General features: G+C 46.6%; 36 protein-coding genes. 24 read left to right on the top strand and 12 right to left on the bottom strand.

All coding sequences use genetic code 11. The features are described 5' to 3' along the window. Positions 1-1,081 (bottom strand): sensor histidine kinase (locus I2H74_RS14225; RefSeq protein ID WP_229106672.1); only part of this gene is annotated, 1,081 nt, incomplete at its 3' end. A gap of 9 nt (positions 1,082-1,090) precedes the next feature. Then, positions 1,091-1,801 carry a response regulator transcription factor gene (locus I2H74_RS14220; RefSeq protein ID WP_195574717.1) on the bottom strand — a complete coding sequence of 237 codons (711 nt, stop codon included), beginning with the start codon at positions 1,799-1,801 and terminating at the stop codon, positions 1,091-1,093. A 286-nt stretch (positions 1,802-2,087) separates the two neighbouring features. Here I2H74_RS14220 and I2H74_RS14215 point away from each other — a divergent pair, with 286 nt between their 5' ends. The 14 genes from I2H74_RS14215 (at position 2,088) to I2H74_RS14150 (ending at position 23,138) form a co-directional block, all read left to right on the top strand. Further along, positions 2,088-2,840, top strand: coding sequence for an NERD domain-containing protein (locus I2H74_RS14215; protein ID WP_195574715.1), 753 nt, complete (start codon positions 2,088-2,090; stop codon positions 2,838-2,840). 399 nt (positions 2,841-3,239) lie between these two features. Further along, positions 3,240-4,475, top strand: coding sequence for a metallophosphoesterase family protein (locus I2H74_RS14210; protein ID WP_195574713.1), 1,236 nt, complete (start codon positions 3,240-3,242; stop codon positions 4,473-4,475). 577 nt (positions 4,476-5,052) lie between these two features. Next, on the top strand, positions 5,053-6,297 hold the full coding sequence (locus tag I2H74_RS14205) for an ABC transporter substrate-binding protein (protein WP_195574711.1): 1,245 nt from the start codon (positions 5,053-5,055) through the stop codon (positions 6,295-6,297). A 216-nt stretch (positions 6,298-6,513) separates the two neighbouring features. Continuing rightward, positions 6,514-7,455 (top strand): carbohydrate ABC transporter permease, encoded by a 942-nt coding sequence (locus I2H74_RS14200; protein WP_195574710.1) that lies wholly within the window; start codon positions 6,514-6,516, stop codon positions 7,453-7,455. After that, positions 7,452-8,273 carry a carbohydrate ABC transporter permease gene (locus I2H74_RS14195; protein ID WP_195574708.1) on the top strand — a complete coding sequence of 274 codons (822 nt, stop codon included), beginning with the start codon at positions 7,452-7,454 and terminating at the stop codon, positions 8,271-8,273. The genes I2H74_RS14200 and I2H74_RS14195 overlap by 4 nt, the downstream gene beginning before the upstream one ends. Before the next feature lie 36 nt (positions 8,274-8,309). Beyond that, on the top strand, positions 8,310-11,408 hold the full coding sequence (locus tag I2H74_RS14190) for a glycoside hydrolase family 2 TIM barrel-domain containing protein (RefSeq protein WP_229106671.1): 3,099 nt from the start codon (positions 8,310-8,312) through the stop codon (positions 11,406-11,408). Between the two features lie 4 nt (positions 11,409-11,412). Next, a complete protein-coding gene (locus I2H74_RS14185; protein ID WP_229106670.1) occupies positions 11,413-13,122 on the top strand; it encodes an amylo-alpha-1,6-glucosidase in 1,710 nt (569 codons plus the stop codon). A gap of 3 nt (positions 13,123-13,125) precedes the next feature. Continuing rightward, positions 13,126-14,013 (top strand): DMT family transporter, encoded by an 888-nt coding sequence (locus I2H74_RS14180; RefSeq protein WP_195574707.1) that lies wholly within the window; start codon positions 13,126-13,128, stop codon positions 14,011-14,013. 133 nt (positions 14,014-14,146) lie between these two features. Continuing rightward, positions 14,147-15,142, top strand: coding sequence for a LacI family DNA-binding transcriptional regulator (locus I2H74_RS14175; protein WP_195574705.1), 996 nt, complete (start codon positions 14,147-14,149; stop codon positions 15,140-15,142). Between the two features lie 1,169 nt (positions 15,143-16,311). Continuing rightward, a complete protein-coding gene (locus I2H74_RS14170) occupies positions 16,312-17,574 on the top strand; it encodes a hypothetical protein (protein ID WP_195574703.1) in 1,263 nt (420 codons plus the stop codon). Positions 17,575-18,202: 628 nt separating this feature from the next. After that, positions 18,203-18,811, top strand: a complete 609-nt coding sequence (locus I2H74_RS14165) for a YjgB family protein (protein WP_195574702.1) — start codon at positions 18,203-18,205, stop codon at positions 18,809-18,811. Between the two features lie 276 nt (positions 18,812-19,087). Next, the gene (locus I2H74_RS14160) at positions 19,088-19,348 is read left to right on the top strand and encodes a sigma-70 family RNA polymerase sigma factor (protein ID WP_229106669.1); all 261 of its coding nucleotides are present in this window, start codon (positions 19,088-19,090) and stop codon (positions 19,346-19,348) included. Beyond that, positions 19,341-20,675 carry a DUF4179 domain-containing protein gene (locus tag I2H74_RS14155; RefSeq protein ID WP_195574698.1) on the top strand — a complete coding sequence of 445 codons (1,335 nt, stop codon included), beginning with the start codon at positions 19,341-19,343 and terminating at the stop codon, positions 20,673-20,675. The genes I2H74_RS14160 and I2H74_RS14155 overlap by 8 nt, the downstream gene beginning before the upstream one ends. 210 nt (positions 20,676-20,885) lie before the next feature. Then, positions 20,886-23,138 carry an EAL domain-containing protein gene (locus I2H74_RS14150; protein ID WP_195574696.1) on the top strand — a complete coding sequence of 751 codons (2,253 nt, stop codon included), beginning with the start codon at positions 20,886-20,888 and terminating at the stop codon, positions 23,136-23,138. Positions 23,139-23,240: 102 nt separating this feature from the next. On the opposite strand, the gene I2H74_RS14145 is transcribed toward I2H74_RS14150, so the two are convergent. From I2H74_RS14145 to I2H74_RS14135, 3 genes are read right to left on the bottom strand one after another with little or no spacing between them, the layout of a single operon-like run. After that, on the bottom strand, positions 23,241-24,386 hold the full coding sequence (locus I2H74_RS14145; RefSeq protein WP_195574694.1) for a Ger(x)C family spore germination protein: 1,146 nt from the start codon (positions 24,384-24,386) through the stop codon (positions 23,241-23,243). After that, entirely contained in the window at positions 24,383-25,510 is a 1,128-nt protein-coding gene (locus tag I2H74_RS14140) for a GerAB/ArcD/ProY family transporter (RefSeq protein WP_195574692.1), read from the bottom strand. The genes I2H74_RS14145 and I2H74_RS14140 overlap by 4 nt, the downstream gene beginning before the upstream one ends. Before the next feature lie 9 nt (positions 25,511-25,519). After that, positions 25,520-26,980, bottom strand: coding sequence for a spore germination protein (locus I2H74_RS14135; protein ID WP_195574690.1), 1,461 nt, complete (start codon positions 26,978-26,980; stop codon positions 25,520-25,522). A 245-nt stretch (positions 26,981-27,225) separates the two neighbouring features. On the opposite strand from I2H74_RS14135, the gene I2H74_RS14130 reads away from it, so the two are divergent. From I2H74_RS14130 to I2H74_RS14090, 9 genes are all read left to right on the top strand, one after another. Continuing rightward, positions 27,226-28,440 carry a helix-turn-helix transcriptional regulator gene (locus I2H74_RS14130; protein WP_195574688.1) on the top strand — a complete coding sequence of 405 codons (1,215 nt, stop codon included), beginning with the start codon at positions 27,226-27,228 and terminating at the stop codon, positions 28,438-28,440. Beyond that, positions 28,400-28,948: an ABC transporter substrate-binding protein gene (locus I2H74_RS14125; RefSeq protein WP_195574889.1), complete on the top strand. Its 549-nt coding sequence runs from the start codon at positions 28,400-28,402 to the stop codon at positions 28,946-28,948. Before I2H74_RS14130 ends, I2H74_RS14125 begins: the two co-directional genes overlap by 41 nt. Positions 28,949-29,050: 102 nt before the next feature. Beyond that, complete coding sequence (locus tag I2H74_RS14120; protein ID WP_195574686.1) at positions 29,051-30,058, top strand: ABC transporter substrate-binding protein; 1,008 nt, start codon at positions 29,051-29,053, stop codon at positions 30,056-30,058. A 23-nt stretch (positions 30,059-30,081) separates the two neighbouring features. Further along, positions 30,082-31,089 carry a FecCD family ABC transporter permease gene (locus I2H74_RS14115; protein WP_195574684.1) on the top strand — a complete coding sequence of 336 codons (1,008 nt, stop codon included), beginning with the start codon at positions 30,082-30,084 and terminating at the stop codon, positions 31,087-31,089. 10 nt (positions 31,090-31,099) lie between these two features. Continuing rightward, on the top strand, positions 31,100-32,104 hold the full coding sequence (locus I2H74_RS14110) for a FecCD family ABC transporter permease (protein WP_195574887.1): 1,005 nt from the start codon (positions 31,100-31,102) through the stop codon (positions 32,102-32,104). A gap of 21 nt (positions 32,105-32,125) precedes the next feature. Then, the gene (locus tag I2H74_RS14105; protein WP_195574682.1) at positions 32,126-33,694 is read left to right on the top strand and encodes an alpha/beta hydrolase; all 1,569 of its coding nucleotides are present in this window, start codon (positions 32,126-32,128) and stop codon (positions 33,692-33,694) included. A gap of 315 nt (positions 33,695-34,009) precedes the next feature. After that, the gene (locus I2H74_RS14100; RefSeq protein ID WP_085495361.1) at positions 34,010-34,210 is read left to right on the top strand and encodes a cold-shock protein; all 201 of its coding nucleotides are present in this window, start codon (positions 34,010-34,012) and stop codon (positions 34,208-34,210) included. A gap of 214 nt (positions 34,211-34,424) precedes the next feature. Further along, complete coding sequence (locus tag I2H74_RS14095) at positions 34,425-34,640, top strand: cold-shock protein (RefSeq protein ID WP_195574680.1); 216 nt, start codon at positions 34,425-34,427, stop codon at positions 34,638-34,640. Between the two features lie 231 nt (positions 34,641-34,871). Then, entirely contained in the window at positions 34,872-35,804 is a 933-nt protein-coding gene (locus I2H74_RS14090; RefSeq protein ID WP_195574678.1) for a DMT family transporter, read from the top strand. A 183-nt stretch (positions 35,805-35,987) separates the two neighbouring features. Here I2H74_RS14090 and I2H74_RS14085 read toward each other — a convergent pair whose 3' ends face one another. After that, on the bottom strand, positions 35,988-37,112 hold the full coding sequence (locus I2H74_RS14085; RefSeq protein WP_195574676.1) for a cytochrome P450: 1,125 nt from the start codon (positions 37,110-37,112) through the stop codon (positions 35,988-35,990). 80 nt (positions 37,113-37,192) lie between these two features. Beyond that, on the bottom strand, positions 37,193-37,768 hold the full coding sequence (locus tag I2H74_RS14080) for a TetR/AcrR family transcriptional regulator (protein WP_195574674.1): 576 nt from the start codon (positions 37,766-37,768) through the stop codon (positions 37,193-37,195). A 690-nt stretch (positions 37,769-38,458) separates the two neighbouring features. Between I2H74_RS14080 and I2H74_RS14075 the strand changes: the two genes are divergently transcribed. Continuing rightward, positions 38,459-40,213: a fibronectin type III domain-containing protein gene (locus I2H74_RS14075; protein WP_229106668.1), complete on the top strand. Its 1,755-nt coding sequence runs from the start codon at positions 38,459-38,461 to the stop codon at positions 40,211-40,213. A 94-nt stretch (positions 40,214-40,307) separates the two neighbouring features. Here the strand turns inward: I2H74_RS14075 and I2H74_RS14070 are convergent, their stop codons facing one another. The 5 genes from I2H74_RS14070 to I2H74_RS24690 all read right to left on the bottom strand — a co-directional run. Next, positions 40,308-41,333 (bottom strand): bifunctional glycosyltransferase family 2/GtrA family protein, encoded by a 1,026-nt coding sequence (locus I2H74_RS14070; RefSeq protein WP_195574672.1) that lies wholly within the window; start codon positions 41,331-41,333, stop codon positions 40,308-40,310. A gap of 66 nt (positions 41,334-41,399) precedes the next feature. Further along, positions 41,400-42,299, bottom strand: coding sequence for a phosphodiester glycosidase family protein (locus I2H74_RS14065; protein WP_195574670.1), 900 nt, complete (start codon positions 42,297-42,299; stop codon positions 41,400-41,402). A gap of 338 nt (positions 42,300-42,637) precedes the next feature. Then, positions 42,638-43,870 carry an MFS transporter gene (locus I2H74_RS14060; protein ID WP_195574668.1) on the bottom strand — a complete coding sequence of 411 codons (1,233 nt, stop codon included), beginning with the start codon at positions 43,868-43,870 and terminating at the stop codon, positions 42,638-42,640. A 220-nt stretch (positions 43,871-44,090) separates the two neighbouring features. Beyond that, positions 44,091-45,032 carry a DMT family transporter gene (locus I2H74_RS14055; RefSeq protein ID WP_324254076.1) on the bottom strand — a complete coding sequence of 314 codons (942 nt, stop codon included), beginning with the start codon at positions 45,030-45,032 and terminating at the stop codon, positions 44,091-44,093. 140 nt (positions 45,033-45,172) lie between these two features. After that, a partial coding sequence (locus I2H74_RS24690) for a Gfo/Idh/MocA family protein (RefSeq protein WP_267490741.1) occupies positions 45,173-45,840 on the bottom strand: 668 nt, incomplete at its 5' end.

The following is a 45,840-nucleotide window of genomic DNA, read 5'->3' as shown; positions in this document are numbered from 1 at the left end:
ATCTGGATTGATCCGCTCGGTAGAAGCGGTCAAAGATAAATGGCAGATCCCGTTCGGGAATGGGATCGCCATAATTCAAAACTTGGATCACGATATGGTTGTCCTTTTCAAGGATGCGAATATCGACTCGCTTGCCAGCACTTCCATAACGGATAGCATTGGAGATGAGATTCTCATAGGCTCGAACCAACTTGTCTCCATCGGCTCGGATCATAACAGGATGATCTGGTGCATCGACGCGGCAGGACATGCCGGCACTTTCAAGATTCGGAACAAATTCCTCTGCAAGCTGTTGGAAGAAGTCCTTCATATCGAGCGGCCGTAGATCCAGCGGCATGCCGTTGTTAATACGGGTATATTCGAACAAATCGTCAATCAGCTTTTTAAGTGTGACGGACTTTTCATAGGCGATGCCGACATAATAACGGAGCTCCACTTCATCGACGTATCGGTCCTTCTCAATAAGCTCAAGAAATCCAAGAATTGAAGTCAATGGTGTGCGAAGGTCATGCGACACCCCGGTGATCAAGTCGTTCTTGGTCTTCTCTGCCGTGCGTTCTTCCTGAATGGAATGATGCAGCTGATCGCTCATCCGATTAATGCTCTCTGCAATGATGCCGAGGTCATGATCAGGCTTGACCGGGATATCGTAGTGGAAATGCCCCTTCGCTATTTCTCGGAGTCCATGGTTAATGTCCTTTAGATAGTCATTGAGCTCCTCGGCAACAAGATTCACATTGGCTGCGATCGCTCCAAGTTCATTAGGCGCTTGCACCAGTACGGGCTCATGATATTTGCCATTGGCCATAAGCTTAAGCGCATTGGCGATGTCTTTTGTATATTGGACGAGCGGACGGCTTAATAAAATGTAGAAAAAGAGATATAAAGCCATGCCAGATATGACCATGGTTGGCGTTGATCCAATGTTATTAATCACCCATATAAGCGGATCGTTGATGGAACGGAACTGCATAATGTAATTCGCAAGCAAATGGCCAAGCAGCAGGACGAGAGCCGTCAGCAAGATGCTAAGGATGTGTATAAGGAGGAATCTCCATCTTATCGAGTTGAACAGCTTCATGCCTGTATATCACAGCTCCTTTGACGATTTCATTTTGTACCCGATACCCCATACGGTCTTAATAAACCGAGGATTCTGCTTGTCCTTCTCGATCTTCTCACGAATCTTTCGGATATGAACCATGATCGTATTTTTCGAATCCATGAAGGGCTCGTTCCACACTTCCTGATAGATCTTGTCCATGCTGAGCACGATGCCTTGATTGACGGCAAGCATCTTCAGGATCGCGAATTCCCGAGGCGTAAGCTTAACTTCTTGGTCATCCACGGTAACCGTATGGGTCGCGGTGTTGATGACCAGCTCATCAATAACAATTTCGTGATCATTATTTTTCGTTTCCCGATGATTCAAATGCTTATATCTGCGAAGCTGGGACTTCACTCGTGCGACAAGCACCAGCGGATTAAAAGGCTTCGTGACATAATCGTCGGCTCCAATGCTTAGTCCGGCAATTTTATCGATGTCCTGACTTTTCGCCGAGAGCATGATGATCGGCGTGTTGTTCTGCTCACGAATTCGCATGCAGGCCTGGATGCCGTCCATCTCCGGCATCATAATATCGAGAATAATAAGATCAACCTCATGGTTCTCGAGAATGTGCAGGGCTTCTAGCCCATTTGAAGCTTTATAAAGGGCGTAACCCTCATTTTTTAAGTAGATCTCCATCAATTCAATGATTTCTTTCTCATCATCAACGAGTAGAATTGTTTCTCTGGACATGATTTTGCACCTCTATTTTTACCTCTATGGTTGCTACAACTATGCTGTAAATATACCATATCCTGCTTGCTAAAGGTTCTTTTCCGGTATCTGACAGTTTACCATGTGCTGCTTAAACTTTTCAGGCCGAAATCCTTAACATTCACTTAAGTTTTCAAAAATACGATGATAAAAGGCCAAAGATCAACTTTTCTTCCTTATTACCAACTATTTCATTGCAAGGGCTCGTGAGCAGCATTACTATAAATGTTAAAATATACAAAATATTATTTAATGCGTTTTTATCATGAAAGGAATTACAATAATGGTGTATATCCTGCTTGCGGTACTCATCGTTCTTACCCTTTTATTAAAATCCCCGAAAGTTATAGGAATGATGGGTGAAGCCTCGGTAAAGCAAAAGTTAGCTAAGCTTGACCCTAAGATCTATAAAGTGCTTCATGATGTAATGATCAAACAACCGGATGGAAAGACATCTCAGATCGATCACCTCGTGATATCTCCGTATGGTGTCTTTGTAATTGAGACAAAAAACTACAAAGGGTGGATTATAGGGAGCGAGCACTCACAGTATTGGACACAAGTGATATACAAGCGCAAAGAGAAGCTCTATAATCCCATAAGGCAAAATTACGGTCATATTAAAGCTTTAGAAGGTTACTTAGAAGATTCATCGGTCACTTTTATCTCCATCATCGTATTTGGAACAAGGGCAGAATTAAAACTGGAGAATATGAACACCGATGTTATCCGCTCTCCACAATTACTCTCTACCATCAGGAAATATCAAACGATTCGTCTTACTGACGAGAAAGTAGCAGATATGCATCAAAAATTAGCTACAGGGGTTGTCCATTCTCATAAAGAGCGTAAGCAACATGTGCGTGATATTAAAGAGAAGCTAGCTCAGGATCGAAAAATGGCTGACTCCGGAATGTGCCCTCGATGTAAAGGACAACTTGTTTTGCGAAAAGGGAAGAATGGGATGTTCAAAGGATGCAGCAACTACCCGAAATGCAGATATACAAGTAGTACTTAGAAGATATAAGCTACCTAAAGACAGTCGGCCATTATGGTCGACTTTTATATTGTCATCCAAAATTAACATACAATACCTTTTACCTGAGGTAGAATGATGGTGCAGTGTTCTTATTCATACACGAATGGATAAAAGGCAAGAGGAGGGATTTCTTAAATAGAGCAAAACTCCGCAGGTAGATGCAATTTTACCTTCGAACTCGCATTTAATAGATCTAAAATTGAACTTATTATTGTAAGCGTTTGCTAGGTGCGTAATACAGGATCAGGATCTGCTTCCAGCACGTAAAGCCTTGCAGGGAATAACGGTTGAAGGACGAGCATATAGGTATTCTCAAGTGATGAATGATGAAGTTGTGGTTTGGCACTCTTCATGTTATCGATAAAAGGAGGCACACGGATGGACTTTATTCCGCATGTAGACTTCACAGAACAGCCGAAGATGAGATTCCACGTTATTACAGATCTGCACATCACTAACGACAAGGAGCATACACACAATAAGAATCTAGTGGATGTGTTGAAAGATATAACGTCGATGAAGCCCGCAAGCGACGGGCTTATGATTGTTGGCGATGCGACAGACAACGGAAGAGAGGATCAGTATCAGGAGCTGCGCCGAATCTTCCATACCTACCAGCATGCACTGCCGGAAACGTGCTTCGTGCAGGGCAATCATGATGTCCGCTGGGGCGACTGGACGGAATTTTCAGAACTATTCATGAAGTATACCGGCATGAATGCTCATTACTATGATGCTTGGATCAAAGGCTACCATTTTATTTTCCTTGGGACAGAAAGAGGGCTTAAGGATTTCTCCTATCTTTCGAAAACGCAGCTCAAGTGGCTTGAAGAGAAGCTTTCGGAGGATATGTCCAGCGGAAAGCCCGTATTTTTGTTCCACCATCAGCCTCTGCGAAATACCGTATCCGGTGCCAATGAATCCTATCATGAAGCGAATAGCTGGTATGGCGTAAGACAGGATAAGGAGCTAAAGCTGCTGCTATCGAAGCATCCAAGGGCTATTTTATTTACCGGGCATACGCACTGGGAGATTGGGTCGAAGGATACGATGTACAATGCAAAATACGCGACGATGTTTAATGCAGGAGCGGCCTCTTATCTATGGACGGATCAAAATGAGCATAAAAGCGGAAGCCAGGGCTATGTCGTCGAAGTGTATGAGCATAAAGTGCTGGTAAAAGGTCGAGATTTTCTAAATGACGCTTGGATAGCCAATGCTCAGTACGAAGTCGATTTATCTGCAAGCGTCCCGGCTGTAGATCCTGCTATTGATCCGGATCTGACCATTAGCAACCCTACGATTCAGTTGGTGCAAGATACGTATGCAACAGGCGAACCGATTCAGGTTGCCTATACAAGCTCGGTAGGCGAAGATTGGATCGGCCTGTACCCAGAAGGGATGAATCTAGGGAAATCCGTCGAGGCTTTAGCTAAGCTTAAGCCAAATAACGTGCAGCAGCCGAACGGAACGCTTGTATTCAGCGGCCTGAAGCTTCCTCCTGGCAGATATGAAGCGGTGTATGTTGGAGAAGCGGAATATCGAACGGAAAATGATAATCTGGAGCTTGACAGAGTGGTATTTGAGATTGTGGAAAAACCAATTGGAAGTTGAACGAATACCATACTTGATAAGCTATCGGATAGGCTAAAATCAGGCTGGAATCACGATTATTATAAATAGATTCCTACCACACCATTTGATGAAAAGCCCTCTAGTAAAGAGGGCTTTTTCTTTTCTTTTACAGCGAGCAAATTTTCTGCTTTAAAAATTTTTTAGCGCTCGAAAATATGGAGTTTTACTACAAAGTTTTTAGTAAAATTATTTTATTTAACTAAATGGAGCAGACTTATTCCTTGTTTTACACCCTCTATTTATGATTGATATGGAGTTTTGTTGTTAAAATATTTATTCAACTTCAATATATTAGGTAATATTAGTGGATTATACTTAGTAAAATATATTGACTTTTTACTAAAACGATTTCTATAATAAAAATCAACCTCTTCCCATGCTGGAAGGGATCCATACCCCAAGAAAAGACGCCATCCATATCCCATCGCCAGCATGAATGCTTATAGACAGGAAGAGTATTGTTCGTCGTTACGTTTCTGTACTCAAGCTTATTCCATTCCAGAACGTAGAGTAATGTCTAGGATTACCAAACCAAAACGATTAAGGGGTGCTTTTCATGCGAGAGATGAAGGGTAAATCATGGTTCATTGTCCTTATCCTAACGACTTTATTTGTAACAGCATGCGGAGGAGGAGACACGGGAAGTTCATCGCAGGACGGTAAACAGGCTGGAAAGGCCACGCTTCGATTCGCTACTTGGGATTCCGAGGAGAACCTGACGCTGCAGCAGCAGCTTGTCGACAAGTTCAATGAAACCCATCCGGATATTGCCATCAGCTTGGAAGCATACGGAAGTGAGTACGATACGAAGATTGCTGCGGGAATGGGGGCGAATGATGCACCGGATGTCATGTACATGTGGAATTATCCGACCTATAAGGAAGCACTGGAGCCGCTAGACTCCTATTTGGAGAAAGAGGGCGCTGACTTCAAGAGCAATTACTACGAAACCCTTTGGAACTATAACTCGGCAGACGGCAAGGTATTAGGGCTCCCTGTTGGCTATACCACACATGTTGTGTATTACAACAAAGATCTATTTGACAAGGCTGGTGTGCCTTATCCAAAGAGCGGCTGGACATGGGATGATCTGCAGGCGACAGCCAAGAAGCTGAACAACCCTGACGAGAGCATCAGCGGCTTTGCATTCTCTGGAACGCCTGATCCGTATGATTTTGAAATGTTTCTATGGGGAAATGGAACCGCTTACGTCGGTGATAACGGGAGTCTGCAGGGTAACCTGAACAGTGACAAATCGATTGAAGTGCTTGCAATGTTCCAGAACATGCTGAAGGATGGCTATGCCATTACGACTGAGGGCTCGGGCTCTACTGAAATGAAATCCGGCAAAGTAGCGATGTTTACGAATGGCGCTTGGTCGATTGGTGGGCTTAAGGAAGCGGGGATTAATTTCGGGATTGTCGAGCTGCCAGCTTTTAAGAATGGAAGCGCTGTCAGTATTGTATCCTCTTCCGGCATCTCCATGTCGAAGAACTCGAAGAACAAGGAAGCTGCATGGGAGTTCATTAAGTTCTGGACGAGTGAAGAAGCAAATAAAGCGCGCCTTGATTACGAGCTGCCTGTACTGAAAAGCGTCGTAGAAAGCGAGAAACTGCAGGATGACGAGCTGAAGAAGGTGTTCTACAACATGCTGGAATTGAGCGAAGGCTACACGCCAGCCTCCTTCAAGGTAGAGAACTGGAGCGAGACAGCAGAGCGACTCTCCTTAGTATTTGAGCAGATTTTCAACCCGAGTACGTTGATGGATCCGAAGGCTGTGTTGGATGACGCTGCAGAGTAATAGGATTGCATCCATTGAGCGGGCTTCGGGATATATATAGCTGCACTAACAAGTTGATGAGCTAGACGTTGGGGTGCGTGTCACCCCTTTTCATTCCACCTTAACAACACCTTGCAGTGGCAGGGAGACAATCATTCGTACTCGTTCAATTTATAAAGTTGCATGATTGCACTCCAATCAGTCTACCTAAGATCAAGAGGAATCAGGAGGTTCCCTATGGAGCAAGCAGTAAAGCCGCATAAGCGCGTTCGCAGACTGGAGAAGTGGACCCCGTATTTATTTATATCGCCGTGGATTGTCGGAATATTGCTATTCACAATTGGGCCATTGATCTTTTCGCTAATTATGAGCTTCTTTGACTGGCCGGTAACATCAGCACCGAAGTTTATCGGGCTTGGAAACTACATCAAGATGTTTACTGATGATCCTCAGTTCTATAAATCATTGCTTATTACATTCAAGTTTGCAGTCTTCTATGTTCCACTAAGCTTGGTTACATCACTAGTTCTAGCGATGCTGATCACACAGCCCGTTAGAGGGGTCAAGGTCTTCCGGACGATCTTCTACCTGCCTGCTGTCGTATCCGGCGTTGCGGTATCAATCATCTGGGGTTGGATCTTCAACACCAAGTACGGGATTCTAAACTATGCGCTATCCTTGCTTGGCATTGAGGGTCCAAAGTGGCTCATTGATCCGAACAGCGCCATCATCACAATCGTCATTGCCAGCGCATGGGGCGTCGGCACGATGATGCTGATCTTCTACACGAATATCAAAAGCATTCCGCCGGATCTGTATGAATCGGCAGCGATTGATGGAGCGGGACCTATTCGCCAGTTTACGAACATCACGCTTCCGCTTATTACACCGACCGTATTTTTCAACCTGATTACATCTACGATCTCGGCTCTCCAGCAGCTCACGCTGGTCTTGCTGCTAACCAATGGCGGACCGTTAAAATCAACGTATTTTTACGGACTGTTCGTGTACAACAATGCCTTTAAGCACCACAAGCTAGGGTATGCCAGCGCTAATGCCTGGTTCATGTTCATCATTATTCTGCTGCTTACAGCGCTGATCTTTAAGTCTTCGAATGCTTGGGTGTTCTATGAGAATGAAGTGAAGAAGGATCGGAAAAAAGGAGGCAAGAAGAGATGAAAATGTCCGGCTTTCATAAAGTCATCGTGTATATTCTGTTGATCGGATTCTCGGTATACTTCCTGTTTCCTTTTCTATGGATCGTACTGACCGCTCTCAAGACAGAAGCTGAGGTGCACCAATATCCAATCACCTTCTTCCCGAGCGCGCTGCGGTTTGAGAACTTCGTTCAGGCGTGGAAAGCGCAGCCCTTTGGCCTGTACCTCATGAACTCCGTAACGATCACGGTGTTAACAACGATTGGCCAGATTATTTCCTGTTCCCTGATCGCTTATGGATTTGCCCGCTATGATTTCAAATTCAAAAATGGGCTGTTCATTCTGCTTCTAGCTACGATGATGATTCCTTGGGACGTAACGATGATCCCTTTGTATATGCAGTTCAACCTGTTCGGATGGATTAACACGCTGAAGCCGCTCATCGTTCCAGCCTTCTTCGGATCGGCCTACTACGTCTTCCTTCTCCGGCAGTTCCTCATGAATGTGCCGAAGGACCTGGAGCATGCCGCGAGAATCGATGGAGCGAACGACTTCCAAATCTATTCGAGAATATTCGTGCCGATCATGAAGGCGCCGCTGACCCTGATTGCTGTGCTCAATATGCTGTCTGTCTGGAACGACTATCTCGGCCCGCTCATTTTCTTGCAGGATCGCATGAAATACACGCTGGCGCTGGGGCTTGCTTCGTTCAAGGGCGTCCATGAGCTGCAAATTCTTCCGATCATGGCGATAACGATTCTGATGATCATTCCGCCAGTGATTGCATTCTTATATGCTCAAAAATATATCGTTGAAGGCATCAGCGGTGCTGTTAAATAATCAAATAACTTCTTAGAGTGGAGTGGGGAGGAACTAATGATGAAGACAATGACAAGGAACTATAAGCGCTGGGAAAATATCCACTTGCCTCATATCAATCGTAAAGATGCAGTGGCAAGCTTTCATCGATATCGCACGAAAGAAGAAGCTCGTGCTATGGATAAGAAAAATAGTGCTGGCTATCGAAGCTTGGATGGCACATGGCAGTTTCTATATGTAGAAGCGCCGGAGATGTCGCCATCCGGCTTCTATCATAAAGACTTTTATGCAAACGGATGGGATGAGATTCATGTTCCATCCTGCTGGCAGCTAAAGGGCTACGGGAAGATGAGTTATACGGATCTCTATTACTTGTTTCCCATCAACCCACCTTATGTTCCGACGGATAATCCAACCGGCATCTACCGCCGCACGTTTCAGCTGGAGGAGATGGCCCCAGGTCAGAGAACGATCGTCAAGTTCAATGGCGTCGACAGCGCCTTCGACCTGTGGATCAATGGGGAGCATGTCGGCTACAGCAAGGTAAGCCGTCTGCCATCCGAATTCGATATTACGGCTTATGTGAGAGCTGGCGTCAATCAGGTGACGGTTCGTGTCTACCAATGGTCGGACGGCACTTATCTTGAGGATCAGGATATGTGGTGGATGAGCGGCATCTTCCGCAGCGTGGAGCTGTATCACATCACCGAAACCGCAATCGAGGATTGTTACTTTGTTACCACGTTCGATGACCAATATCAGAACAGCGAGCTTAAGGTCCACGTCAAGCTTCGCAATCACAGCAGCACAAACAAAGAGGTTAAGGTGGCTTGTGAGCTGCTTGATGATCAGGGCAGCCTTATCCATCAATTCCAGCAAGCCATTCAGGTAGCAGCCCAATCGGATTCCTGCAGCGAGCTGCAGCAGCTAGTGCAATCACCAAACCACTGGACGGCGGAAACGCCAAACCTATATCAGCTGCTCGTGACCTTATATGAAGGCGATCAGATCCTTGAGGTGATACCGCTTCGTGTTGGTTTCCGAGAGATCAAGATCATAGATGGCTGCATTGCAATTAACGGAAAGCCTATTCTGCTGAACGGCGTGAACCGTCATGATCATGACCCGGTAGAAGGACGCACAGTCAACGAGGAAAGCATGCGCAAGGACATTGTACTGATGAAACTGCACAATATTAATGCGGTTCGCACCTCCCACTATCCGAATCAGGAGATCTTTTATGACCTATGCGACGAGTACGGCCTGTATGTGATTGATGAAGCAGACCTCGAGTGCCATGGCTTTGAATTAACCGGTAATTATGACTGGCTTGCGGATAATCAGCTGTGGGAGTCCTCCTTTGTCGACCGCGCAGAGCGCATGGTGATTCGAGATCGCAATCATCCTTCTATTATTATGTGGTCTCTAGGCAACGAGTCCAGCTTCGGCAGCAACTTTGTTGCGATGTACGAAGCGTGCAAGCGGCTTGATGCTACTCGACTCGTTCATTATGAAGGTGACCCGAAGGGCGTGGCTGGCGACGTATATTCCACCATGTATACTAGGCTTGAGGCGTTAAAGGAGCTTGGAAGGAATGACGAAGGCAAGAAGCCGCATGTTCTATGTGAGTACGGACATGCAATGGGCAACGGGCCTGGCGGCTTGAAGGAGTATCAGGAGGTATTTCGTCAGTACAAGCGCCTGCAAGGGGGCTTCATCTGGGAGTGGTGTGATCACGGCATTTTGGAAAAGGATGAAGCAGGCCATGAATATTACGCTTATGGCGGAGATTACGGAGATGAGCCAACGAACGGCAACTTCTGTATCGATGGTTTGGTCTATCCTGATCGCACCCCGTCACCTGCGCTGTTGGAATACAAGAAGGTGATTGAGCCTGTTAAGACGCAGGCCGTTGATTTGTGGAACGGTCGGATCCTGATCGAGAATGCCTATAATCATATCGACCTCTCTCATTTAAACATGGATTGGAAGATTGTCTATGACGATCAAGTACTGATGCAAGCCGATGAGGAGATCGGGTTCATCCAGCCGGGGGAGATGAAGGAGATCCGACTCGCTTATAACCTGGATGAGGTGCTCCCTAATACAGACTACTATTTAACGATTGAGTACTCTTTGAAGAAGCCCGCATCTTATGCGGAACAGGGGCATGTCGTTGCCAATACGCAGTTCAAGCTTCCGCAATATCAAGAGGCTGCAGTGGTACGGGCCCCGTCTGGGACGATCAGCATTACGCGTGATGCTGTATTCACGACCATTTCCAATGATCGATTTGAAGTCGTGTTCCACCATGTATACGGCTATCTGCACAGCTATCGCAGCGGAAGTGCGGCATTGATCGAGCGAGGCCCAAGGATGACGATGTGGCGAGCGCCAATTGACAATGACATGTACAAGGTGGAGGATTGGAAGAAAAAATATTTTCTTCATCTATCGAGCGAGCAGTTGGCAAGCTTTGAGGCCGAGCATCGAGGCGTCTATGCGGAAGTCAACATTAAGACGTACTTCAGTGCGCTGAACCAAGGCTTTGGCTTTGATATGGCCTATCGGTATATCATTCATGCGGATGGCACCGTTCAGCTTCAACTGTCAGGGACACCAATCATTCGCTGTAAGGAAGTACCGGCTTTGCTGCCGCGGCTTGGCATCGAACTGTTTGCGGACAAGGGACTGGATCAGGTGACCTGGTACGGAAGAGGCTTTGGCGAAAATTATATCGACAGCAGGGAGTCGGCCTTTATGGGCATCTATCGCGCAAGCGTTGAGGAGCTGCATACCCCGTACGTGTATCCACAGGAAAATGGCAATCGTACCGACGTAAAATGGTTTAGCGTCGCGAATCAGGAGAAGTCGCTCCTGTTCAAGTCCAAGCACTCCTGTGAGCTAACGGTGCATGATTACACCACAGAAGCGTTGGAGCGGGCGAAGCACCGCCACGAGATCGATAAGTCGCCTTACCAAGTCATTCATATCGACTATATGCAGACAGGGCTTGGCAGCAACAGCTGCGGTCAAGAGCAGCTGCCTCCATATAAGCTTGGGCTTCAGCCATTTGGGATCGATATCGAGTGGTCCGTCGTTCAAGCAGGCAGCGAGATTCAAGAAAGCAAGAAGCAATTTGTACACGAGGGGTGAGGGAATGACTTCGGCTTTAGCATGGGATCTAACAGGTGTGCCCTTCAGTCGGTACGGCTCATACTTTGCTTTTTCAATAGATCGGAACAATCAGCAGCTGCTCCTGCGCGATGTACATGGCGGCGATGAGGCACCAAGCACTTTATTCGTGATAGAGCTGTTAAAGGGCGGTCAAACCGTTAACTATGACCTTGCTGTGACAGAGACACGGCTTCGCATCGTTCATCAGCACCATCCATCTGAATTTGCAGAGCTGTGCATCAGCGATGAGGATATCGTTCGGTGTAAGATCAATGGGGTGTCGCTAAGGCTAACTGCGGTCAAAACGCGATATGACAGCCTGATGCCATATGGACCTAAGCAATGGGAATATCATGTGTATTCAAAAGAAATCAAGCTGATGATTAGCCTCCTCCACGGGGAGGCGAACATCCTAGCGCCGTGGAAGATGGTTGGCAACGAGACGATCGAGCTGACGTTCAACACGAATGAAGCGGAATGCGAGTTTGCAATAGAGAGCTACAAGACCGTATGGCCGAAAAAAGAGTATGACGAGTACGAGCAGGCCTGTGCGCGCGTGGATCGTCATTATGAGCAGTGGCTTGGGCAGATGCCGGAGGTTAAAGTGCGTTATGAGCCATCACGCCGGCTTGCCGCCTACATCACCTGGTCCTGCGTCGTGCATCCAGAAGGGCAATTAACCGACTATGCCATGTACATGTCGAAGAACTGGATGTTCAACATTTGGAGCTGGGACAACTGCTTTAATGCCATGATGCTGAGCAGCAAAGACCCCGAGCTGGCCATGGCTCAACTGGATATCTTTATGGAGCATCAGGATGATAGTGGAATCTATGCGGACTTTATTAACGATAAATTCGTCTCCTTCAATTGCTGCAAGCCGCCAATCCATGCATGGGCCTTTGCCAACATGAGAAAGAGCCATGCGTTCTTTAACGACAAGGCGGTCGTTGCTCGCGTATATGACAGCTTGGCGAGAGCTACGAATTACTGGCTCCGCTACCGCCGGACGGATGACTTGAAGCTGCCGGTCTATCATCATGGCAATGATTCCGGCTGGGATAATGCCTCGATCTTTCATGATGGGATTCCTGTTGAAGCGCCGGATCTCGCTGCCCATTTAATTCGTCAAATGGATATCTTGAGCAGCATGGCGGAAGAATTGCAGCTTGAGGCAGAGGCTTTGGCGTGGAAAAATCGAGCGAATGAACTGTTCGAGCTGCTTATGGAACGGTTATATATGAATGGAAGCTTCGTCGCGAGATACGCGCCAGAGGATCGTATTATCGAGCATCAGGACAGCTTAATCTTGAAGCTGCCGCTTGTGATTGCTTACCGCCTGCCGCGAGAGATCGCGGATCAGCTGGTTCAGCATCTTGTTGAGCGCTTCGAGTCGAATTATGGGCTGTGCACGGAGAGTCATGCGAGCTCGTTGTACAAGGAGAATGGGTACTGGCTTGGACCAATCTGGGCGCCTGTCACCTATTTGTTCATTGATGCTCTACAAAATAATGGATATAATGAATTTGCAACTCGACTTGCTTCCAAATTTATGGAATTAACGCTTGTCGGCGGCATGGCAGAGAACTTCGATCCGATTAGCGGAAAAGGCTTGGTTGATCCTGCTTTTACCTGGACCTCCAGCGTCTTTCTCTTATTGGCTGAGCAGTTCTCGAAGCAAGCGGAGGATTGATGGATGAAGAGATATATAGGTGAGATCGGCTTGCTGCTTGTTGCGGTTATATGGGGAACGGGATTTGTCGCAGGAGCGGTGTCGTTGGAGACGCTGACGCCGTATCAGGTGATGGCCATTCGCTTTATCATTGCGGCCTGCATCATGTCCGTGCTGTTTATGAAGCACTTTCGGGCACTGAATCGATCGGCTGTAGGCGCGGGGATCGTGCTGGGTGTCTTTCTATTCTTGGCCTTTATGCTTCAGACCGTGGGGCTGCAGTATACAACCCCTTCAAAGAACGCCTTCTTAACGGCCGTCAATGTCGTGATCGTGCCCTTTATCGGGTACGTCCTATACCGGAGAAGGCTCGAAAAGTATGGATTGATCGGTGCGTTCTTAGCGATTATTGGGGTTGGTATCCTCTCTGTAGAGATGAAGCTTAGCCTTAATATTGGAGATGGTTTGACGCTCTTATGTGCGGTCTGCTTCGCCTTTCATATCTTTTTTACGTGCGAGTATGTTAAGAAGCATCCGCCGATTGGGCTAACCATTGTTCAAATGATTACGGCTTCGGTGCTGTCCTTGCTTATCGTTCTGTTTAAGGGAGAGGCGCTTCATGTTAACCTAGACATCACAGGGCTTCTTGCAGCAACGTACCTGGGGGTATTTAGTACAACGTTGGCTTTCCTGCTGCAGACCATTGCACAGAAATATACGACGGAGACGAAGGCCGCCATTATTTTATCCACGGAAGCCTTGTTTGGAACGTTATTCTCGGTTCTCATTCTGCATGAGGTGCTCACAACGCGCATGGTGATCGGCAGCGTATTGATCCTGATGGCGATTATTACAGCAGAGACCAAGCTGAATTTTTTACCAAGTAAAAAAGAAACGGTTTCCCACCGTTAGTTGGATATCTTGTAATGATGTTCTACAGGTGGGATGATCTTTCGATTTTGCAATATGAAGCCTCTAATTGCGGTCGTCCCACAGTGGACCCAGATAGAGGCATTTTCACAAAACCAGAAGAATAGGCGGTATTATGGCGACTATTAAAGACATTGCCGATATAGCCAATGTTTCCATTGCTACGGTGTCCAGAGTATTGAATTACGACGAGACGCTGAACGTGACTGATGAGACGAGACAACGCGTGTTCGAAGCGGCCGAGCAGCTGTCTTATCAGATCTCCAGCAAAAAAAGAAAAAAGCGCAAGTTCAAGATTGGGCTGTATTATTCGTATTCGCTCGAAGAGGAGCTGAATGATACGTATTATCTCTCGATTCGGGTGGCGCTTGAGAAGAAGCTTGAAGCCGAAGGGCTGAAGGTGCACCGCATCCGAAGCGGCGACCAGCCTGAGCAGCTGCGGTCGATCGACGGGATTATCTGTCTCGGCTTCTTTGTGCAGGAGGATATTGAGCGGATTCAAAGCTTCCAGAAGCCCGTTGTCTTTGTCGACTCGTCTCCTAACGAGGACCTGTTCGATTCCGTGGTGATCGACTTTCATAAGGCAACGAAGAAGGTACTGGATTATTTGCTGGAGCTTGGCCATACGAAGATTGGCTTTATTGGCGGCGTGGATACGGACAAATACGGCAATCATTATTATGATTTACGACAAGAGGTATTTGAGCAATATTTGAAGAGCAAGCAGCTGTATTGCGAAGATTACATTAAGATAGGCGGTTATAATCCAAAGGACGGCTATGTGCTCTTGAAGCAGCTGCTTGAGCTTGAGGAGAAGCCAACAGCTGTGTTTGTGGCCAACGATACGATTGCAGTCGGGCTGTACAAAGCCTGCTCCGAACTTGGCTACCGCATTCCAGAGGACCTCAGCATTGTCGGCTTTAATGATATTTCAGCTGCACAATTCATGGTGCCTCCTTTAACGACCATTCGATTGAACACGGATTTCATGGGGGAAACAGCCGTGTCCTTAATGCAGGATCGCTTGATGAATGACAGGGAGATCTGCTTGAGAGTGACGATACCGACGAAGCTGATTGTTCGAGAAAGTGCAATTGCGATTCCAAGATGATAAGAAGGATAGTAGACGATTTTTCGTTTGCTGTCCTTTTTTATTGTGGACAGGGATGATTACATCTGATAGTTGAATCGGAACCCTTTCCATTAAGGCAATACAGCGTCTTCAACTGAACTGTACCTTCATGAAGAAATCAGCAGGTGCTTTTTTTGCAGGAGGCAATAACCTTTTAGCAATCAATATGCAACCTTTTCCATGAAAGTTATGTTTATATGTATATGAACAAGAAAGTCGCGAATGGGCTTCTTTTTAGATTGTTATATGAAGCACTACCCTAACCGGAAATAAAATGGTTTATGGACTAACTTATGCATAATGAAGACACTATAACCCCCATTTGTACAGAACCCACGATGAACTGCATCCATCTTAACAAAATCGACTGCGGCAGCCAACTAGAATTCCTCCACGAGCAGAGAAAAAGTACTCTTGCCATTGCTTAGGAACTGGGGAGGTTCATGAACAAATAGACATGAACTTCTGCGTCATGAACAAACCCCGAGCGCTCATGAGAGTTTCAATCTGGGTCGTAGGGCTTTCGTCTCTGCTGGTAAATGGACTTCTGTAAGCAGGTCGTAACCATTGAAAAAAAGCTCTAGGCTATTTTATCTCCCCTAGCAAATCGTATAATTGTTATGACTGGAAGGAACCTTGAGTTGCTAGCTTGATGAACGTAAGACCTGTCTCATCTATACATCGCGACTTGCTAAGCCGCATGGTGTTATCTATGGAGGTACCTTTGATCTATGAGATATTTTCAAAAGAGACGGATGTTGCTCACATTACTTGTGAGTGCATGAAACAGGTTCTCCAATTTATCACAGACTACGGAAACGATTGATGTACAAACCAGTTACTAACTATATAAATAATAGAGAAAAATCTAAGCACTACACATTTATTTAAAAAAATGGTATTTTAGGAATATACTATAATTAACTGTTATGTGATATATAAATATATGGAAATTGTATGACTCCTGATTATTTTATCATATGAATGGAAGTGACACTCAAATCTAACCCCATAATTATTTTCTACAAAACATTTCTACTCCCGAACAAATATCATTTTTGATTGGTTTATGGAAAATTAAGTAACTTTTTAACGATGTTAAATAGGATAATTCCTATTTGCATATAAACTAATTTGGAGGTAACGTAATGAAGAAAAAATTACTTATTTTCGCTTTAATTACTGCATTTGTTTCAATTCCTTTTTCATTCACTTCATCAACTGTAAATGCAGAAAAAAATGACCTTTCTGGAGAAAAAATGATTGAAATTCGAAAAAAAAATAATTTGGAATATTCGAGAGAAACCATCAATTTATTACTGAAAGAGGAGATTGATTCTGTACACGAAAAATTTTATGGAATTCCTTTGTTACCTGAAGAGGAGGCAAGAATTGTGAAGCGAAATGAGCTTCAAACCTTGGCAGAAGAATTGTCACAATCCCTTGCTAAAGTGTCGGGATTTGCAGGATTAGAAGTACAGGAAGATAAGATCGTGGTTAGAATGGCATCGGATTTTAATGTTGTTGCTGATGCTAGACTTACAGCTGCAAAAAATGATCTTGTAATTGAAAAAGTAATGTATTCTATAGAAGAACTTGAAAACATTCACAAAAAACTCGATCAAGAAATTGATGGAGCGATGATGTTTGTTGATCAAGTTAAAAATAAATTAACTGTTTACACTCCAAATAAAGAAAGTGTTGCACAATATCTAACTGAAGAAGAACTTAAAAAAGTTGACATCATAGAGTCGGAAATTAAAGTGGAAGATCAGGCATATGGGATTGGAAGACATATAGTGAACTACGCAACTTCAAGGCCGTGCTCTGTAGGGATTTATGGATATGCTTCCAATGGAGATTCAGTAGCAGTTACAGCAGGACATTGTGTAAATAGTGGTACAACTCCTGCATTTTATAAAATTGATTCAAATGGTAATATCAGCACTAAAATAGGTAATTTTGTAAAAGGCACGACTAATAATACAAATGCTGACGCAGGTTATATTAAACTGGATAATGCAAGTGACATTTCGACATCAATCGGTTCAACACCAATCACACAAGCTTCAGGATCACATCTGACTAATACGTCTGTTGGTACATTGTCTCAAAATACATTATGGTCAACTAATGGAACTATTGTGTCTTCTAGCGCATCTGTCCCAAATGGTAGTGGAACATTAACCGATGCTGTACTTACAAATAATACAAATACAGTTGGTGGGGATAGTGGTTCAATAGTATTTACTAGCTTCTTTAATAGTGTGAAAAATAGATATGAGTATAAGATATACGGTATTCATAAAGGGATAGCAACAACAGGTGATGGGAAACAGTACCAAATTTACTCGAAAATTTCTAATGTAAAGACTGCATTGAACCTATCAGGCTTTGCTCTAGGAAACTAGTAAAAAGTATGGAGGGGTTCCAAAAGTCAAATTATTAGAAATATGCATGTAAAGTAGCATGGACTAACTTTTTGCAGCAACTTACACAGGTCGAAGTGGGATTAAGTACTCATAAAATCATTATTAATTTGCATACGCATTGTATGTATGAACTATCCCGTTTTATAAGGCTTGCTCAGAGCTTGGCATTCCCGAGAATATTAGCATTATTGGTTTCAACGATATTTCCGTTAATCAGTTTAAGTGAGCCAACGCTGAAGACGACTCAATTGAATACAGAGTTCATAGGTGGAGATCGCTGAGTCTTTACTTCAGGAGCGCCCGATGAGCGAGAGAGATCAGCTTGAAGGTCACGATTCCGATGCAGCTGATTATTCGCAAGAGTGCAGTAGCTACTCAATAATAGGAAGGATAGGGGACGATATATCGTTCTCTATCCTTTTTACATTTTGACAGGGTACCCTTTAATAGTTGAATCGAATCGTAACCCCTTTTATTCAGCAGGTGACTTTGCATTTTTGTAGAGGGTACTAATCTTTTTAGAAAACAAATATGTAACCTTTTGCATAAAGATTGCGTCTATACTGTACGTGAACAAGGAAAAGGGAAGATAAGGAGTGATTGACGGATGAGACGCACGAGAACCTCTTTCTATAAAAAAGTGGCGGGTGTTGTACTATCGGGAGCAGTCGTCTTTGGTGCATATGGAATAGCGGGCATTGCAACGCCAGCAGCTAACGCTGCTCAGAGCACTGCTGCAAAATTAACTTCTGAACAGCAGAAAATGGCGCTTGATACGTTGATGTCGTTCTATAAACCAGCTTTAGAAGGACACTTTCCAACGGATAGCGCAGTTGGATCATTTGTCGTTGGCAAAACAACGCGTGATGAAGTATTGAAGGCAATCGGAAAGGCAGAGCAGCCGAGAGCGACTGCATCGGGCTTTGACGTGTATCACGCTGAGATGGGGCACCCTGGATACGCTCTTGCTTATAATGATAAAAATATTTTGCAGGAGATTCGCTACTTCGGGACCAACGTGGAGCGCGAGACCAACATCGGCGGCATGACGATGAGCATGCTGAAGCAGCACTGGTTTGCACCATCATCAACAAATGCCATCAGCAATACGAAGCAGATCAAATGGACGTATATCCGTGGAGATTATAAACTGGAGTTTATTTTTAACAGCACGGCGAATTTGGACCATATCAATTTGAAGCGCCATTCTAAATAAACTCGATGCTTTACTCTCGCTCTTACATTAAAAGAAAGTCGATCTCTTTCATGCCATATCATATTCGCGTCATAAAGTGTGAATGATGTTAAAAGGAAGAGACGAAAATAGGGTCGGCATATCTTGTGCCGGCAGTCTGAAGGCTACGAACTCACACAGCGCAGAATCTGTAGGGGGAGTGGCCTTTTTGTTATGCATGTTAAAAAATAAGTTAGGGTGTAAGAAAATACAAGGCAATGGTGTCTAATGACCATAAGGGGTGAGGTTATTGGAAATATGAATCGTTCATGGGGAACTGTACCGAATGAGAGCGAACTTAAACGTATGATCGAACAATACAGTGATTCCTTGCTGGTCATGATCATGTCGCTGCCATCCAAGTATAGAGAGGTCATCCTGTTATATTACTATCAGGAGCTTAAGATTCGAGAGATTGCAGTCGTGCTGCAGCTTAAAGAATCGACCGTATCTGTTCGATTGAAGCGGGCCAGAGAGAAGCTTAGAATCCAGTGGGAAGGAGTGGACGAGGATGAATGACGGCAGCTTGAAGCAAATCATCGATACGAGGCTATCAGCCGTGAAGATGAATGTTAATCCTGAAGATATACCTTATACAACCTATAACAGGAAAAATACGAATCGCATGGTCAAAAAGCCAGTCGTTCTGGCTCTATCCATCGGCATTAGCTTAATCGTCGTGGTACCGGTCGTGGCTGCTCAGATTCCTGCTTTTCAACAGGTTGTGGAGCTTGTAGGGAATCAGATAGGCCTCAATCTCAGGCCGATCCAGCAAGTGTCCATGGATCAGGGAATCAAGATGGAAGTGGTCGCAGCGATGAATGATGATGAGACCGCTATTGTATATCTAACCTTGCAGGATACCGTTCAGGATCGTATCGATAATACGGTTGATCTCTATGACTATTCGGTTCAAGGAGCTAAGATGTTTACCCATAAGCTTGTCGAGTATGATGCTGTGGCAAAGAAAGCTACTATTCAGTTACTCGCTCACGGAGCAAAGGACTTAAACGGGAAAAAGGTGACGTTGAGGTTGTCTTCCTTTTTGAGCGGCAAGCCAGATATGGATCACGTTAATCTAGGAATTAATCTGGAACAGGAAGCAGCAAAACAGCCTTTAACCATGGAGCTTGATCTGAATCATATTCCCGGCGCTGGAGGTCTGCTTCTTCAGGATTGGAGGGAGAAAGAAGTTTCAGAGATTCAAGTTCTCCAAGCAGATCATATGAATCGTTCTGTACCCGGTGTGGACATGGTTCAAGTTGCCAATATCGGTTTTGTCAATGGCAGGCTACATGTGAAGACCAAATGGAAAGAAAGCATCGATGACAACGGGGATCTCTATCTTCTCTCTGAACGGGGAGAACGAATTGGTTCAAGCAGCGTGACATACGGGGTAGACGAGCAGGGTCATACCATGTACGGACATGATTATATTGAGTATATTTTTGATATCGGGCCAACGAACATCTCCAAGTATCAGTTGTACGGGTATTTTGTTAAAAATCATCATTATACCGAAGGGAATTGGACGGCGATGTTTGAAATGAAAGCTGTCGATTCATCGAGTGTGGTATTGGAGAACATTGACCTTGGGACTGAACGACTTGATCAGATTGAGATTCAGCCGCTTGGCATTACAATTGTCAGCCGACATCAGGCGGCAGACAAACTTGATGTTCAACTCAGGATGAAAGACGGGACGGTACAGAAGTATAGTCATGATTTGACTTTAACGAAGGATGGAGAAGAATCAATCAAGTACTTATCTGATTTTCCTATACAGATTGAGAATATCGCAGAGCTCCGAATCAATGATACGAATATTCCGATTAAGACCCAATAAGAGACAATTTGATAGTTTCATCGAAAAACCACCGACATAAGGTGGTTTTTTCCTATGCTTACATCAATATAAGCGAGACATAGGTATATCGATGGATTGACAAAGATAGGCTTCACGGAATCGATGCTTTAACCGCAAAGCATTCTATGCTAAATTTAAGGGGGTGAATTGTTTCACTAAATAATGCTTATCAGTAGGCGGACTTATGCTATGAAACGAATTTTATCTTTTTCAAGGATGACCGCTGTACTCATCCTGATAGCGGCCTTGATCTTTGCAGGCTGCTCCTATTATTACGTAAAGTGGATTTCCAACACCTTGGAGGAGGAAGCGGTTCGAACCATTTCCGAAGCAACGATCCAAGCGAGTTACTCCATTGAAAATATGATAACAGGCCAATTAAACACGCTAGAAAGTATTGCAGACTCTTTAGCTGAAGCTAATTTCCAAAGCTGGGGAGAGATTCAGAAGTATCTGCAGCACTTTGATAAGAAGTATCAATTTAACCGCATTAGCATCAACTCCCCAGACGGCAGAGCCTATGCATCCGATGGTCGAACATTTAATGTATCGAAGGAGGAATGGTTCCATAAAGCGCTACAAGGAATAAGCAATATATCCCCACCATTTACAGATCAAATATCCAATCAAGAAATTATCACCTTTAATAGCCCAATCGTGATCGACGGTAAAGTGAGAGCAACTTTAAGTGCAAGCAAATACACACATGATTTGGTAGATGCGTTGAGCACTTCCTTTTTCAATGGTCATGGCTATTCTCAAATTATCGATCCGAAAGGAAATGTGATCCTCGTCTCTCGGCATCCAGACAGCAATTCATCGATCGACAATCTGTTTGATTACATTTATCGCGATCCCTATAACCTGAAAGAAATGAAGGCCTTTGGCGAGTCTTTTAAGATGAACGAGAACGGTGTCGCAACGTTCCGGCTGGATGGAGACGTCAAGCTGATGGGGTATTCAAAAATGAATGGGATTAATGATTGGTATATGGTATCCGTTGTATCCCGGGGTGTGGTCATGAATCGAGCGAATATCATGATCGGGTCTACTTACTTACTGTGCTTTATCATAGTCGCGGTGCTCACGATGATCTATATCCGTAGTTTATGGAATAAAAGAAGGCTCAGAAAGGATATCGAGAACATTGCCTTTATGGATGAGCTTACGCAAATTCCAAGCGCCTATAAGTTTAAGCGGGATGCCCACATCATGATGAGTAAGCATCCCAATAAGTCGTTTGCGATTGCCCAGTTCAATATTGACCGATTTAAATACATCAATGAAGGATATGGGTTCCAAGAGGGCAATTTGATCCTACAGCATATTGCCCATACAGTAAAGGAACGCGCAGGATCTACTGATCTGTTTGGCCGTTTGAATGGAGACCGTTTCGCATTGCTAACAAGCTATGATACGAAGGCTGAGCTATGGTCGCGCCTGAATGGGCTCAACCAACACCTTAGCAAATATGCTTCGAAGGTAATTGAGGACCGACACCTCGTCCTCTATTGCGGCATTTATCTGGTTACCGATAAAAGCATCGATATTCACACCATGTTGGATCGTGCCGCCATGGCCGCCAAGTCGATAAAAGGTGAGTATGGCTGGCGGTGTGCCTTCTTCAGCGATGAAATGCTGGAGCAGGTCTTAGCTGAGCAGGATATTGAAAGACGGATGCATGATGCCCTGGAGCAAGGGGAATTTGTAGTTTACCTGCAGCCCAAATACGGTATAAAGGATAGACGAATTCGATGTGCAGAGGCCCTTGTCCGTTGGAACCACCCCAAGAAAGGGCTGATAGCTCCCAATGTCTTTATCCCGATCCTTGAGAAGAATGGCTTTATCGTTCATGTAGATCTGATGGTATTTGAGTACGTATGCGGTCTTCTGAAAACATGGATCACCCACGGATTAGAGCCGATTCCGATCTCGGTCAATTTCTCGCGGGTGCATCTTATACGTTCTGACTTTCTTATGAAGCTTGCGAACATTGTACATAAATATGATATTCCGCCTTCTTTAATCGAGGTGGAGCTGACCGAATCGATTGTGTTTGAAAATATCAACTATTTAAGAGCAGTGCTCCTTAAGCTGAAGAGCTTAGGCTTTACCCTGTCGATCGATGACTTCGGAACAGGCTACTCATCCTTAAGCTTGCTCCAATCAATTCCAGCCGATGTGATTAAGCTTGACCGCGGCTTCTTTGTGAGTGAGACGAGCGACGAGCGCGGAAGAATTGTCATCGATCATATGATTAAGCTGGCACATGATTTGAACATGAGGGTCGTTGCGGAAGGGGTAGAGACAGAGGAACAGGTAGCCTATCTGCAGGAGATGGACTGTGACCTGGCTCAAGGGTACTACTTTGCGAAACCTATGCCTGTGGATGAGTTCGAATCTTTATTGCAAGAAGGCCAGACGAACGGATTGCAAGAATGAACATCGATTTTCTAAAAGATACAAAGAGTCTTGCTAATGGCAAGACCCTTTTTGTGTGCAAAAAAGTGAACCAATTGCATGAGGAATGCATATTGCAAGAGGCTATTCCAACGTTCCTGTACGAAGGATCTTAAGATTGACCTTCCCATGAATCGAGGCGGTAGGAAAGGCCTTCGACCAGTTGATCTTCGACGATTGAGCCTGTGACACTTGGCTTCGATACGTTTCACCGAGTCCTATGCAATCTGCATTCAATGACTTGAGCTTGTCGAGCAGCTTTTGAAAATCAGCAGTGAGCTCCCTATTTAACTGATGCTTAAGGGCTTTAACAGCTTCGTTATTTTTCAAATCATATCGCTCCGATATTTCCTGCACGTCGACATCCATATCAATCGTTGCGTTAAAGTCGAGACTGCTTGCGTTGGTAAGCTCTACACGGCCTTTACTTTTAACAACCTTAAACACAATTTTGATACTGTCATTGGAGGTTGATTGTTTATATATATATCGATTCATGCCGCTGGCGGACAGGTCTTTCTTATTGATGATGCATTCATACAAATAAGCGGTAGGCTCTCCTCTTATCGCTTTCAAGAAGTATCCTTCCTTTGGTGTTGCTTCGCCTACAATATGTACGCCATGAAGCAACTGCAAATTAGACAGAATGACCTCATCCCCCTCACGTTTGATTAGAGGAAGGACCATATCACGTGCAAGATTCTGGTCCCGACAGCGTGTGAACTCATGCAAAGTCATGACAGGGGACCAACTGTACTTCGTATTATGCTCCAGCAGACTGTTCAGATAGGTTCCGATATTCGGAATCGATTCGTACTTGTAGGAGAGCAGCTCTTCTACGCTTCCATCTACTACTGCAACTTTGATCATATCTCCAAAAGACGGATCGCGGCTCAGCAGATCGATTTCATTGATCATCCTCAGATTGAAAATATCGCGATTCAATAAAATGACTCGAACCTGCCCGCTTGCCAGCTCATAGGGCAGTTTTTGATTGATTTTCCGCCGTGCTCCTTTACTCGTCTCGGCCTTTACGGAGACCGTTCGATTCTTATCCTTCGCATCCGGCAATGATTCCAAGTAGGAGGCACTGACTTGAAAGGTATGGTCTTTTTTTGCGTCATAGCCAAGTGCAGTGACGATGGATAAACGCTCTAAGACATTCGTTTTTAGGCATCCAGCAAGCAAAAGTAACGTTGCTAGGATCATGAGGAGCTTTGTCACCTTCATGAGGAATCACCTTCGTCATTCACGGGTTTGCGTTTGCGGTAAGCCAATACGATACTGGCAATGAAGCACAATAGAATAGGATACAGATAAGAAAAAAGGAGCGTGCTCCTATCAATCCATTTATTAAACTTCTCAATCTGAATATGCTCTTCGATATTCATGGAGATCATAAATGTCACGATAACAACAATGATCATCACCACTTGAGGCCTTCCTCCCCACATCCGTTTGCAGCCCCTTGTTATCGCCCACATAGTGACAGAGAGTCCGGTTAGCGTAACCAGCATCCAAAGTGAAATCACGATAAACTCCAAGCGTTCAAGATAAGGGTATTTAACGATCTTAAGCAAATTAATCGAAGGCCATACCGCTCTTTCCAGCTGACATGAAGAGAAGTAGACAATAGATATGATCATGATAATGAGATACACAATGTTGCTAAAGGCAATCCCCAACTGGGCATGGAGCAGCACTCTTTTTTTATTGCGGATAAAAGGGTAGAGCAGCATGATGATTTCAAACCCTGCTAAGCTAAACCCCATCTCCCATGCGCCATTTAGAACTTTCATGGGCTCCTTCACTTCCAATGGAAGCAGCTGACTCCAGACGGCATATTTCAGTGGAGAATAAAAAAGAACAGAAGCCAGCACAATGAGGACGAATCCTATGACACACAGGCCAATAATGACACGAATGCCGCCGTTTCCAGCATATATCGTAAGAATAGACAACAGTAAGAGTACGACCCAGGATGAGATATCTGGAAAGATCCACGCTTGGATGACCTCCACATAATTCCGCATGATCGCAGTGAACACACCTAAAAAATAGAGCAAATAGGCTGAATTGAAAATCATGCTGATGCCCTTGCCAAACAGATCATATTGAATGCCATAAAGATCAGAGGATTCGTATCTATCGAGCGTACGCACGATAAGCCATACGAGAAGATGCGTAAAGATTCCCGCCACAATGACAGACAACCATGCAAGATGGCCTGCAGCTTGATAGATGGAGCGTTGGAAGTTAAAGATGCCGACGCCAATCTGCGTATTGCACAGTACAAAAAACAGCAAAAATGCGTGGATCTGAAGGTCCTTTTTAGGTGTATACACAATCTTCATGGCTTCACCTTAATCCTCATCGTCGTCAGCTTTGATCCATGAATGGATACCTGCTCGAAGACTCTTCGTATTGCTGGTCGTTAGGTCTGTTCGATAGTGAAACAAAGAGGGCACGGTCATCAGCATGCTGTAGATGATGCCCTTCTTGCTTGGTGGATAAAACGGGAACAAGTAGGGCTTCCCATAGCTGGTCATACACAAGAGATGGATGAAGAGCAGCCCCGTAAGAAATGCGATCCCGGGCAATCCTAGAAAGCCTGCCGCAAAGAGCATTGGAAAGCGGATTAGCCGTATCGTTGAACTCATCATATAATTGGGCGTCGTAAAAGAACCCAAGGCGGCGAGTGCAACCAGCATAATGAGCGTATTGCTAGTAAATCCAGCTTCTACTGCCGCTTGTCCAATGACAATAGCCCCGACAATCCCTATCGTTTGCCCCACTTTGGTAGGGAGTCTCGCGCCAGCTTCCCGAAGCAGCTCTATCGAGACCTCTAAGATAAGCGTCTCAATTAAGGGGGGAAAGGGAACCTTGGAACGCGATGCGATAAGCGGAACGAGCAGTGTGGAAGGGATCACCTCATAATGAAAAGTGAGTGCCGCTACATATAACGGTGTGATATAAATCGAAATCATTAATGCTGCTGTTCGTAAAGCGCGATTGAACCAGCCAATCCCCCAAGTGGAATATCGATCCTCCACGGAATGAAAAAAGTCAATGAATGAGTTCGGGCCTATGATGACCTGAGAGTTGCCCTCTACCATAACCACGACCTTGTCCTCAAGCAGAGCCTGAGCGGTTCGATCTGGCCGTTCGGTTAAACTGATTTCCGGAAATAATGAGTATTTATTATCCTTTAAGAGTTCTAAAAAGAGCGGGCTTCCGATGAGCCCCCTGATGCGCTGCTTTTGAACGCGGTCGCGGATAAGGCCGACAAATGGATTGTCCTCTGATTTCTTCATATAAAAGAGGCACGCTATCGTATGGGTATCGGAAGGGAGATTCAGCGACTCTTGAACAAGCTCATCGCTTGTAATATAAGCGCGAAGCATAGCTGTGTTCTGTTCCATGGATTCCGTGAACGCCATCTTGGGACCATAGATGGTCGACTCGGTCTCTGCATTGCTCGGCGCTCGAGTAGGGATCTTCGCGACATTAACGATTAGAGCCTTTTGAGAGCCGGCAAGGGTAACAAGCGCATGGCCGCTTAGCAGCTTCTCTATGCCATTCATGAGCGTTGGGATCAGGTTGCATTCACCCACTGCGATCATGTCCTGCAGTTTATCGATGGATTCTGGTTCGCCATCTACAGGCAGGCGACCCAACACACTGAGATTGAGCTGTGCAGTATCGACCATGCCGTTCATATAGCAGACGACCAGCGATTTGCCGATACCTTTTACAATCAGGCCCTCGCTATCATGCAGCAGCTGTTCCAGTTTGCTCTTGATCCCTTCGCTATAGGCTGACATTGTGTTACCTCCTTTCGAGCATTCGCTTAACAAGGACTAGATAAAGGTTGCCCGATGAGCCGCAGGATCATGCACGCATCTGAACATATGTAACCTTTAGTCTGAAGGGGAAGTGTCGGCATGGCATTCACGGATGAGGAGACGGAGAATGTTGAAGCAGGCGTTGGAAAAAGAAAAGCTTGCGCTGTCATATTGATAATGATTATCATTATTATAGTAATTTCCAAGAAAGCAGGTAGCATCTTATGAGCAAGCAAGACTCAACGACATTCCCATTTACAGGTATGGAACATATAGAAACGCCGCTAAGCCAAAAAGTCTATGCTAGACCTTCCGATGATGCTCTTTCAAATTGCATGGGGGAGTGGAGCGTGAAGCTCTGGAGCACCACCTTGATGAAGGTGAAGGCAGGAGAGCAAAGCGATTGGCAGCTTAATACGAACTATACGCTCGTTGTCCTGCTTTTTGGAGCAGGGACGCTGTATCGGGATCTGCGAGCAAGCCGCTTAAAGCAGGACGGCGTATACCTTTGTACGCCGGACAGCGCATTGCAGCTCGTGGCTGACGAGGGAACGGAGCTTGCGGCAGCTGTGCTCCGCTGGAGCCTATTCGCTCCGCAGGACCGTTCCTGGACGGAGCTGAAGGAGATCACGTACAGCGGGCATCTGCTCCCGCTGGAGGTGCGGGTTGAGCCGGTAGGCTTTGCAGCGGAGCAATGCCGCATGATTGATCGGCACTTTAGAGAGGCCGATCCCCTGCTCCGCTGGCAGGCGCAGCTTGAGCTGCAGCAGCTGCTGCTTGCTATGGCTCAAGCCGCAAGGCAGCATGGCAAGCTCGCAGAGTCAGGCTCGCTTGAGCATGCGCGGGCGTACATTGAAGAGCGATTCCACGAGAATCTCACCATGGACCAGCTAGCGAGCCTTGCCGAGCTCAGTCCCAAGTACTTCGTGGAATCGTTCAAGAAAGAGTATGGCTTAAGCGCAAGCAGCTATATTACGGAGCTTCGCATGAATCAAGCCAAGCAGCTGATGCTGCGCTCCGATAAGCGGCTTCGGGATATTGCCCATGAGGTTGGCTACGAGGATGAATTTTATTTCAGCCGCAAATTCAAGAAGGAGCACGGCTATTCACCTTCTCAATTCATGAAGCGAAGACGACGCAAGCTTGCGATCTATGGCTGTCACTGCACGGTTGGCTTTCTGCTTCCGCTTCATATTATCCCTTATGCCGCACCCATGCATCCGAAGTGGACAGGCTATTACAACGAACGCATTGGGGTGGACATTCCCTATCATTTGAATGTGCAGCATGATACTCCGCACCAACCGAATAATCTCGCGATGCTAGTCGAGGCGGAGCCAGACGTTATCCTATGCAAGTCCACCTTAAAGCGGTCTGTGAAGGAGCAGCTCCGCCGCCATATCAGATGTAGTCGAACTCTCCGTAGAGGGGGCTCATAGCTGGAGAACGGCATTCCGTGCCCTTGCTGCTCAGCTGGACGAGGAGGCCGAGGCGGAACGCTGGATAGCCGCGTATGACCGAAAAGTTAAAGAATATCGAGCACTGCTTGCAGCGAAGCAAGAAGGGATGTCTGTGCTGTTCCTCCGCATGCTGAAGGATCAGCTATATGTGTACAGCAACCAAGGCATTGAGGATGTTGTCTATGGAGATTTGGGCATCGTCTCGCCGAGCGGCCCTCATGATATTGAGAATGGAGCGCCGATAACACCTAAACAACTAGAGGAAATCCCTTGCGACAGGGTGCTGCTCCTGGTATGCCAGGAATCAGAGACGCTGGAGCACTGGAGCCGATTGCAGGGATCCGTAGAATGGCTTTCGCTTCGCCTTGTGCAAGAAAATCGCATCATTCAGATTCCATCGAGTCCTTGGAAAGAGTACTCGCCAGAAGCGATGCTGCGCATCTTGGAGCAGGCAGCAGAGCTGCTGTCTGGAGATTGTCCATTTTAAATATGGATGATGTCCATGGCGAAAAAAGTTACCTCTCCCTATAATCGATAATGAGAATCGTTATCATTTATTGTTTATCCATGAAGGGAGATAGAGAAAAAGATGAAAAAGTTAGGATTGATGTTGAGCTTGGTCATGGCTCTGTCCATCTTGTTGACGGCTTGCGGAGGCAATGCCAAAGAAGGAGCAGAAGCGAGCGGCGATACGGCTTCGAAGACGGTAGAACAAGCGGAAACCTCTAAGACAGAAACGAACGACGCCTCGCAAGAGAAGCGTATCGTGAAGTATCTGGATCAAGAGTATGAGCTGCCTGCGAAGACGGAGCGCATCGTGATCACAGGTGCGCTGGAGGCGATGGAGGATGCCATTCTCTTGGATGTGCATCCTGTAGGCGCGATCACGACGGGTGGGAAATTCCCAGAGATGTTCTCCTCTATTACAGATAAAGCAGAATCATCTGGAGAGAAGATCGAGCCTAACTTCGAGAAAATATTAGAGCTGAAGCCAGACGTTATTCTGAGCTCAAGCAAAGCGGATCCAAGTGTCACCGAGAAGCTGAATAAGATTGCGACAACGATCCCTTATTCTCACGTATCAACAAACTGGGAAGCGAATATTACGCTTCTTGGCGAGCTAAGCGGCAAGCAGAACGAAGCAGCTAAAATTATTACTGATTACAAGGCTGACCTAGAAGCTGCAAAGACAAATCTTGGCGAGAAGCTGAAGGATAAAAAAGTGGCCATCCTCCGTATTCGTGGAGGTGAAGCGATGATTTATTCTCCAACCGTATTCTTTAATCCAGTACTTTATGAGGATCTTGGATTAGCGGTGCCAGCTGAAGTGCAGGCGGCTAAGAAGCAGGAGAAGATCTCCTCCGAGAAGCTGGCAGAGATGAATCCAGACTACTTGCTCGTGCAGTTCTCTGCTGATGAAAACAAGGACAACCCTAATGCACTTGAGGATTTTAAGAATGATCCAATCATCAGCAAGCTTCAAGCTGTAAAGGACAACCACTTCTTCGTGAATCTCGTTGATCCGCTCGCACAAGGCGGTACAGCTTACAGTAAAGTCCAGTTCCTAAAAGCATTCGTAGAGCAAATGAGCAAATAAATACAGATAAGGTGTGCTGCATCATGCGCATAAAGGCTTCGTTGCCGGCTGTCATCCTCGGGGTGGCGCCGGCAGCTGTCGTATTGATCATTTTATTATCGGTATTATATGGTTCCAAACCTATTGAGATTTCTACAATATGGGATGCTGTTTTTCACTTTGATCCTGAAAATGTAGACCATCAAATTATCCGATTTTCTCGAATGCCGCGTGTAATTGGCGCGTTATTGATCGGGACGTTCCTCGCCATTTCAGGAGCCTTGATGCAAGGGATGACCAGAAACTATTTGGCCTCTCCTTCTATTATGGGGGTGTCGGACGGATCGGTGTTTGCCGTCACGATGGGAATGGTATTCCTGCCGGAGCAACATTCGGTAAGCATGATTATGCTGTCCCTCGTTGGTTCTGCTCTAGGGGCAAGTATTGTATTTGGTCTAGCCAATGTCATTCCAAAGGGAATGTCTCCCGTTAAGCTTGCGATCCTGGGGACCATTATCGGCTTATTTCTCAATGGAGTAGCAGACGCTGTGGCAACCTATTATCAAGTGTCTCAAAATATAAGCTTCTGGTATAATGCGCGACTTCATCGCATTGACCCTGAGCTTATCAAGCTGGCGATTCCGTTTGCCATCGTGGGCATTGGCCTCGCGCTATCCTTGGCGAGACAAATTACCGTCTTATCACTTGGGGACGAGCTATCTGCTGGGCTCGGTCAGCGTACAAGGCTGATTAAGGGGCTCACGATGCTCGCTGTCATCATACTAACAGGAATCTCCGTTGCGCTCGCAGGGAAGATCGCCTTTATCGGGCTGATTATTCCGCATATCGCGAGATTCTTAGTGGGATCGGATTATCGCAATATCATCATCATGTCGGGTGTGCTTGGCGGGATATTCTTAGCGCTGTGTGACATTCTATCCCGATTCATCAATTACCCGTTCGAAACGCCTATTGGCGTCGTTACTGCATTGTTCGGTGTACCGTTCTTCCTGTACCTCATCCGAGTGAAGGGAGGCGGACAACGTGGCTAAACATCCTGCGATGCGGATGTGGATCGTATTGCTCGTCTGCTGCGGCATCACGGCAGTCGCCATCTATTTAAGCATTACAAGCGGTTCTTTCAACTTGTCTGTCTTGGACATTGTGAAGACACTGCTTCGCATTGACCGCGTACCGGACCATGATCTTGTTATCTTCGAATTCCGCTTGCCGCGAATTGTACTGGGTATGCTGGTCGGGTTCGCGCTTGGCATGGCGGGGGCGGTCGTTCAGGGCATTACTCGCAATGGTCTGGCCGATCCAGGCATTCTTGGCATCAATGCAGGAGCCGGAATGGCGGTGGTGCTGTTCATGTTCTTGTTCCGCGGAGAAATGGATCTAACAGGATCGTTATCGATTATGATGATGCCGATCTTTGGACTTATAGGAGGCCTTGCAGCAAGTGCGCTCATCGTCTTATTCGCACGGCAGAATGGGGAGCTCGATCCGCAGCGATTAATTCTTGTCGGAATTGCCATGACGACGGGCTTCGGCGCTGTGACCATGTTTGTTTCCCTTAAGATGAACCCGCAGGATTATGAGATGGCGGTTGTCTGGCTGGCGGGAAGCATCTATAGCGCAAACTGGAAATTTGTCTTGGCGATGCTTCCTTGGGTGATTCTCCTGCCGCCGCTGATCTGGACACGCTATCGCGCTTTGGATGTGCTTCAACTGGAAGAGATCAGCGCGAAGGGCTTAGGGCTTCCGGTTGATCGGGAGCGGCTCTTGCTGCTCGTATGCAGCGTCGGACTTGTCGCTGCGAGCGTATCGGTATCCGGAAGCATTGGCTTCGTCGGTCTGATTGCGCCTCATATGGCGAGGCGGCTGGTAGGACGCTCCCATCGGCATATCTTGCCTGTAAGCGGGGCTGTTGGCATAGCGATGGTTGTGGTAGGTGATTGGATCGGCAAAACGATCTTCGCACCAGCCGAGCTGGCTGTAGGCATCGTCATCTCCGTCATCGGGGTGCCTTACTTCGTGTATTTGCTTGTCCGTGCTGAAAAATAAAGGGAAGGAAGTATGGCCATCATGAATCGCTATCAGTCGGTCACTCATCAATATAGAAAGCTGTCCATCGCTTTGCCGCCATCCTATGAGCAAGGAACGGAGCGTTATCCGGTTGCATACGTTCAGGATGGAGGAGAGCTGTTCGAAGCATGCATCAATTATTTGGATTCCCTGTTCAGGGAGGGGAAGCTTCCCGAACTGATTCTTGTCGGGATTGAAACTCATAACCGCAATCATGAATATACCCCTTGGAAAGCCGGCCCGACTCTGCCGGGCTTCCCATCCTTTGGCGGCGAGGGACGAGCTTACGTCGATGAGTTGGCTGACTCCATCAAGCCATATATCGACGCGTCGTATCGTACGCTGCCATCGAAGCAGCATACGGCGATCATGGGAGGATCCTTCGGCGGACTGATCTCCATGTTCGCTGCTTACTGGCGACCCGATACCTTTGGTCTGATCGGCATGCTGTCTACGTCCTGCTGGTATGAAGGCGTACTATCCTTCGTGGAGGAGCAAGCAGCGCCAGCAAGTGAGCTTCGACTATACATGAGCGTAGGCAGTGCGGAAGGCCTCTATAAGCAGAGCATCCAACAGCATATGGTGCCGAATAATGTGGCGGTCCAAAGAAGGTGGCTGGAGAAGGGATTTCCGAGCGAGCAGCTTCGTTTCGAGTTGGACGCAGGCGGCACCCATGACGGGCTGTTTATGACGAGAAGATTCATCGATGCGCTCCACTGGCTGTATGGTTCCACAGCAGCTGTGACAGAAGGGCATGTCCAAAGTCCGACAGCTTCAAGATACACCCAGCCAGGCACTGATACGTTTACCGTTATGTCGAAGCATACGGGACGAGTCTATCGCATCTTCGTCTACGTCCCAGTAAAGCCTGCTTCAGAAGACGGATACCCGATCTTGTACGCGCTGGATGGCAATGCGTACTTCGGCTCCCTGTCAGAAGCGATGCGGATGCAGTCAAGACATCCGCTTGGCCTTGAGCCGGGCATGATCGTGGGCATCGGTTACGATTCCGACGAGCCTTTTGTAGCTGACCGGCGCTTCTACGACTTTACGACGCTTGCGCACGCTGATTCCATGCGTCCCGATGGTACGCCTTGGCCAGAGACAGGCGGCGCGGAAGCATTTCTTCGCTTTATCGTCGGTGAGCTTCAGCCGCTGATTGAAGCTCGCTATCCTGTCAATGCGAAGCGTCGTGCTTTATTTGGGCACTCCCTAGGCGGTCTTTTTGCGTTATTTGCGCTTAAGGAGATGCCGGGTGCCTTCCATACGTATATCGCAGGAAGCCCGTCCATCTGGTGGAATAAGCAGGCGATCATGCACGAATACCGTGAGTGGCTTCCAGCCTTGAATCAGGAAGCGGTCCAAGCCAGGGTCGTGCTTTCCATAGGAGGAGAGGAGAAAGCCGGTATGATTGAGGATGCTGGGCATATGCATGAGCTGCTCCACTCTTTTGCCGATAAAGGACTTCATTCCTCCTATGACCTCATCGAGGGCGAAGGACATGTTTCTGTGATTCATCCGATGATTAGCCGTATGTTTCGCGTGATATTCGGAAAATCTAATGGATGATTATGTATGGATCAAGGTATGGTTTCTCCTATAAGAGTTTCGGATAGCCGAGTCGCAGCGACGGATAGCGGCTATTCGGCTCTTGATCCTTAGAACCATGGCTTGGAAATTGCCGCTTGGATGCAGTAAAGCGGGGGAGTTGCAAAACAAATAAATCTGTGGTATTATTCATAATAATAAGAATATGACCTGATCCCTAAAGTCACATATTGTAGAGGGTTATTATTTTATGTGAGTAGCCTTGTACAATATGTGATTTTTATTTTTTACGGAATATAGAGGTCATGTAATTAATATAATATGGAGGTAACACTCATGGAAACAGGAACAGTAAAATGGTTTAACGCAGAAAAAGGTTTTGGATTTATCGAAGTTGAAGGCGGCAACGATGTATTCGTACACTTCAGCGCAATCGTAGGCGACGGCTACAAGTCTTTGGATGAAGGCCAACGCGTAGAATTCAACGTGGTACAAGGCAACCGCGGACCACAAGCTGAAAACGTAGTTAAACTGTAAGTCAGTCACCATGCTCCAAACTTCGCGTTTGGAGCATTTTTTCCACATAAGAGTTTACAAAATTTCACTTTGTAGAAATTTGAAATTCTTATTGGCGAGAAAATGAGCCTCTATACGCGGTCTTCATTATTGAAAGGCCTCGGTAGAGGTTTTCTCACTTTTTTCATGCTGTAGGTGCAGCTCACCATTCTAGAAGAGAAAGAGGGATGCTAACATGTACCATTCACGAAAGAGACCAATGGATGAAATTGCTGAGGAGATGACGGCGATCTGGTCTTGCACGAGTGACTCGTGCAATGGATGGATGAGAGACAACTTCTCATTCGATAACAACCCAACCTGCCCTCATTGTCAATCTCCAATGGTGAAAGGTGAAAAAATGCTTCCGGTTCTTCCGAATACCGGAATTGCAAGTCAAAAAGAAGAGTAGGAAGAGAGACATTCTGCCTTTCAATCCACCATTAGAGCAAGACTATGGGATATCCATCATCGTTTGTTCATCGTCAAGTTAGCCGACCGCATGAGGTCGGCTTTTTGTTTAGGTATGGAATCGTTAATGGAATAAATAAAAGGTATTGCAAGTTTAAGTTACTTGATTCACAATGTAGATCATATATATTCGGCCATATCCAATGAATATAGGATGGAGAATGCTATCACCATGGAACGAAAATGGATGTATTATGCGGGACTTGTCATTGTCGCCGCTATTTGGGGAACGAACTTTGCAGTATCCAAGCAAGCGATGGAGCTGTTCGATCCGGTCTTATTTACCTTCCTTCGCTTTGGTCTCACGATTCCCTTCTTTTTTGTGCTGCTCAAGATGAGGGAGGGGAGCGTAGGGGTTCCGATCAAGGTTGCACTTCAGCTCGCATTGATCGGCTTGGTGGGTGTAACCGGGCTCGAGATTGCGACGATGTACTCGATCAAATACACGACACTCGCCAACTCCTCGCTGCTTAATGTTGCGCCATGGCCGATTTTTACGGCTATCTTCGGCACGATCTTTATGGGCGAACGCGTTACGGCTCGGCTGGTCACCGGCGGTATCGCGGCGATGATAGGGGTCGGCTTTGTGATTCTTGGAGGAGATCAGGGCTTTGATCTATCCTCGAATCATATGTTCGGCAATTTGCTTGCCTTAGGGATCAGTATCGTTGGCGCTTTGTTCAATCTGGCTTGCTTGCCGCTGATCAAGCGATATTCGGCGCTAAGAGTCAGTGCCTGGTACATCATGTTCGGCGCACTGTTCATGCTTCCTTTTACATTCGGCTCCTGGGAAAAGGTAGAGTGGGCGACCCTATCTTCAGGCGGCTATATCGCGATAATGTATAATGTGTTCTTTAGTACATTATTTGCCTTTGTCGTTTGGAATGCCAGTATGCTTAAAGTAGGGGCTGCGCGATCCAGCTTCTTTCGATATGTCACCCCTGCTGCGGCAATGGTTGCAGGATACTTTTTCTTTGGAGAGACGGTATCCGTCTGGCAGGGAATTGGAGCTCTCTTCATGGCGGCAGGACTTATATGGATTACGCTGGATTCGAAAAGAGACGCACCTATTACGACCTCCACTTCGGAACGTGTAGGCCATTAACCGTACAAGGAGTCAGCAATTGCACAGCATGATTCTAATTTCATACGCAAAGAGAAGGGATGGCTGTTTTTGAGCTATCCCTTCTTTATTAACCTTTCACCATCATTTGCTGCAATAGGATGCGCTTATAATTTGGATCTGTACATGCCAATCGAATGGGGCAGGATGTGTATGTTTCCCGTTTTAATACAAGTGGATAGGCAGTCTCTTTAAGGCGAACATCATTTGACTGTCTGTTCGCTCAAGCGGAATCTCACGGTCTCTATGGAAGTGAGGGAAGCGTTCAAGAATCGCCTCAAGCATAATTCTAGATTCCAGCCGGGCGAGCTGAGCGCCCAAGCAATAATGAATGCCGCTGCCAAGTCCAAGATGAGGGTTCGGGCTGCGATGCATATGGAATTGATCCGGCTGATCAAAGATGGTCTCGTCATGATTAGCAGATCCGATCCACATCCTTACGAATTGTCCTGCACGCAATACCTGTCCGCTTAACTCCACATCCTGTTTGACTTCGCGGAACATTTGCTGCACAGGGGAGCAGTAGCGGAATACTTCCTCTAAAGTTCCTGGGATAAGTGATCGATCGGCCAAGAGCGCTTCTCTTACATCAGGCAGGCTGTCTATGCAGAGCAACGAGGAATTGATGAGATTGGTCGTCGTCTCATTGCCGGCTACAAGCAAAAGAATGCAGAAGCCGATTAGCTCGATTTCACTAAGGGATTCTCCTTCTACTCTGGCCTGCACGAGATTCGTAATCAGATCATCCTGAGGCTCACGCCGGCGCTCTTCAATGATGGTGTTGAAATAATCCGTCATCTCTTGCTGAGCCTTTAAGTAGGCCTCATGATCCGTTCCAACAAGCGCATCGGACCACGATCGGAATTGCTCACGGTCTTCAATCGAGACACCCAGCATTTCGGCAATCACCGTGATGGGAAGCGGACTTGCAAGAGAAGTGAGTGCATCAATGCTGCGTGCCTGCTCTGCTTCATCCAGGAGCGCGTGCGTAATCGAAGTAATCTTTGGGGCAAGGCCTTCGATAACCCGTGGCGTAAACGCTTGGGAGACCAGCATGCGGAGCTGCCTGTGCTTTGGAGGATCCTGTCTAAGGATGCTGGAATCAATCGGCTCTTTTGGATTCTCTGATCCTTGGGAGGAGAAGATAGCATAGTTCGTGAAGGCTTCCTTTACGTCCTCATAACGATACAAATCCCAAACTTCACCCTGATCCAAGAAATGTACAGGGGAGGTATGTCGCATTTCCTTGAACTTGCTTAAAGGCAGAATTTCCGGTTGGTTCCAATCCATAGAGAAACCTCGCTTTCGTATAGGATAACATTCAAACTGACTAGTCAGTGCAAAAGTAGGTAAAAGAGTAGGCTTGCTACTCACGAATGGGATAACAAGCCTTTGGTGATCATGACAAAGAGCGACTGCTCCAAATCCTCTCTTGTCATGCTGTCCGGATTGGTTAAGTAATAATTGCAGGCGCTTTGCAGCATCCCGATAACGCCTGAAGCGGCTACCATCGGCAGCACATTTACAATGTATCCGGAACGTTTTCCTTCCTCCAGCAGCTCCGTAATAAAGCCAAGATACTCGCGTCTTAAATCCTTAATCTCATCAAGCACCTCTTGCTCGATTCCATTCGACAGCTCATTAAAAATGATATGAGCCACATTTCTGGATTCAAGCATCACATCTAGGTTATGACGAATGATGTAGCGTATCTGTTCCTCGATGGACAAGGTCGTATTATCAAGGTTCTGACAGGTATGATTGATAATGTCCTGCAGCGCCTGCTTCACAATGGTCTTAAATAGCTGAGCCTTGCCTGGAAAGTTGTAATAAAGAGTTCCCTTCGCAACCTGCGCTCGTAACGCAATCTCATCCATACTGGCCCTGTGATAGCCGTGTTCTGAAAATACCTCCATCGCGGCGTGTATAATCTTTTCTTTACTCAATGGTCTAATACCCCTTTTGCTCTGTCTATTCTCAAACTGACTAGTCGGTATAAAAATGGTAGCACATCTTAAAAACGACTGTCAAATCTTACATTCCCCATGAGCAATTATTATTTCTGCTTATAAAGCAGCGATTAGTATTAGATTTGGTTCTTGTCAAATGGGCAAAGGCGTATTAATATTAGGTTCACCAATAGTCTTTCACCTTTTTTTCCTCACTATTGATTTCGGATCGCACACCCCAATGTCGAACGCATGCAATCGTTGTAGCACGTCACCTTATTACAGCAGGCTTCCCTTCTTAAGTGATTACAGTAGACAAGCACACCCTTTTGATCAGATGAATGAATATTATTGCGAATAAGTTAAAGCCCTTTTAGCATATGTCTAACCATTCATGGTTTGAAATACGCTTTTATTCTACATCATTTGATAACGCTTTCATGATTCGCTGTGCATGCTTGAACAATGAGCCTGCTGTACCCAAGCCAATCGGTGGTTCCTTTCTCTGTCTACCACTTTGAATGGATGTAGGCTTCACATTCCTTAAGTCACGCTGTCTTCTACTATTGGCTTCCATGCTTCTTGCATTCACATAGAGGTTAAAGCGAAGCGATGAAACTTGAACGAGGAGGTGACGGATCCGAGATTTCCGGCACGTTATCTTGAAGTGAAGACAAAGGAGGAAAGATGATGAGAACATCAAGCGGAGTAATAAGAACGCTGCAGCGTCAAAAGAAATGGATCTCGCTCTTATTGACGATTGTACTATGTCTTGGCTTGCTGCCAGCTATGGCTATAGCCGCGGATCGAGGGGAATGGGCTCCGTACGTTTCCTATGCCGTCAATGATACGGCTAATTATGGCGGCAAGACGTATCAAGTCATACAACCGCATACTTCTTTACCAGGCTGGGAGCCACCTAATGTGCCTGCGCTGTGGAAGCTGACGCAGAGTGCGCCGGACACGCAGGCGCCAACAGCTCCATCGAATTTGCGATCCACTAATGTAACATCCAGCAGCGTGGCTCTAGCATGGGATGCCTCAACCGATAATGTGGGCGTGAGCCAGTATGTCATTTACCAGGGAGCTTCTCAAGTGGGCACTGTAACTGGCAGCACCTTAAGCTACAATGCAACAGGTCTTGCAGCAAGCACAGCCTATGCCTTCACCGTAAAAGCAAAGGATGCGGCCGGCAATCTGTCCCCAGCAAGCAATACGCTGAATGTGGCCACTAGCGGCACAGGCGGCGGCACGGACACGCAAGCGCCAACTGCACCGACGAACCTTGCGGTAACAGGCGTGACGAAGACGAGTGTATCCTTGACGTGGACTGCTTCCACCGATAATGTAGGCGTCACAGGCTACGACGTCTACTTAGGATCAGCGGTTAACCAATCTGTAACCGGTACGACGGCTACCGTGACTGGGCTAACTGCTGGAACCTCCTACATCTTCAAGGTAACGGCTAAGGATGCAGCAGGCAATGTCTCAGCTGCCAGCAGCAGCGTTGCGGCGACAACATCTCCAGCAGGTGGCGGCGGATCCGTGCCTAAGCACACTCTCACGGGCTACTGGCATAACTTCATCAATGGCTCCGCGAATATTAAGCTGAGTGAAGTTCCAAGCGAATATGACATTATTGCATTGTCCTTTGCAGATATGGATCTTACGAAGCCAGGCGGCGTTACCTTTAATGTGGATGGTCCATTGTCCACTGCGCTTGGCGGCTACTCGAATGCAGATCTCATTAACGATATTCAAGCCAAGCAAGCGCAAGGAAAGAAGGTCATCATCTCCATTGGCGGTGAAAAAGGAAATATCAATCTAAACAGCGCATCCCCAAACATCGACAACTTCGTCAACAGCATGTACGGCATCATTACCCAGTTTGGCCTTGATGGCGTGGATATTGATCTCGAGAACGGCATGAACGTAGCCAACCTGACAACCGCAATTCGTCAATTGCAGCAGAAGGTAGGCTCTAGCTTCATTTTGACGATGGCCCCGCAAACAATTGATATGCAAAATGCAAACACCACTTATATGCAGCTGTATCGCAACTTGAAGGATTTGACGACGGTCATCAATGTACAGTATTACAATTCAGGCTGTATGCTTGGTCGAGACGGCAAATGCTATTCGCAAGGCACAATTGATTTCTTGACAGCACTTACGGATCTGACCATGCAATGGGTAGAGCCTTCACAGCTTGGACTTGGTCTGCCAGCAGTAAGTTCTGCTGCGGGCGGCGGCTATGTTCAGCCTTCTGTAGTAGGCAATGCCCTTAAATGCCTCACAACAGGCGAGAGCTGCGGCACCTATAAGCCGGTTGCCAAGTATCCAGATTTCCGCGGGGCAATGACATGGTCGATCAACTGGGATAAGACGAGCAATTATAATTTTGCGAAGACAGTAAAGCCGGTTCTTAACACCCTTCCATAACGATAAATAATAAAACTCCTGACTCCTCAAGCTTCTTAAAGATGCTGAATGGGAGCAGGAGTTCTTTTTTGATGGAAAACACTGCATCGGTTCATTAATGCTGCTGAGCGCGGAAGACATATTTCCGCTGCATCCAGTAGCTGAAGATAAGCAGCGATGCTTCGGTCATCAGCTTGGCGACAAGGAGGGGGATTCCCAGCCGTTCGTAGTACACATAGATGAATCCATAATTCAAACATAGGATGAGTACGGCCAGTGCTGCATATCTGGAGAACGATTGGCGAACCGCGGTATCCGTTCCTCTCGCAAAGACAAAGTGTCGATTCATCATAAAGTTATAGACTGAGCTGAGTATGCGTGCCGCAATGACAGACACGAAGAGATTCGACGTAATGTACTGGAGATATAGCAGCATCACGGTGTCTAGAATGGCCGCAGTAATGGCGCTGGAACCGAACTTCAGGAACGGCCAATAGACGCGTGCAGAATCTCGTATAGGGCGAAAATGAGAGCTGCGATTATTCTCCATGTAGATCGTTTCAATATAGACTTCATGAATCGGGATTCGATCCTCATAGGCTTGAACGAGCATATTCATCTCATACTCAAAGCGATTGCCAGGAATATGGCACAGCCAATCCAGCATTGTGCTAGGAATACCACGAAGTCCTGTCTGGGTATCGCGTATCGTGACCCCGGTAGCAAAGCTAAAGAGTCGCTGTGTGAGCCGGTTGCCTAAGCGGCTGCGAAGCGGAATCGTTCCTGTAAACGCCCGGCTCCCTAGAATGAGATGTCCGGGATATTGCTGAATGGCCTCGGCCACACGTACAATATCATCCGCTTGGTGCTGTCCATCGCTATCCGCACAGACCACACCGCTTAAGTCTCCCTGCTCCCGGAGATAGCTGAATCCTGTCTTCAAGGCTCGTCCTTTGCCTTGATTCGTTACATGGGTAAGGACAATGCAGCCAGAATCTTTAGCGAGTCGAAACAGCGTGCTGTACTTCTCTCCACTGCCGTCATCTACGATAATAATACGTTCATGAGTGCGCTCCTGAAGCTCTGCAATAAGATGCAAGAGTCGTTCATTGGGCTCATAGGAAGGGATCAGGATTGCCATGATCACCGCCTCCTTGTTATCAAAGTTGCTGTTCATAGCATCAATAAAAGGGCTAAAAAAGCGATTTTATTCGGTTACGTACAGAATGTCGCTAACGGATCTTTCTTTCTCTCTGCCTAATGGATTATTCACGACGCGGCCCCTAAAGTAGAGCGTTGAAGATCCGCCGCCATCAAGGTTATAAGCTTCCGTACAGCCAAGGTCTTGAAAGACCTGCGCGAATTCAGTCAGGGTCATGCCTCGGCTGTAGTTTTCCTTTCGCCCATCCACAATGACAAAGACATAATGATTCGGGGCTAGATAGCCGACTCCGGTTCTGGGATTGGCGGCTTGAATGGAGTGATTGCCGAAGTTGGTATCGACTTTGACATGCTCGAAGTCTCCTGCAATCTCTCCGTTAGTAACCAGAACAGGACCAAATGAGAATGTATGGGTCACACCGCTCTGCAAAAGCTCCTTCGAAGAGATGCTTAATTCGTCGAAGCTCTTCATCAAGCCATCAGCATAAAAGGCAAGCCCGTCACGTGCAGGCTCGTCGCGATACAGCGTTCCGTTGCGAATGGTAAGCCCATCGCTGCGGAACCCATAATAATCGCCGTTTATCGCAAGAAGAGCGTTATGTTTTTGGGCGATCTGCGATGTAGGCTCTACGATGTTGCGGCCAAATGTATCCTTTGCAAAGGCGGTCTTTAGATGCGAGGCATCTTTCATTTTGACATCTGCGACAAAGTAAGTCACAAGATCTGTGCCGTCTCCTTGCTGCATCTCCTTGATATGAATCTCTACCTCGTCGCTGGTATAATTCCAATCGTCTGCCTGAGCATCCATGGCTCGTCCTATGCTTGTTCCGGGCTCTTTATCGGTGTGAACGACCTGCTCTGCATGCTCGATAAGATATCGATCGGCTAAGCCGTATGCGAGCAACAGCATGAAGATGATGAAGCAGGAGATGACAGGCAGCAGCATGCGCTTTCGTCCTGATGGCGTAATGGTCGCTCCCTCCTCGTATTAATATCACGTATTAAGGTGTGGGATATGGGCTATGGCATTATTGTAGTGTGAGCATATGAAAGGAAGATGAAGCTCGGCTGAAAGTTCGCTGAATGGCGGGTACTAGGGGGAAGTGGCGATTTTAGATAGGGTAGGCAATAGATAGGGACGTGCAGAGACTTCAGGGATATGAACACCTACATAGAAGTAGCTATTATTTTTTAGCTAACTCAAAACATATAAAAAAGTGCCCCCTAGAAGCGTTGGCTTCAGCAGAGCACTTATGATGTATCACGATAACCTTCATTTAACGTTTAACTTGCAGAAGCGGCCTCAGCATCCGGATCGATGCCCTTCGTTTCTTTGCCAAGAAATAATACAGCTAATGCGCCGATTAAGATCGCGATAAAGAATACGACGAAGATTACGTTAAGTGAAGAGCCGCGCGCAACCAGCATGCCGACGAGATAAGGGCCAATCACGCCGCCCACCCGTCCAAATGAGGCTGCAAAGCCGACACCGGTTGACCGAACTTGAGTGGGATACAGCTCAGGAGTATAAGCATACATGCCGCCCCATGCCCCAAGATTAAAGAAGGACAAGCATGCTCCTGCTGCAATAAGCATCCCTTCTGACGTAGCTAGTCCAAACCAGATCGCACTGACTGCCGTCATGAGAAGATAGGTAACAAGCACGAACTTGCGTCCAAGCTTCTCAATAAAGTAAGCTGCCGTGAAGTATCCGGGTAGCTGCGCTAACGTAATAATGAGCACGTACTGAAAGCTCTTGACGAGTTCAAACCCTTTCATGACCATTACCGTTGGCAGCCATAAGAACATGCCGTAGTACGAAAAGACGACCGTAAACCATAGAATCCACAGCATCATGGTCGAACGGCGATGCTTGGTTGACCATACCGATGACATACGCACCTTGAAGGGAATCTTCTTGATTTGCTGCTTTTCGAAAGCAGGCGAATCAGGAATTGCCTTTCTCAGATACAAGGCGAATAAGGCAGGAACCGCACTGATGAGGAAGGCGACTCTCCAGCCAAAGTCCGGAATGATAAAGTAAGCGACCAAGGCTGCCACGATCCAGCCGATCGCCCAGAAGCTCTCCAGGAGGACGACTGCTCTGCCGCGCTCCTTAGCAGGGACGGATTCCGATACTAGAGTTGAGGCTACCGGAAGCTCGCCGCCAAGGCCAAAGCCTGCAATAAAGCGCAGAATGCATAAGATGAGGAAGCTCGATACGAGCGCAGACAGTCCGCTTGCGACCGAGAAGACGAGCAGCGTCAAGACAAGAACGTCTCGACGTCCATAGCGGTCTGCCAGGGAGCCTGCAATGGCTGCTCCGAACGCCATGCCGATGGAATTAATGGAGGTGAGCAGGCCGATCTGCTCTGGACCTAGGCTCCACTCTACGGCCAAAGCCGCAACGATGAAGGAGACCAGTCCAACATCCATCGCATCGAACAGCCAGCTAAGCCCTGCATTAAACAGCAGCTTGCGCTGCTTGGGTTCTCGTAATAAAGTTAGGCTGCGCATGTGCATAACTCCGATCTATCTATATTTTTGGTGCTTGCATCCATCGTCATGTCTTCTTGATTGTGTGCAAGTCATGGGAAATTATACAATCAGAAGACTCAAGCAGTAAAGCGATCTCTTTGGAAGAATAAATACTGTTAAGTATGTTTCAACTCAATAGGAACCAAGAATGTAGAATGTCCGCGTGATCATTTCATGTAAGGTACTTCATTCTTTATTTCTACTTCCCCACTTGTTCCCCTTCGCCTGCGCTTAAATGAAGCGTCGTTGCAGCGCCTTGCATCATATGCGAATATTTCAGCTTGAAGTAGCCGCCTATGCCTACCAGCGTCACAAGCCCTCCAATAATCTGCATCATCGTAGCGGCTTCGCCCAGCATAAAGTAGGCTAGAGCGATCGCAAATACCGGCTCTCCGACAATGGCCATTGAGATTGTGGAGGCTTCCAAGTACCGCAGCAGATGATTGAATAGGAGCTGTCCAAGAATGGTTGGAATCAAGGCAAGCAGCAGGAAGATTCCCCATTCGCGCAGCGGGTAATTCGTGAGCGAAATGCCTAGCGCGATATTGTATATAAGCAAGAGACCGCCAGCAATCGCAAATACCCAGAAGCTGTAGCGCATGCCCGTTACGCGGTCCTTAAGCGACTGTCCAGTGAGCATATACAAGGCATATGCAAGTGCGCCGAGAATAGACAGTAGATCGCCATATAGGGCTTGCTTCGATAAGCCGATGTCGCCCCAGGCAATGATGGCAGATCCGACGATCGCAAGCCCCATGCAGATGGCTCCGCTAAGCGGAGTCCGTTCCTTGAACAGCCAGTAGGAGCCGATAGCGACGAAGACAGGCTGCAGCGACAGCAGAACCATGGAGCTGGCAACGGACGTATGGACGAGCGACTCCATCCAGAACAGGAAGTGGAGTCCGAGAAAGACGCCTGCAAGAATCAGCAAGCCGACATCACGAAGGGACAACTTCTTTGCTTGACCGAATGAAGGATTCCCTCGAAGGAATGGAGCGATCAGGATAACAGTAAATAAGAGCCGATACATGCCCATGATAGAAGTAGGGGCATCCGACCATTTGATAAAGATTGCTGACAGTGCGATCGCAAACACACCGATCAGCAGCATGAGATAAGGGGTATATCTTGAACGTGTCACACCATGATGCTCCTTTTCTACAATCCTTTTTAACACGTATCGATTATAGCATGCAGTTGTTTTCATGGAACAAAAAAAAGACTTTGGATTCATGAAAAACATGAACCCAAAGCCCGTTAGCCAAGAGCGACGTCGTATCCTTATTCAAAATGAATGGCTTGTCCAGATTCAGCGGACTGGAACGCAGCCTCCATAATCTTCATCACATGCATCACTTCGCTGTTCTTGATGAATGGCTCTGCTTTGCCTTCCATACAGTCAATAAAGTTCGCATAGAACTCAGTCACGTCGGATTCAACGACAGGAAGCGGAAGCTTCTCCACGTTGCCTTCCCCGCGCGGCGCCATCGTCTTCGTAAAGCCTGCGCCAGCCACAATCGGCTTCGCATCCTTCTCTTCAAAGTCGACGAGACGAGTCATTTCGCCTTTCGTATTCCAATCTGGAATAACGGCTGTGCCTTCCATGCCATTCACGTACCAGAGAGGGAGGGCAGCGTAATGAAGGGTGCCGACTTCGATGAATGCCGTGCGTCCGCTCTCAAAGGTAAGCATCAGCTTGAAGCCGTCGTCGCATTCTCCCTGCCATACATAGCTCATTTCACAATAAAGCTTGGTTAGCTTTTCGTTTACCATCACCATAATACGGTCAATCAGATGCACGCCCCAGTCGAGCATCATTCCGCCGCCATGAGCCTTTTCATGACGCCAGTCTCCTGGGATTCCCCGTGAGCCCTGTACGCGTGACTCGATGTTGTAGATCTCGCCAATGAGCTTCTCATCATAGATCTTCTTGATCACTTGGAAATCAT

Source organism: Paenibacillus sp. 1001270B_150601_E10, assembly GCF_015558675.1.
Taxonomy (GTDB): Bacteria; Bacillota; Bacilli; order Paenibacillales; family Paenibacillaceae; genus Paenibacillus_B.
This window is presented reverse-complemented; position numbering and strand designations above follow the sequence as displayed.

Coding starts and splice junctions, on each gene's coding strand:
- I2H74_RS14195 (WP_195574708.1), top strand. CDS start 7,452: ATGAAAATGTCCGGCTTTCATAAAGTCATCGTGTATATTCTGTTGATC.
- I2H74_RS14165 (WP_195574702.1), top strand. CDS start 18,203: ATGAGACGCACGAGAACCTCTTTCTATAAAAAAGTGGCGGGTGTTGTA.
- I2H74_RS14155 (WP_195574698.1), top strand. CDS start 19,341: ATGAATGACGGCAGCTTGAAGCAAATCATCGATACGAGGCTATCAGCC.
- I2H74_RS14075 (WP_229106668.1), top strand. CDS start 38,459: ATGATGAGAACATCAAGCGGAGTAATAAGAACGCTGCAGCGTCAAAAG.
- I2H74_RS14100 (WP_085495361.1), top strand. CDS start 34,010: ATGGAAACAGGAACAGTAAAATGGTTTAACGCAGAAAAAGGTTTTGGA.
- I2H74_RS14180 (WP_195574707.1), top strand. CDS start 13,126: ATGAAGAGATATATAGGTGAGATCGGCTTGCTGCTTGTTGCGGTTATA.
- I2H74_RS14215 (WP_195574715.1), top strand. CDS start 2,088: ATGAAAGGAATTACAATAATGGTGTATATCCTGCTTGCGGTACTCATC.
- I2H74_RS14085 (WP_195574676.1), bottom strand. CDS start 37,112: ATGGATTGGAACCAACCGGAAATTCTGCCTTTAAGCAAGTTCAAGGAA.
- I2H74_RS14190 (WP_229106671.1), top strand. CDS start 8,310: ATGATGAAGACAATGACAAGGAACTATAAGCGCTGGGAAAATATCCAC.
- I2H74_RS14135 (WP_195574690.1), bottom strand. CDS start 26,980: ATGTCAGCCTATAGCGAAGGGATCAAGAGCAAACTGGAACAGCTGCTG.
- I2H74_RS14090 (WP_195574678.1), top strand. CDS start 34,872: ATGGAACGAAAATGGATGTATTATGCGGGACTTGTCATTGTCGCCGCT.
- I2H74_RS14115 (WP_195574684.1), top strand. CDS start 30,082: ATGCGCATAAAGGCTTCGTTGCCGGCTGTCATCCTCGGGGTGGCGCCG.
- I2H74_RS14160 (WP_229106669.1), top strand. CDS start 19,088: ATGAATCGTTCATGGGGAACTGTACCGAATGAGAGCGAACTTAAACGT.
- I2H74_RS14120 (WP_195574686.1), top strand. CDS start 29,051: ATGAAAAAGTTAGGATTGATGTTGAGCTTGGTCATGGCTCTGTCCATC.
- I2H74_RS14105 (WP_195574682.1), top strand. CDS start 32,126: ATGAATCGCTATCAGTCGGTCACTCATCAATATAGAAAGCTGTCCATC.
- I2H74_RS14175 (WP_195574705.1), top strand. CDS start 14,147: ATGGCGACTATTAAAGACATTGCCGATATAGCCAATGTTTCCATTGCT.
- I2H74_RS14205 (WP_195574711.1), top strand. CDS start 5,053: ATGCGAGAGATGAAGGGTAAATCATGGTTCATTGTCCTTATCCTAACG.
- I2H74_RS14060 (WP_195574668.1), bottom strand. CDS start 43,870: ATGCGCAGCCTAACTTTATTACGAGAACCCAAGCAGCGCAAGCTGCTG.
- I2H74_RS14095 (WP_195574680.1), top strand. CDS start 34,425: ATGTACCATTCACGAAAGAGACCAATGGATGAAATTGCTGAGGAGATG.
- I2H74_RS14210 (WP_195574713.1), top strand. CDS start 3,240: ATGGACTTTATTCCGCATGTAGACTTCACAGAACAGCCGAAGATGAGA.
- I2H74_RS14065 (WP_195574670.1), bottom strand. CDS start 42,299: ATGCTGCTGCCTGTCATCTCCTGCTTCATCATCTTCATGCTGTTGCTC.
- I2H74_RS14110 (WP_195574887.1), top strand. CDS start 31,100: ATGCGGATGTGGATCGTATTGCTCGTCTGCTGCGGCATCACGGCAGTC.
- I2H74_RS14185 (WP_229106670.1), top strand. CDS start 11,413: ATGACTTCGGCTTTAGCATGGGATCTAACAGGTGTGCCCTTCAGTCGG.
- I2H74_RS14220 (WP_195574717.1), bottom strand. CDS start 1,801: ATGTCCAGAGAAACAATTCTACTCGTTGATGATGAGAAAGAAATCATT.
- I2H74_RS14170 (WP_195574703.1), top strand. CDS start 16,312: ATGAAGAAAAAATTACTTATTTTCGCTTTAATTACTGCATTTGTTTCA.
- I2H74_RS14130 (WP_195574688.1), top strand. CDS start 27,226: ATGAGCAAGCAAGACTCAACGACATTCCCATTTACAGGTATGGAACAT.
- I2H74_RS14150 (WP_195574696.1), top strand. CDS start 20,886: ATGAAACGAATTTTATCTTTTTCAAGGATGACCGCTGTACTCATCCTG.
- I2H74_RS14140 (WP_195574692.1), bottom strand. CDS start 25,510: ATGAAGATTGTGTATACACCTAAAAAGGACCTTCAGATCCACGCATTT.
- I2H74_RS14070 (WP_195574672.1), bottom strand. CDS start 41,333: ATGGCAATCCTGATCCCTTCCTATGAGCCCAATGAACGACTCTTGCAT.
- I2H74_RS14200 (WP_195574710.1), top strand. CDS start 6,514: ATGGAGCAAGCAGTAAAGCCGCATAAGCGCGTTCGCAGACTGGAGAAG.
- I2H74_RS14145 (WP_195574694.1), bottom strand. CDS start 24,386: ATGAAGGTGACAAAGCTCCTCATGATCCTAGCAACGTTACTTTTGCTT.